This is a genomic window from Xenorhabdus sp. KK7.4 (genome assembly GCF_963876465.1).
In the GTDB taxonomy this organism is placed as follows: domain Bacteria; phylum Pseudomonadota; class Gammaproteobacteria; order Enterobacterales; family Enterobacteriaceae; genus Xenorhabdus; species Xenorhabdus stockiae.
In genome coordinates this window covers 1-57,671 of record NZ_CAWNQF010000057.1, presented here as the reverse complement: position 1 = coordinate 57,671, position 57,671 = coordinate 1, and the positions used below count along the sequence as shown (strand labels likewise).

Sequence of the window (57,671 nt, the reverse complement as noted above, 5' to 3'; positions counted from 1 at the left end):
TTTTGCTGCAATAGCCATTTATCCAGTTCATTGGCGAATCGCTGACGATCTCGTTGGTTTAGCGTAGCTGGTCCCCCTGTCTGAATTCCACTTGCTCTCATCGTATCCATAAAATCCCGCATAGTCAGGCGCTCACGTATTGTCGCATCACTATAACGCTCCCCGCGCGGATTAAGTGCGATAGCCCCCTTTTCCATCACTTCAGCAGCAAGAGGAATATCCGCTGTAATCACCAGGTCACCACTTTCTGAACGACGAACAATTTCATTGTCAGCGACGTCAAACCCAGCAGGAACTTGTAAAGTACGTAGAAAAGCAGATGCAGGAACGCTTAATCGTTGATTGGCGACGAATGTAACCTGTATTTTTTCACGTTCTGCCGCACGATATAATACTTCCTTTATCACCTTAGGACATGCGTCGGCATCTACCCATATAGGCATAACAGATTCCTCTCAATTTCATCTTTTTTCAATTCAAAATATTCCGACTATTTTCAAATAATCAAACCTTTTAGTGGGATTATATTAACCTTAAACAGGGCTTTCGTCTCCCATTGCTTTTTTGATTTAATTTTGTACAGGTGATAAACTTGCCCTTTTCCTCCATCCCACACTGAATAGCCTGTATATCCACATTTTTATCTACTACCTTATCCACAGATAATGTGGACAAAAAGCACTTAGTGATAGCTTTTACACAATCTCGCGGGTAAGAGAGGGCTTAAAATCTGTAATGGAAGCATTACTATATGACGATAAAACTCAGCATAAAATGTGCTATACAGTTCATCTTTCAAGTTGCCTCTTTGTTGGCTGCGATTGCTTACCCAGTCACATCGTTATCTATGTTTCCAGAGATGAACTTCTTTCGCAGCGACGCACCTTGAAATTTATTGTGTGTATATACCCATCGTCATTGAAGATGCTTGATTTTTCATTCCTATCAGATCAAAATCGCGCCCATGAAAATTACCCTGACAGATGCCCAAAAAGAAGCGCTTGAATTAATCCAGGCTGGATTTACTGACTCATTTAGTATGGTGGAGCTTTGGCAATTTAATACATCCGATAAGAATATACTGAAAAACAAAAGGCTGGCTCTGTGCTTTCGTTTTGGAATGTTTCCTACTGGTGAAAACATTCTTGTGAACGTTCTAACAAAAGAAGTGTATCGTAGATTTTAAACGCGTTAAGTGGTTTTATTTCCATTTTTTGACGAAGATATTATTTAACCACATATCTTCTTAAGCAGGGATGTGGTTAATTACTTTTTGGTTCGATAGGTACACCATTCCTGATATTTTACCCATAATACCATTACCACCAAAATAATAGAAAAAACAGGAACAGATAAAGTGAGCTCTTTAAAAATAAATTTACCTATATTGATTCCTGATATATCCCAGGACAAAAATAGTGCTATCGGGCATACAAAGAGACCTGAGATAAAACTAATAACGATCAGACGAGAAAGCTTTTTTATGTTTTCTTTCTGCTCAGTGATGTTCAATCTTTTTTGATAGCGCCAGTATATTATGGCAATGTACAGCAACCCTAAGCATGAACTGAGATGTTGCAGTATCTTATAGACGCCGACTCCCGGCCCGTTAGTAATAGATTGGAAAAGATGAAATTGCAATAACGGAATTTCTTTGACAAAAAAACCTGTTTCATGAGTGAATGAATCCCATATAATGTGGGTGACGGCTCCTAAAAATAACGAAAAAACAAAAATAAACAAACCCTTATAACCCGAATGTTTATTCGGAGATAGGGATGTTGGGAAAAGGCTGGATAAAGAAGGCGATAATAGATGTACAATTAAAAATATCAATAAACATAAAGGTAAAGCAGTATAGAACCATCCGAATAAATCATGCGCAGTTGTTGCAATATCATATAATCCAACAGAATAAAAAAGGTCGGGAGACAAACTACCAGTAATTAGCGCTGGTAAATGTAATAACTTACCTCCCGGAAGATTTTTCAAAGGGAAAACAGCTGCGGGGTGTGAAAATGTCCATGGCATGATAGGTGTTCCTGAGAAAAATAAAAGTTTATGGGAGTTAAATATTGTTTAATGAATATTATCATTACTTTTAATCATTAACAATTAAAGAGCTGACTCATATCTTTCAATATTTTGAGTCAGCTCAGTTTGTTTTATGAGCATTTCAATTAATTGCTATATTCATAAAAATGAGAGGAACTTTCAATTAGCAGCATTTTCTATTGTAATTTTTACGTGAACATTATTTCCATGATCTCCTCCTTCGCGGGATATCTTGTATGAAGCAGAAGATGAATTGATTTCATAGGAATTGGATAAAATCCATAAATACGGAATATCCCAATGAATAGTAAAAGTAGAACTATTATCTCTGAATTTGTACTCTACTATTCCCTCTGTACCAGTGAGAAACCCATTAGATTCTGAGCGAAAATAACCAGAACTATTGGAGAAAATATTGTATGGTGGCTCATGTGCCCACTGACCATGAAACAACTCCATTGATGATATTCTGAGAGTTTTATTTGTTTTGTTATAAATGGTAATGTCTGCTGATCTTGCAGAAGGATCTGCATGTGTAGAAAAAACAGAAAAACTAAATATCGATAATAAAAAAATTAATATCCTAAATGACATTCTTTTCATAATAATTAACTCCTTTAATGTTTTTTAAAACATTGGCGTTAGCTAGCTAGAGAAAATCATCTCTATTATTATAAGTGGAAGATTGTTGTATTTTATTGATTTAAATATTAATGAAGCTGGATGTTACGATTACACCATCAATTTAAAGATTAAAAAATGATTTTTAAAATGATGATATGGGTGAATTCAACATTTATAGTGTAACTTTACCCCCTCCACACACTGTTAATTATAGCATGGATGGGTAAAAGTATAATTTTTTCTATTAAAAATTAGGAAATCTATCTTTTTTAAAGAAATTAATTTGTTGTTCTCCTCTAAAAAACACAAAAAATAAAAGAGATGTTATTTATGTTCTCTCCTTTATCTTTTTCTATAGGCAGTACTTCTTTACATCATGAATTTTAAATTACGTAGCTAATCAGAATTACCATTCCGTGCGTCTTTGAATCTCAAATCCCCAGATTGACACTAAAGTGGGAAAGTCGCAATACTGCTACATTGATTGAGCAATATCCTCTTATCCCTACAAAAAAATTGATGGAGTTTTCTTTTATGGCTATCTCGCTGGAAAATAAAGTCGCTGCTATCACAGGCGCAGCATCAGGTATCGGTCTTGAATGTGCACGTACACTTATTAAGGCCGGTGCCAAAGTGGTTCTTATTGATCGTGCCGAAGAGCGTCTGATGCGACTCGTTTCTGAACTCGGTGAAAATGCCATCCCGCTGGTTATTGATCTTATGAAGCCAGAACAGGTTGACGGCATACTTAATGAGATACTGAAAAAAGCTGGGCGTCTTGATATTTTCCATGCTAATGCAGGTGCATATATTGGTGGGCCTGTTGCTGAAGGTGACCCCGATGTTTGGGATAAGGTTCTCAACCTGAACATTAATGCCGCATTTCGTAGTGTACGTGCTGTGTTACCCCATTTTATTGAGCAAAAATCTGGCGATGTATTATTTACGAGTTCTATTTCTGGTGTGGTTCCGGTGGTCTGGGAGCCTATTTACACCGCTTCTAAATTTGCAGTTCAGGCATTTGTTCACTCTACCCGTCGTCAGGTGGCTGAGCATGGCGTGCGTGTTGGTGCCGTACTTCCGGGGCCTGTAGTCACCGCCCTATTGGATGACTGGCCTAAAGCGAAAATGAAAGAAGCACTGGCAAATGGTAGCCTGATGCAACCTATTGAAGTGGCGGAAGCTGTGCTATTTATGCTAACTCGCCCGAGAAATGTCACTATCCGTGATTTGGTTATTTTGCCAAACAGTGTAGATCTCTAGCCACGTAGCAAGGATAAGCATGAACATTAATCTAGAAAATAGACCGGACTGCGGCAAAGTGGTCATTGGTGTTGATGTCGGTACGGGCAGTGCCCGTGCCGGTATTTTTGATATGAGTGGTAACATGCTGTCATCAGCTAAACGAAATATCACGCTTTATCGTGACAACACCCATTTTGTCGAGCAGTCCAGCCGTGAAATCTGGGATGCCGTCTGTTATTGCATTAGGGAAGTCATGTCACACTCTGGCTGTGTCCCACGACAAGTTGCTGGTATTGGTTTTGATGCTACCTGCTCACTGGTTGTTCTGGGAAAAGATCAGGAGCCAATTTCCGTCAGCCAGAGTAAGGATCCGAATCGTAATATTATTGTCTGGATGGATCACAGGGCAACAGTACAGGCAGAGCATATCAATGCGTTAGATCACTCTGTTCTCAACTATGTCGGCGGTAAAATCTCTCCGGAGATGGAAACACCCAAAATTCTCTGGCTGAAAGAAAATCACCGAGAATCATTTGATAGCGCATGGCAATTTTTTGATCTGGCAGATTTCCTGACCTGGAAATCCACCAGCTCCCTTTCCCGCTCTACTTGTACTGTCACCTGCAAATGGACTTACCTTGCACATGAAAAGCGCTGGAATGCGGATTATTTCCGGAAAATTGGTCTGTCTGAACTGGCAGATGAAAATTTTTATCGTATTGGACAGAGCATTGTTGAACCGGGTACGCCTTGTGGTCAGGGTCTGACAGAAAGTGCCGCAAAACAGATGGGATTATTGGCAGGGACACCTGTTGCCGCAGGAATGATTGATGCGCATGCAGGAGGCATCGGGACAGTTGGTATCAATGGTGATGCAACACGTAGCATGGCTTATGTATTCGGCACCTCTTCCTGTACGATGACGACAACTCTGGAGCCGGTATTTATACCCGGTGTCTGGGGGCCATACTTTTCTGCAATGGTACCCGGAATGTGGCTCAGCGAAGGTGGACAAAGTGCAGCCGGGGCCGCCATTGATCAACTATTGTCTTTGCACCCTGCCGCAATAGCAGCCAAAGCGATGGCAAAAGAAAAACACAAATCTTTGCCGGTTTTTTTAGCCGATAGGATTCTGGAAACAACACAATCAGCTTCTCAAGCTGTAGAACTGGCAACAGGCATACATGTTGTTCCGGAGTTTCTGGGAAACAGAGCACCTTTTGCTGATCCTCATGCACGTGCTGTCATAGCTGGATTAGGGATGGAGGATAGCCTCGATAATCTCCTTTCGCTTTATATTGCCGGTATATGTGGTATTGGTTACGGGCTAAGACAAATAATCGAAGCACAAGCAAAATCAGGCGCTACAATTAACAATATTGTTATCAGCGGAGGTGCTGGTCAGCATTCTTTAGTCCGCCAGCTCATTGCAGATACCTGTGGTGTAACAGTCATTGCAACGCAGGCAAGTGAACCGGTTTTACTTGGCTCCGCCATTTTTGGGGCAGTTGCCGGAGGTATATGTGAAAGTGTTAGTGAGGCGATGTCGCGTTTCTCTAACATTGATCGTACATACGAACCGAACGAATCCCATCGGGAACATCATAATATTCGCTTTAAATCATTTCAGAGCCTCCAGCAATGCGCCAGAGAGCTTAAAGGTTAGTTACGTAACTACGAATAATCCGTACTGACTGACTTACAACCGCCCCGCTTTTCCTTCTGGGGCGGTCGAAAAATATTGACTCTTATTGTGCGCTCATCAGTTCGACAACCGTAATATTCAGGAGATGAGTCCCCGGATTAATGTCTTTATGAGGCTCTAAACCTTGTTTTTTATCCAGATAAACAGGAATGCCTTTTTTCAAAATAATTTTGTCAATTCTACCGCTTTCATAAACCACATCAAGTTCACCATCCCGGTCAGAAACGATGACTCGTGGATGTTGATGGGAATGAAATGGGAGTTCTCCCTTCGGGCAAATGTGTGATGCTTTCACTTTGGCATTTTTGTTTTCAAAATAAAAAGTTGAATGTGTTGAACAGGCTAATGCTAAGGTTGAAGACATGCAAAAAATGGAAATGGCGTAAATCAATGTTCTCATTGTATTCTCCCGGATTATATGTCGAAAAAGTATCATTCACGAGCTTGGAGTCTAACGATGTAAAAAATGTGATATTGATATTACCGATTGATTTTACTGCAAAGAAGACTAATTAGAGACATACCTATAACGAAGAAAAATCATTTGTTCGGAAAGTCTTTTACACAATGGATTAATTGAAAGAGTGAGTTTGTCAGATTTGGACATTTTAGATGTGAAATAAAACACTGTGGTTATAACATGTTCAAGCCCGAAAACAAAACTAATCTACGTTGGAATAATGGTTTTATGTTTAATCAAAAACCACTGTAAAAACCACCAGCATAATTATCTATTCTGAATTATCGGCACACGTTATTTCGTATCTTCCACTTACTAATGAACACATATATGATGCAAAATGCCGTTTTTACCCTTTTCACTCTTTTGCCCTGTCTGAAGTATTTCCTAGAGTTAAAAAACACTGTAGCCTAGCTATTTATTAACAATGGTGTAACAAAAATCATTTCAGGGCGTGTCATGTTTTCCAAATCAAACATATCAACCAGTGTGTTACTGATATCTTCTTTGCTTTTGACTATAGGGCGTGGAGCAACAATTCCGTTTATGGCCATCTATCTGTCCCGTCAGTATCAGATGCCTGTTAATCAGGTCGGGTTTGCGATAAGCATTGCTTTGACTATAGGTATACTCTTTAGTCTTGGGTTTGGAATTCTGGCCGACAAATTTGATAAAAAAAACTACATGCTGTTAGCTATTATCGCATTTATCTGTGGTTTTATTGCGATCCCTTTGGTTAATCATGCAGGTTTAGTTGTCGCTTTTCTCTCTCTAATAAATTGTGCCTATACAATATTTGCGACAGTACTGAAAGGTTATTTTGCCGATACCTTGTCGGCGTCAACGAAAGCGAAAATTTTTTCGCTGAACTATACCTTTGTTAATATAGGCTGGACTATCGGTCCACCAATCGGTACATGGCTTTTGATGTACAGTGCCAATTTTCCGTTTTGGTTAGCCGCATTTTCTGCTGCTTTCCCTATCGTCTTTATCCAGCGCTATGTTCAACGAGTCAGAACTGCAGGAAATAATCAAAATCCAGCCACAAAGTGGGATCCCGCAGTGATGCTACGAGATCGCGCACTGATATGGTTTATTCTTTCAACTTTTCTTGGCTCACTGGTATTCGGCTCTTTTAACGTCTGGATCTCACAATATGTCCTGACCATTGCTGATAGCACCTCAGCTGAAGCCGTTATCGGTGTTGTATTACCAATTAATGCTGCGGTGGTAGTGACTTTACAGTATGCGGTGGGTAGGCGTATTCGTCCGGAAAATCTGAAAAAACTGATGACATTAGGTAGTGTCTTTTTCTTTATAGGCATAGCGGTATTTATGTTCGCGGACAAAAACCTTTACCTTTGGGGGATTGCAGCCGTTATTTTCACACTAGGCGAACTAATTTATGCGCCGGGTGAGTATATGCTGATTGATAATATTGCACCGGAAGGCATGAAATCGAGTTATTTTTCAGCTCAGACGCTGGGGTTTCTTGGCGGCGCATTTAGCCCGATGTTAAGCGGTATTGTACTCACCGAATTCCCACCTCATTTGTTATTTATCATCCATATGGGACTTGTCGTTCTTGCATGGTTAAGTATGCTTAAGGGAATGAGTATCAAGCCATTGAGTGCTGTTCAGCCACGTCAATCATAATTATATCGGTGAGCCGTAACAATGAAAGAGAATAGAATTGTTATTGTTGGTGCAGGTTTTGTCGGTGCAACACTGGCATGGTATTTGTCTAAGCACTATTTATCTAGTGGCGACAAAGGAAAAATTATCCTTATTGATAAAGGCCTGTTAGGTAACGGTGTAACTAAACAGTCCTTCGCATGGCTAAATGTTTCTTATGGCAGGCCCGGCGCTGACCGTAAACTCAGGCAACAAGCACTGAATGAGTGGCATAAGCTGGATCAACAGACAAACGGAAAATTAAATGTGAATTGGTCTGGTGCTATCAGTTGGCAAGAAACTGAATATGCAACCCGTCAATTTATTGATGATCATAATAAATCGGGCTTTAAGATTACAGCTCTGACAAAAGATGAACTTCTGATGCTAGAACCGCAACTTTCTTCCTATCCCGATATTGCAGCTTTTGCAAAGGAAGAAGGTGCGGTCGATCCTATTCACGCAACGCAATTTCTTTTGCAGGAAGCCATAAACAACGGGGTGACTTACCTGCCAGAAACAGAAGTCACCTCCATTAACCATAATGGAAAACAGATCACTGGTGTGACAACGTCACAGGAAACCATCCATGCTGAACAGGTAGTGCTAACAGCGGGTGTCGGTACTATTTCTCTGATGGAAACACTGGGAGAAACCGCTTACCTGTATTCCTCCCCTTCTATCATTGTGCAATATCAGCATCAGGCTAACATTCCTTTTGTACGTCATATTATTTCAACCCCCGATTTAGAAGTGCGCCCGGTATTAGGAACAAGGCTGCTTGCAGCAGAAGATTATATAAGTGATCAACCGGAGCATAGTGCTATGTGTATTGCTCAGAAAGCCCTAACTCTCATAAAGGAGTCTTTTATAGGAAGTGATAGCTTATGTTTAGAACAGGCTTCCGTTGGTATACGTCCAATGCCAGATGATGGAATGCCGATCGTTGGAAAAGTGGCTGATTATCAAGGGTTATATATGATCAGTATGCATACAGCAATTACACTTGCACCATTGATATGTCGGCTTGCACAAGAAGAGATTATAAATGGAACTGAACAGGCGGAATTAAAACCCTTCCGGATTGCCCGTTTTGTTCCTGAAAACAAGGGTGCAACCAAAAAGTAACGTTGATTATAATTTGTTGTTCTTAAGCCATGAACAATAATATTTAGTGTTCTTACCCAAATATAGCTTAAACATAAAAGTGAGCTACGGTCTATCCCAAGGGGGTGGTTGCCATTGTTCAACTAAAAACTCGACAAAAGCACTTACTCTAAGAGGCACTGGAGAGCGTAATGTGCGTACCACATGTATAGGTTTTTCTGGTTCAAACCATTCAGGCAGGACATGTATTAATACTCCGCTACGTAATTCATCAGCAACGTCCCATATTTCGCGTAATGAGATACCCAGCCCTGCTCTACTCCAAGCGCGCAGGGCACTGCCATTATCGCTGCGCAGGTTTCCATTGACTTTCACATTCTCAATTTTTACGTCTTGTCCACAATGTCTTAGTATCCAGTGGTTTTGGCGTAATCCAGGGTAAGTAAACAGCAAACACTGATGCTGGCACAATTCTTCTGGATGTACAGGTGAACCATGTTGATTTAGGTAGCTTGGTGAAGCAACCAAAATACGGCGACTATCGGTCAATCGACGAATAATGAGTTGGGAGTCGTTCAAATGACCAATGCGTATAGCTAAGTCTATATCATTTGAATAAATATCGACGATTTGATCGCTTAAGCGTAAATCGAATTTTAATCCAGGATGGCATTCCTGAAAGATGGCAATCAGTGGAGCAATATAGCGAGAACCAAGTGACACAGGAGCGGTGATACGAAGCATTCCAGATAACGTTTCTGTTCCTTGTTGAGCAATTTCCACTACATTATCAAGCTGTTCTAGTGCTGAACGCACTCGTTTCACTATAGCGCACCCTTCATCAGTGATACGTAATTGGCGTGTGGTACGATCAAATAAACGAGTACTGAGTGCTCGTTCTAGTCGTGCGATTTGCTTACTTACAGTCGCTGGTGCTAAATCTAGTGCACGAGCCGCAGCCGAGAATCCATTGCAATCCACCACTTTCAGCAAAACAACCAAGTCATCAAGATTTCGTATCTTCATATATTCCATATCGCCACAAGTATTTTAACGAATTGATTCTTTATTGGAATAAACAGTGTACCTATGATGGCGGTTAATTTTCAATATCCCGCCTTAGCAGGTGCTATTAAGGAATGATTCTTATGCCAGTAATTATTTACATGTTTACACTTTGTTCCTTTTCCATAGGATTTACTGAATTTGTTACTATCGGATTGGTTTCAGCCATCTCGGATGATCTTCATATTAAAATAACATCAGTAGGGCTGGCAGTAACTGCCTATGCTCTTGGTGTTGTTATTGGTGCTCCAATTCTTACCGCGTTGGCTAATAAGTGGAGTAGGAAAAAGTTGTTAATAACAGCAATGTGTACTTTTGTCATTGCTAATCTTATTGCAGGAATATCATATAATTTACCCTTATTATTAACCGGGCGTTTATTATCAGGATTTGCTCATGGCGTTTTTATTGCTGTCGCGGCTGGTGTAGCCATTAGATTAGTTCCGGAAAATAAGTCTGGAGCAGCTATTTCACTTGTATTTGGAGGAGCTACCATAGCAATGGCGTTTGGAGTCCCTTTTGGGACTTGGTTGGGAAATATTTTTCATTGGAAAATTATTTTTTTAATGCTGAGTTTTTTGGGGCTAATTGGCACAATGGGCTTAATAAAATTAATGCCGCCTGAGAAACAAAAATCTGTTAATGTAACTAAAAGTCTATCTAAAGATTTAGTTGTGATCATCAACCCTCGGTTACTAGGTACAGCATTAATCCCAATGGTTTCATATACCGGCATTTTTACATTATATACTTTTATATCTCCTGTTCTTCGTGACATTACAAATATAAATGCGACAATGGCCAGCCTGCTTCTTTTTACATTTGGCATTGGTGCGGCTATCGGTAACTACATTGGTGGGGTATTAACAGATAAGCTAGGAAATAATAAGGCTTCTTTAACTATGTTATTGGGATGCGTAATGGCACTTTTACTCATCGGGTTATTTTCAACAAATGTCATTATAATTTCAATATTAATCACTTTACTTGGAGTAACAACTTTCGGTGCCATTTCACCATTGCAATCAAGAATAATTGATATAGCTAAAATATATACTCCAGATTCAATTGATACAGCATCTGGAATGAATATTGCCGCATTTAACACAGGAGTAGTGTGTGGTTCTTTATTTGGGGGGTTAACAGTTAATTATTTAGGTTTAACAAGCCTATCATGGGTAGGAACAATAATAACATTTATATCTGTTGTTATTTTAATTGCCCAAATGAAATTAAGTGGGGTTAATCGGGAATTTAATTTCTCTGATTAATATTTATGGTAATTGAAAATAACTAAAGGTAAGTAGACTTTCTGGTCTGTTTTACCTTTATTTCAGGTTTAACTTGGGTTTTCTAAGGAGTAGGCTACCCTACTTCTTAGAAAGCATCAGGCCTTTTGGAAAAAGCACTATTAATTGAGTGAAAACTTGGATAATAAAGTTTATGGATAATTTTAACGACTACGAAAAACTTTATGGGCATTTGCAAACACTTTCTCTTGCCTTTTTTACTCGAACTCGAACCGGCGAAATTCAATCAAGTATCGCCAGTGACATTGGCGGACTTCAATCTGTCGTCAGCAATACAGTGACCGAAATCATCCGTAATGCCACCATTACCGTAACCACCGCCATCGCAATGCTATTGCTGGACTGGCGACTCGCCCTGTTCTCCTTTGCTGTTTTGCCGCCATCACTCTGGCTAAGCCACAAAGTCGGCCTTATACGTGAACGCCTGACGCATCAACAACAAGATGGTCATGCAGATATGTCAGCTATCGTACAAGAAACCCTATCAGCGCCGGGCATTATCCTGTCGCGTACTTTGGCACGCAGTTTTTTTCTGATCCAGCGTTTTGAAAAAGCATCGTCCAAAACCTTACATTTAGAAGTGCGTGCACATACTGCCGGTGAGTGGTCATGGTCGGTGATTGAACTCCTACTCGGTGCGATGCCAGCGATGACATTACTATTGGGCGGTTTGCTGATTGGACAAGGTGTGCCAGTTACCATCGGTACGCTTGTAGCCTTGATCGCACTACAGGAACAATTGTTATGGCCCTTAGAGAATTTGTTGGAAAATTCGGTCAAACTGCGCACGACACGGGCACTATTTACACGTATTTTTAAATACTTAGACACCCCTCCCGATATTGTAGAGCCTGCTCAGGTTCGAGATCTCAGTAATGAAGGTCCACGTGGTCACGTCCGATTTGAAAACGTCAGTTTTAGCTACGATAGTACTGACATGTCAAGCTTATGCAATGTGTCAATAGATATCCCGGCAGGGAGTCATGTAGCTATAGTCGGACCGACAGGTGCAGGTAAAAGTACCTTCGGTTATCTATTGGCCCGACTCGTTGATCCGAGTCAAGGTCGGATTACCATTGATGGCATTGACCTTCGAGAGATGAGCTTTGAACAACTTGCCAACGTACTCGGCGTAGTCACACAAGAGCCATTTCTCATGAATACGAGTATCGCAGAAAACTTACGCTTTGCTTGCCCAGAGGCCAGTGATGAGGATCTTGTTGCGTCCGCGCGTACTGCACAAATCCATGATTTAATCGTCTCGCTGCCTGAAGGTTATCAGACCAAGGTTGGTGAACGTGGCTATCGCTTTTCAGGCGGAGAAAAACAGCGCCTCGCGCTGGCTAGGACGATCCTGCGTAACCCGCCAATTCTGCTGCTTGATGAAGCAACCAGTGCGCTTGACAACACAACCGAGAAGGCAATTTCTCTCGCTTTGGCACAAATGGCATCCGAACGTACAGTCATCTCTATTGCGCACCGTCTCTCTACTATTCGTCATGCGGATCAAATATTGGTGCTCAAGGATGGTCAGTTAAAAGAATGGGGAACCCATCAACAGTTGGTCGAAAAAGATGGCATCTATGCAGAGCTGTTACGTACCGCTGAGCCAACCTAAAATTCAATTTTCAGATGATGAGCTGCCTAAGGGTTGTAGGTCATTTAACAATTGTTGGCCATAATTAAATTGTTTGAAAAATATTCATTACCCATCATTGAAATAAGGAATTATTTATGAAAACTCGCATATTAGGTAATAAAGGCCCTAAAGTTTCATCCATTGGACTTGGATGTATGGGTATGAGTGAATTTTATGGTGCTACAAATGATAAAGAATCAATTTCAACGATTCACCATGCTATTGATCTGGGTATTAACTTCTTCGATACAGCTGATATGTATGGACCTTATCTCAATGAAGAGCTCATCGGTAAAGCCATCAATAAAGTCCGTAACAAGATTGTTCTGGCAACTAAGTTCGGAATCATTCGGGATCCAAACAATGTAACAGGACGAGGAGTTAACGGCTCAAAAGAGTATATAAAACAATCTGTTGAAGGGAGCCTTCGCAGGCTGAATACTGATTATATCGATCTGTATTATTTGCACCGTGTAGATCCACAGACTTCTATTGAAGAGACAGTCAGCGCTATGGCTGAGCTTGTCAAAGAGGGTAAAATTGGACATATCGGTTTGTCTGAGGTGTCTGCATCAACTCTGCACCGTGCGTACGAAATTTATCCCGTTACCGCAGTTCAAAGCGAATATTCTCTCTGGACACGTGATCCGGAAGAGGAAATTATTGCAGCATGTAATGAACTCAATGTGAGCCTAGTCCCCTACAGCCCACTTGGCCGTGGCTTTCTTACCGGTTCATTAACAAATATCAATCAGCTTTCTGAAGATGATTATCGCCGTACCAGCCCTCGTTTCCAGGGAGATAACTTCAACAAAAACCTCGAACTGGTCAACATTGTTAAAACACTCTCTCATCAAGTTGGATGCACACCGGCACAGCTTGCACTTGCTTGGGTTCTTGCTCAAGGCGAAAACATTGTCCCTATTCCGGGCACCAAGCGTAGAAAATATCTTGAGGAAAATGTGAAAGCAGTAGACATAAATATTCCACAAGGCGTGTTGGATGAACTCTCCAGTACATTTTCACAAAATATGGCTATTGGAGATCGCTATCCAGATGTGAGTCAAGGTCTTCTGAATGGCTAAGGATAATTTTCCTTTTCAAGTTAAAACGCTGAACGGGGCTGTGTTATATAGCCCCGTTTATGCTTCATCAGAAAAATGTTAGTTGGGAAGATAATAAGTAAGATATTTTGAGAGTAGCTCTTTTCCCATCGGGGTGAAATGCACCGAATGTCCTGCATTAGCCAATGCCAGGCTGGTATTTCTGGAGTCGTAAATTGGCATATTTTCGCTGACTTCCCAGCGTGTTAACTGCTGATAGACACGCTCAGAAAGCATCGGCAATAAGGGTAACAGCGCGTTGTCGTGCAAGTGAGGGTCAGAAGTTAGTTTGGAGACCCACTCATTATAAGGAAGTGATTGCAGCGGAGAACCGTGACATTCTTCCAGAAGATGAAAGAACTTATCAACACTAACGGATTGTTCTCTTTCCGGAGGAACAAGGTGGTAAACCTGTCCCAGATTCTTTGTATCCGCAGCGATAGTTAAGAGCGCAGCACTGACATAGTCAACAGGAACAAATTCTTTCCACTGTAGTGGTAATTTCGGGCAGGCTCCGATAGCAATACATCCCATTATCAGGCGCGCAACAAAATCATTCGGGTTACCGACACCGCGAACACTATCCCCCATAATAAAACCAGGCCGATAGACAGATAATGGGATACCTAGTTCCCGTGCCTGCAACATCAGTTGTTCAACAACCCACTTGCTTTGTGCGTAGCCGATATCGTATTTAAGACCTTCAATATAAGGTATAAGGCTATCATTCTCGTAAACCCGAGGTCTCGCGTTCAATAATCCCACCGGACCAAATACGGCTATCGTTGAAGCGTAATGCACCGCTTTGGCTTGACCTTGTGTGGCAAAACGAAGAATGTTCAGTGTGCTTTCAATGTTAGAGGCTCGCTGGATGCGATAAGGATGAATATAGTTAACATTCGCTGCCAGATGAAAAACCACATCACATGTATTAGCCAATTCATGGTGGAGTTTGTCACTTAACCCTAATTTTGATTGGGATAAGTCACCCGCGATAGCTTTAATACGTCCTGCAAACGAAGGTTCCCATAATCCGTACTTGGAGAGCGTACTTTCAATACGTTGAAATGCCGTATCGTTGTCTTTTGCCCGAACGAGACAAATTATATTTTTTATATTCCCTTTTATCTTCTTGAAGGTGAGCAGTTCACGTAAGAAAAATGCCCCAAGAAAACCGGTCACACCCGTCAGAAAAATGGTGGGACTGGCAAGCTCTGCCCAGTTTTGAGGTGCTTCAGGTAATGGTTTGATATCTGCTGGAAGTTGCCCATCGTATAGCCATTCCTTAACTTCATCATCCAATATAGGAAGCGTGTTTCCTTGTGAAATAATTTTGGCAAGCTGTCGAAGGTTTGGTACTTCGTAAAGGGTCTGTACCATAAAATGCTGGTTGAATTGGCGGGCAAGTTCAATCACAAGGCGCGCGGCTTGCAAGGAACTTCCTCCTATCTGAAAGAAATTATCATCAAGGGAAATCTCGCTATGATTCAGGATCTTGCTCCAGATACGAAATACTGCATACTCGGTATCATTAAAACCTGCCGGACGTTCCTCTGATGGTGCCGGTTTTTCCAGCAAAGCCATTAATTTACGATGGTCTGCTTTTCCGTGCGGTGTCGTCGGAATATCTTCGATGACGAAAATACGGGGCAGCATATATGCAGGAAGATATTCCTCCAGTTCATGTATAATCCGTTCTTTATCGAACGTTTCGGGTGAAAGCGGTACAACAAAAGCGGCAAGAAAATCGTCTTCACCTTCGTGATCTTCGTGTTTCACAGCACAAACTTTGGTCAGTCGGACTTCTTTACTTTCCAGAAGACGAACTTCTATTTCTTCCAGCTCGATACGATGACCACGTAATTTCACCTGACTGTCCATACGGCCAGAGTACATAAAGACACCATCGTCACGCTGCCAGCTGAGATCGCCCGTTTTATAAAGCCGTATTGGCTGGGGATATCCGGGAATAGAAACATGCACGAAGCGATCAGCATTCAGCTCATCCCGGTTCCAGTAACCTCGTGAAAGCCCCTCTCCACCGAGATAGAGCTGCCCCAAATTGCCGGGTGCCAGAGGTTTCATATTATCGTCTAAAACAAATGCACAGGTATGGTTTATGGGGCTTCCGATAGGAACGCTACCATCCACCAGATCTTCCAGCCTGATATCGTGTGAAAGCGCAAATATGGTACTTTCAGTTGGGCCATATCCATTAAGAATATGCTGGGGCGGCGCGCCTGCTTCCAGAACAAGTTTCACCGTGTGAGCATTGAGCGCTTCTGCCCCTATCACAAGATAGCGAATTTCACGGAATGCCTGAGGGTATGTTTTTGCTATCAGATTGAAAAGTGTTGCCGCAACAAAAACAATAGAAATTTCTTGGTTCGTCAGTTCAGACTGAAAATATTCGATGTCCAGCACATCTTTTTTGGGAGGAATGAAAGCTGTTGCACCATTGAGCAGCGTTCCCCAGACCTCAAACAATGATATGTCGAATGTGGAGTTGCAGGTACAGGCTATGCGGTCTTCCGGAGTGATATTTATATATCCCGCATCGACAATCACTCGCATGATGCCTTTACTCTCAACCTGTACCCCTTTGGGTTTACCGGTTGTACCAGAGGTAAAAAGTACATGAGTTCGATGAGTTGGGGCCAGACACGCAATATCGGTATCAGCTAACTCCTCTCCCGCTGCAAGCAAATTAGAAAATGAAACGAATGTTGTTTTTAACTGGGAAAATTTCTCTGGAGAATCGGTAATCGTCCACTTCACAGCCAGATCTTCCAGCATATCGTTTAAGCGTGCCGGAGGGACATTTGGATCAAGAGGTACACAGCTTCCACCAGCCATCAGAATAGCAATCTGACTCGTAATTTGTTCTATGCCAGGAGGCAACAAGATGGCAACAGGCACTTCATGGGTTATTCCGAGAGATCGCAGAGAGCCTGCGATTGTCGCTGAATGCAACTTAAGAGTTCGATAACTAAGTTCTTTTTCAGGTGTGAAAATAGCGATTTTTTCCGGATAATTCTGGACCTGTTTTAGGAAATGAGACAACATGCAACCCCCTACAAGGCGATGGGATAATTTTATTAATTAATTCGATAACATGTTAAAACTATCACTTTATGTGATTATTTTAATCATGAACGTTGTCTCTTTCGAATACAAGCACCTCTACGATGCTTTATGCTTTTCATCCTTTTTTTGCGACGCATTTCAAAAAATTATATTTTTTCTAATTAAAAAATTAATTGAGAAAAATTTATGAATAATTCTCTTTTTAAGGGATAATTTAACCCGTAATCACAAATATCAAATACTATACGAGGTTGATTATGTCTGTTCCCGCATTTGGATTAGGTACTTTTCGTCTGAAAGATGATGTTGTTATTGCATCAGTAAAAAATGCTATTGAATTAGGGTATCGAGCGATTGATACCGCACAAATTTATGAGAATGAAGCAGCAGTGGGTCAGGCCATTAAAGAAAGTGGCGTAGCCCGTGAGGATATCTATATCACGACTAAAATCTGGACTGATAATATGGGTGCAGAGAAAGTGATACCGAGCCTCAAAAAAAGTCTCGCTAAATTAGGCACGGATTATGTTGACCTGACATTAATTCATTGGCCGTCGCCAAATAATGCGGTTAGTCTTGAAGAAACAATGAGTGCGTTACTGGAAGCGAAAAAAATGGGCCTGACACGCGAAATTGGCGTTTCAAACTTTACCGTTGCTCTGATGCAACAGGCTATTGATGCGGTAGGTGCCAAAAATATCGCAACTAACCAGATTGAAGTTTCCCCCTATTTGCAAAACCGTTATGTAACCGACTGGGCGAAAGAGCACGGAATCCACATCACTTCTTATATGACCCTTGCGTATGGCAAAGTGCTTCAGGATGAGGTTATCGGACGTATCGCAGCAAAACATCAGGCGAGCCCCGTTCAGGTTAGTCTGGCATGGGCAATGGAATTAGGTTATAGCGTAATCCCATCTTCAACTAAACGTGAAAATTTACAAAATAACCTGAAAGCGACGGCGCTAAAACTTGATGCAGAAGATATGGCTGCTATAGCCACCCTTGAACGTAATGAGCGAATCGCTGATCCGGAAGGTTTAGCCCCTCAATGGGATAACTAATTATCCCCGTATCTGTCTATATATTACAGCCCAATAACGGGCTGTTTATACTAATGAGCTTCATTTTTCAGGGAGACAATGCAATAAATCCTTTTTCCAGCCCATGAATTTCTAATCCTTCCGGCATAGCCTCACCGACCGTTATCTGGCGGGAAGTTGCCTGACTTTTTAAATCCGGGCGCCAGTTTACGCTCAAATTCCCATCATTGTCGCGTGACAGTGCTTTTTCGGGTATCACCACTCCCTGTTCATTGTGATAAATAACGATACTGACTTTAGCGCTCATACCGGGCCTGATGAGATAATTCGTGTTTATAGGTGATGTCACTTTGATCACAACATCATAATAAACTGCTGTTCCGGGCTGATCGTTGCCTGAGCTTTGCATAGCGATAGTTTCAATTTTTCCATCCATAGAATAGCCAGAAAACCCTTCGCCGCTGATTTTGACAGGTAGCCCTTCCTTTAGTTTGACGAGATCCGCTTCTTCAACTTGCGCTAATACCTGAAACTGAGTTGTATCCATAATTTCCAGCAAAGGCATGCCTTCTGTGACCCGCACACCTGTCTGAATTGCGAATGATTTGCCCTTTTCTCCCTGCTGTGCCTTGAGGATGACACCAGAAAATGGTGCTTTTATTTCCTTATTTACGTATTGTTCCTGTAACGCCTGATAACGGCTTGTGGCATTTTTAAGCTCCATTTCTGCCACTTGTACATGACTGACACTGCCTTTTTGTCGGGTAGATATAAGATCATCCTTCGCTGAAGCAAGTTCCGTCAGTTGCCGACGAAGTTGTTGTTCAAGGTTTTCAACTTCCATTCTCGGGACAATTCCCCGTGAAAAAAGCGCCTGTGTTTTTGCCAGATTATTTTTAAGCTCCATTACCATGTGGTTCGCGTTTTCGACGTTCCTTCTGGCCCGAATGACTTCCTGACTGTTTTCCCAGTCCCGTAATTCTTCAACCGCAGAGGAGGCTTTAATCATTTCCACCTGAGCCTGTCGAATTTCTATTTCAATTTTTCGGGTATCAAGCGTGACTAAGGTCTGGTTTGGGGAAACCTGCTGCCCTTCTTTAACCAGAACCTGTTGGATAATCCCCTCAAATGGCGCAGGGATAGTTTCAAGGCGTCCGGACTGAAGTTTACCTACCAAGTCCAGTCGTTTTTCTATCGGAGAGGGATTTATAGCAATCCACTGTACAGCGTCTTGAGCGGGAGATTTTTCTGAGGATAACCCCCCTGAAGAAAATAAAGCCCAAAAACAGACGATAGCCGCCAGCACACCCGTGATGACCCACCGATAACGCCTAATCATGGAGTAGTTAAAAACTGAGTGTTTATTCATTAATCGTTATCTCCCAGCTTTCCAGTGTTGTACCCAGAATTTGATCCAGTTCAGCCTGAGCATTAAGGTACTGGATAAGCGTATTCAGGCGGGCATTTTCCGCATTTCTCAGGTCAGTTTCAAAACTCAGTACCTGAAAGTTACTGGATCGCCCCGCCTGTAATTTTTCCTTTTCGATTTCAAGTTTTTGTTGCGAAAGTGAACTGGCCTTTATGGCCAGCTGATATTCCTGCCAGCGTGATTCAGTATCACGGATGGCATTCGTTACTCTCTGCTCCAGATTGATTCTGGCTTCTTCCAGATATAATGCCTGCTTCTGAACATCGACTCTGGCCTGAACTTCCGCTTGTTGTTTTGTCATATCCCCGATTGGGATATCCAGTTGGATACCGATATAATTTTCCCAGTTTCGGGTGTCAGCAGAAGAGGAACGATACTGGGAGGTTCCGCCAACCAGTGATAAATCCCAGAGTTGGTTATCTCTGGCCTGCAATAACTGAATATCGGCGGTTTTTGCAGAAAGTAGCTGAGTAAGATAAGCCGGCTGTTGAGCTTGTGCCTTTTTAATTGATTGTTCGACATCCAGCCTGACATAAGTCCCTTTCAGAGTATCTGTTGCATGGATAGGCGTTTTGAGGCTCAGAGCCAGTAGCTTCAGGAGTGTCAGTTTTGCTGCATGAACATTATTTTCAGCCTCTTTTGCTGAGAGTTCCTGCATCGCCAGATCTGCCTGTGTCTGTATGATATCTGTCTGAGCCATTCGGCCCGCATCAATCAATTCCTTATTCGTCTCAACCAGTTTCTGCATACGTTTAAGAGAAGCGGCAGACAAAGCCTGTTGCTCCTGCGCACGGAGTAACGCGTGATAGGCCAGAATAATTTGTGTAATGGACTCGGAAATTGTTGATTTTAAATTCAGACGGTTAGTTTGTTCCCGGAGTTTTGCCAGTAAAACCGGTGCATTATTCACATCTGTTCCGGCTCCTCGTAAAAGAGGCTGTATCATAGTAATACTTGCGCCATCATTGTGAAGGCTGCTTATTCCTGACTTATTGTGCTCACGCGCCCATGACAGAGTGAAACGTGTCCCCAGAGGGGTGAGTAATGTGGCGTTAGGAGACAGACTGGTTTTGCTGAAATTCTCTGCCTGATTTTTACCCGTAATATAACGCCCGCTCAGTTGCAATTTTGGGGTGAACCGGTCTTCAGCTACCCGTAAATCAAACTTCTGAGCGATACGATCCAGATAAACACTACGAATGGCATAGTTATTCCGTAAACCCAGCGATATAGCATCACTCAACGACAGGCCGATGACTTCTCCGGTATTTTTACGATCCAGACTGGAATCAGATTCAGAAATTCCTGCCTGGGAAAAACAGAGAAACATCGTCAGAACACCATAAATGAAATACTTTTTAATCATCGCGTAATGCCTGTACAGGTTCCATTTGTGAGGCTTTATGAGCAGGATAAAAGCCGGAGATAAGCCCCGCTATAACGGCACTTCCTATTCCTAAAGGGATGGATAGCGGAGCCAGAGAAAATGACCAACCGGAGTAAAGGACAAAAAGGAAGGCAACGATAATCCCCACTAAAGTACCAAGTATTGCGCCGGTAAAAGTCAATACAGCCGCTTCATACAAAAACAGGCGTCGGATATCCTGTGCTCTTGCCCCCAAAGCCATACGCAACCCTATTTCTTTTCGCCGGGCAGAAACATTCATCAACATCACATTAGAAATCGCAATTCCGCCAGTCAGCAGTGAGATACCAGCCAGCCCGATCAACATAAAAGTAAAGGTTTTACCCTGCTCCGTCTGCCCTTGTAACAACTGCTGAGCAACGCGAACGTCAATTTCAACCTCGGGAAACTTATTCTTAAAAAACGCAGACAAACTTTGTGCATCTGCTTCTATTGTGGCGATTGTGGCTGAACGGGAAATCAGGCCATTCAGCTGAGCATGTTGTGATATTTTACGCATGGCTTCGAGAGGAACCACGACAACGGAATCCAGAGAAAAAGGAAAAATAGGGTTTTGCCCTTTTGTTTCAAAAATACCAATCACGGTATACAGATAATTACCAAGCTGAATCTGCTTGCCAAGTATTTGGGATGTATCTTCTCCCGCGAGAGAAACGGCGACATCATTGCCCATAACCAGATAAGGAGAGTGACGATCATAATCGGAGATAAATCGCCCATGCCGCAATTGTAATAACATAACTTCCTCAAGTGCGGCCGTGGAGCCTATCAGGGTAAAATGTTCTGTTTTGCCGTTATAACGCACAGGAGAAGAATAATAAATCCAGGGTGCTGCGGAAGATAGACCGGGAATAGCCGTTTTCAGTGCGTCTATTTTAATGGCTTCGCTATCAATGCCATGATTGTAAGAATAGAAATTGGTTGTGATCACATTAATATCCAGCCCGCTGAACATCTTCAGCGCTGCAATGGTCGCATTATGCCCCGTATTCAGAAAGGCCACGACAGATGCACAACCAATCGCAATCCCGGATAAAGCAAGCAAAGAACTTTTCCCCGTAGCCATTAAATTACGCCAGGCTTCCCGCCACATCATAAATACTGACATGCCATAATTATTAGGCTGGCTTTTATCATGCATGCGTTGTCATTCCTCTGATCTCATGCAACTGACCATCACTCATACGTAATTCGCGCTGCATATGATTTGCTACCATCGCATCATGGGTTATTACAACCAGAGTCATCGCATTGTCTGTGTGAAGAGTGGAAAGTAACGATAAAGTTTCTTCTGCTGTTTGCGGATCCAAATTGCCGGTAGGTTCATCAGCCAGCAGCAATGAAGGCTCTCCGACTAATGCTCTGGCAAGTGCGACACGTTGTCGTTGACCGCCAGATAAATCTGCCGGGTAATGGCTTTCTCGATGTGAAAGCCCGACCAAACCCAATTTTTCTCTGGCAATTTTATGAGCCTGCGAAGCTGAAATGCCCCGATAAAGCAGCGGTAACGCGACATTTTCTGTCGCTGTCATTCCGGCTAATAAATGAAAACTCTGAAATACAAATCCGATTTCTTTATTGCGCATTCTGGCCCGCACATCAGCTTCTGCTGATGACATATCAACGCCACAAAGAAAATATTCTCCAGAAGTGGGTTTATCCAGCAAACCCAGAATATTGAGCAAAGTGCTTTTACCAGAACCCGATGAACCTACAATAGCGCAACTCTGACCTGCATAAATCTGTGCGGTAATATTTTTCAGAATAGAAACCTGCCCCTCTTCTTCATGTTGATAAACACGAGTTAGTTTTTGCATATTAATAACAGGTGATATCGGTTCTGGAGAATGAATAAAATTTATTACAGCACCCATTGTTTTTATAATATTCCTCACATCTTAATAACTAAATTAATATTTTTTAGCCTAGCCATGAATATGTTAAGGAAGTAATGGTCAAATAACAACATAAAATAAATAGAATAAATATCAGCCAATTTGTCTTATTGAGGTGATAGATAATTTAATTACCTACCGTTAGTAATAGTGTTATTATGATGCATCATAAATCATGACAATGAGAATTAGTTTTATAATTAAGCACGAAAGGTATAGGCAATGTATAAATTTTAAAATTGCTACTCTACCTAATGATGATTTAGATTTATCTTGCATTATCAATTGTAATTTAATCGACGCCTTAAATTTAATATTACTATAGGAGTAATTTTATGATTAAGAAGTTGTTAGCAACAGCGACACTGATAACAGGTTTTTTATTAAGTGGTAATGCTATGGCATTAAATAAATGTCAGGTTGATAATGTACCAAAGCATATTGAAGGAAATCTTTATCAGATGTTTGTCGTTAATCCTACAGATAACTTTGCAAATACTTTTGAAAGATTTGGAATTAAATGGTATTTTAAAGGTAAAATTGGGCAGTGTGAATATCATACAGGAAGACCGGCTTATCAAGCTTATTATCAAGGAAGAAAATAGCTGAATTACACAAAATAATAATGATTCTAAAAAACCCGTTTTTAAAAACGGGTTTTTTAGAATCATTATTAATCATAACCAATTGGTATTATTGTTTAAATATTAATTAACTTAACAATTAGACGATTAAAAATATAAAAACACACACTGTATCTAAATTTTGCAATAGTAAAATCCGATGATCATAGCTTACATTTATCGCTCATTATAAAATGTGATTTTATGAATTATAAACTTAGACCATAAACTGGAAAACCATTAAAGGAATGTTTTGATGTTAAAAAAATTATTAATAGTTGGAGCATTAACAGCAGCATCTTTCGGTGGAATTGCAACTGCAGCAGCTGAAAACCTGTGTCCAAGTGAATCTGTATATATTTCTACAAAGCCGAACTACGCCCGAGTAGTTGTTAAACCGAACCGAAATTTCCCTCAAGGATTTATACAGAAAAATACGCTGTATGGAGATATACAATGGTTTTATCAGGGGCCTCAGTTTAGCTGTGTAGATAAAGCAGGAAATACAGCTTGGGCTGCTGTGTATATTGGTAATAGTGTAAGAAATTAAAACCCTATCCAAAACCCCCTTTCTCGAAGGGGGTTGTAAAAAATATTTTTTATTTCCATTTCTGATTCATTTAAATGAACCTTCATAAAAATTCCAAACTTCTAATATAAAATAAAAACATACACCGTTTATAAATTTTGAAATGGTAAAATCCTCTGTTAGTCATTTACATTTACCGCGTATTATAAAATGTGATTTGATAAGTAATAAACTGAAAAAAATTAAAGGAAGGTTTTTATGTTGAAGAAATTCTTCGTGGGTGGAGCATTGGCTGCAGTTATTTTATTAACTGGCGGAATTGCAACTGCATCAGCAAACAGCACAGATATCCCTTGGAATAATTGCCACTCATCTCCTATAGAGTATAAAAATGGCGTATATACTAAATACCTAGTAAAAGATGGAATTGTTTTCCTTGATGTGCGCAATGAAGATGGATTCAAATGGCATTTGAAAGGATTTAAAAAATTATACGTTTGTGGAATGAATGTTTATGTTGGAAAATATGAAGGTGTAAAATCATAGGTAAGCCCTATCGTTACAGCACTTCAGAATGCTAATAAACCTCGTTAATATAACGGGGTTTTTTGATTTTGTTATGAATAATTATATTTGGTTATTTTATTTCCCAATCTTATTTGCTATTTTTTAACCACTCCAATCTCAAATTTAATATAAAAACATATACTGTTTCCAATTTTTGAAATAGTAAACTCCTCTTATGATGATTTATATTTATCGCATCTTATCAAAGAATATTTGGTAAGTGATAAATTTAAATAAAAAGTTATTATAATGTTAAATTAGAGGTTTTATTATGTTTAAAAAATTATTAGTAGGCGGAGCATTGGTAGCTGGTCTTGCATTAACTGGCGGAATTGCAACTGCATCAGCAGCAAATAAAGATTTTACCTATAACGACTGTTATAGCTCAGGTAGAACTTATACTGGTACAAATGGAACAGTATATGTTGTGTATGAAGTGCGTAAGAATCACATTTTTGAAAGCGTATTCACAGATGGAAAAATTCAGTATCATTTGCAAGGCATAAAGCCGGTAGCATCACATTGTGGTAAAGGCTATGTAGGTTACTATGAAGGCAAAGAAATATAATATTTCCCCAAAAGCCTCTAATAAGAGGCTTTTGGGTTTTCTTAATTTACCTATTTTATGTGACGCATATAATCGCATCTTATTCCAACTGATTTAAACGCACCTGAATTTCATCAATATACATTATTTTTAATGTTTTTGGTTTTATATCAATCAGATGTCGAGAAAAACCATTTATATAGTCAAGCAGATAACCCAATTCTTCCTGATGATAATAACCAGAAATTAGTGCTCCATCATCGGTTAATTTGAGGGAGATATGTGAAAATGATTTGCTATGATAATGGTCAATACCGGATCTTTTTATCGTTATTTCAAAATAATATTGTTGTTGCTTCTGCCTTAATTGTTCAAAATTAGACAGATTGAAATCTGTTAAGAGAATATTTTCAGGAGCAACGAAAGTTCCTTCCGTTGGGCGAAATGACTGGATTGAATGGCAGCGTAACACACGTAAATCTTGTGCTTTATAATCAAATACAGCTAAAAACCACTTTCCTGACTCAAACCACATCGCAATGGGGTAAAGAAAAACCTTTTTATCGCAGTATATTACTTCCAGATTTTCCTGTTGAAAAATATGATTGAGTAACATATCAAGATGTTTAATTGGATTGAGCTGTCTGACAGTTCTCACTCCCAGACATTTGCGTAATTTTTCATCTTTTACTTTTTCATCCTGAGGCAATACTTGCTTTAATTTTTCAGAAATACTACGAAATTGCAGATTAAACGGGGTGGATTGCAGAACATGCATACCTGAAATCGCAAATAACATTGCATGAATTTCATCCGCGCTAAATCTGACTGGTGCTAACCGGTATGTTGGAGCAACAACGTATCCACCATTTCTCCCCCGCTCAGAATATAAAGGAACGCCCAATTCTTCTAAAGCTGAAATGTAACGTAAAGCACTACTACGGGATAACTGAAACTCTTGCATCAGTTCTTTTAAGGTCACTTTCTGCCTTCCCTGCAAGAAGAGCTGCATTTGTTGCAATAACAATGTTTTCTTCATTGAAAATCCTTAAAAGGTATCAGGAAGGGCAACTTATATAACGCAGAAGCAGAATTAGTCCAGATAAAAAATAAAAATTAGGGGGATAATTTAGGTACCGAGGATCTCTTCTCCCTCGGATGAAGATTGTTATATGTCGCTATATCAATTATTTTTTTCAAAAAACTCAAGGATCTTAATGAATTTATCGCATACATACTCAAACCCAAAAAATGCCATAACTATTAACACTACATTATAATAGTGATTACTATCACCATTATATATCAATGATAATGATGATTTATTGACGAAAAACATTGTAAGGCATAAGCTAACTATATTTGCAATAGCTCTTCTTGTGTTTTTTTTCATTTGTTGGTATTTAACCTCATTAATTTATTAAAAATTACCATAACCCGATCGTGTGATCATAGGTTAGATATTTTGGGTTCCGAGGCGCTATAAATAGGGAGACTAGGTCTCCCATCTGAATAATTAAGTATCTATTTGAAATTTAATTGTTATTTTTTCTGTGGTGAATTACTGAATGTTTCTGCTTCTTCTAACGTTAGAATGTGACTGACTCCAAAAAGAATGGCGCCTATTCCTCCTATAACATATCCTACCAACCGACTATTCAGTATATAGCGAATGATTTTCATTTCTTTCTCCGAATGGGATAAATAAAATTTTCGATCAGTTATATGCCATTATGCTTTAGCGGGCTTTTTAACCTTTTTGGCATCTTCCTCACTGGGGTTACATTCTTGATGTGTTCCGGGAAGATAAAATTTTCCATCTGCCGATGGGTTTGTTCCACCATCACATCCCGGCATCCCTGCTGTACCGTCACTATCTCCCCCTTTCTGTCCATTACCGCCATTGGCACCGTGAGTTGTATTTGCATATACTGATGGCACAGAAATAGTTAGCATTAAATAAATAAAAGTGATAATTAATCTGCTCATACCGAACCCTTATGTGTAGATTGAACCAATCTTAGTTGAAATCTTAATATTTGCACTTAAATCCTGATAACTGCTAGCATCTCACCAACTTCTTCATCCATACCAACTTCGACGAAACCAACGCTGGCATAAAGATTCTTTGCAATGATATTCTTAGGATTATAAGAGATTGCTATTTCCTCTAACTGATCTGTACGCCCGATTTCATCAATTGCTAACGCTAGTGCTTTGCGTCCAATACTTTTCTTTTGATGGTTTTGATCTATCATAAACCGCCAAATTGTTATCCTTTTGTCGGCATCGGGTACCCACATAAAAAAACCAACGGGTTCCCCATTCAGACAAATAGCACGTGTTTGATATGAAGGATAAAATTTTGATTGAGCGATGGAATATACGTTTTCCGCGACATAAGAAAGTTGTTCGTCAGTTACTGATAAATTGCAAACTGCTTCATAATTATTCTTGGTTACGTCAGTTAAGGTAATCAGCATATGCTGCTCCAATATGGGTTCATAATTCAGAGAAGTTAAAAATAGGGTGATATTAATTTAATGCTGTTTTTTTAAGTATTCAGCTTAAACGCGAATTCTCAGTAACTGGGGTAATGGCAATAGCAAATTGATTTAATTTTGATAAAAAGTCAATAACCATTAAGATAAAATCAATTAGTATTAGCCTCATTTTTTAAGTAGGCCACTGAATAGTGGCCTGATATTTTTTCTTTACATCAAAGCATCATTACACAATGCCTGCAATTTTTTAATAAATAAAGCGATGTGATAGCCGTCACAGGCTGCATGATGTACTTGTACCGATAATGGTAACAATACTTTCCCACCCTCTTGCTGATATTTCCCCATTGTAAAAATAGGGGAAAAATAATCAGTGATATCAGATATATTCAGGTTGAAACCATCAAAACCTATCCACGGGATTGAGGATATATTAATATGATTTTTCGGTTTCTCTGTTTGTGGATAAAGACGTGTATTATCACCATATCGTTCAATATCAGCACAATAATTCATCATAAACTGCGGCAAATCAGGTGAAAATGTCGTACACAATATAGAAAATGTTTCAATTTTTTTATGAAAAAAAGTATAAATTGGATCAACACTGTCCCAAATAATTAACTCCTCATCTTTCATCGCCAACCTGAATTCAGGATATTGATTGACGACTTTGGTGAGCAGATAAATCATAGTGGGGTAAAATTTATAATGTGTTTTTGCTAAGGATAAACACAGAGCCGTAATGTCAATTTTCGTCGTCAGACTAAAGCTACACTTAACACTATGGCGATAATACGCAAAGTGCTCTCCACGATTCCACGTGTTAAGATCTATTTTTGTGTAATTCATCTTTTTCCCTTCTAATCAAGTATGTTAATAATAAAATTAATTAGAAGGGAATTATCTCTGTCTGGATTGATGACACCTAATGACTCCTTTGTATGTTTTTAATGGCAGTCACATTATCATTTAAGCGAAAAAATACCAATCTTTAATCGCCGGAGGTCATAGTAATACTATCTTTATTACTACTATCTTTATTACTACTCCTCCGGGATGAAAAAACTTAATCAGAGCTGTCTCCCTGGCTGGAGCGCAGTATTAAAAGTAAATTTATTTTTTAATTTCAAAAAGATAATAATTTCCATTCTCTGTGGAAAAATTCAAATTATAGATATTTTTAATAGATAACCCAGCTTGTTTTACCATAAATTCAAAGTCGGACTGATACCGTCTTCTCCCTAACAAAAGGGTATCTATGTATAAATCAAATGAGGTTGCTTCATGTGGTTCTTTAATTATATCGATAAGATATAAAACTGAATCATCTCGCATTGCTGTATGGCAATTCTTTAAAATATCGATAGCCTGATCATCTGGCCAATCATCCAATACATTTTTTATGCTATAAGCATCATAGCCGGATGGAATTTCAGAAAAGAAATTGCCATTAATAAAAGTAATTCCTTCTGATTCTTTTCTGGTGAAATTATATTGATCCATGACATGACACTGAATATGTGGATGGTGAGCTTTTATGTTTTTTACGAAATTACCGACACCCCCTCCGATATCAATCAATGTTTTAATACTATCTAGAGGAATGTAATCAATAATATGATTATTGGTTTTATTCGTCATTTCTCCCATTAAGTTATCAAAAGTTAATTTAATATCTTTATTCTTTTCATGATTAAGATAGTCAAAAAATGACTCGTGATGAGTAAGTTCGAAAGCGGATTTTTTATTCGGTTTTTTTAAAGATGAACTGTATTGTGACCAAGTATTCCAGAATACGGGATCTAATTCGAACTTGATATATAGTGTTTCAAAGCTATTCTGATCATTGAGTGATGCCCATTGTTCAGTAAGATAAAATTTATTCTCTTTTTTTGTTAAGATATTAAGTTTTTTTATATAATTCAATAAACTGTGAAACCTATCCTGATAGACATTGCATAGCCTAGCAAGTTGTTCCACTGTTTTACCCTTCTCAGTACTTAAATATAATGGTGCTTTACTGTCAACAAAGGTAAATAATGCATTTGATTTACGATAAGCAGTAATTATATCCAATGGCATTATCATTCTCCTTATTTATCTCCATTTATTAGTGTGTCATACTCTAAAACCTCAGGTTAACTTGAGATCAAGTCTTTTTTATCTTATTTTTGAATATCATAAAAATACGCAACTTAACGTGTGTTTTTATTGAAATTATACCGTGCTATAAAAATAGAGACTTATTTGTTGATGGTTTAAATTATAAAATAGAGTGAATAATGAAATTTTTATTTGAACAGGTTAATGTTTTTTCTGATAAAAAATTACAGGGTAATCCACTGGCTGTAGTTGTTGGTGCAGATAGCCTGACCGAGCAGCAAATGGCTCAGTTTGCTAAATGGACCAATCTGAGTGAAACCACTTTCTTACTTAAACCACTTCATCCTGATGCAGATTACAGGGTCAGAATTTTTACTCCTGCGGGCGAACTGCCTTTTGCTGGGCACCCAACACTAGGTTCTTGTTATGTATGGCAGAAAACTAATAGTCAGAAAGATAAAGCAACGGTTATTCAGGAATGTGAAGCAGGTTTAATTACTATCAAACAGCTCAACGGACGGTTGGCATTCATGGCCCCTCCGCTGGCAAGAACAGGCGATGTAGCTGATGACATAATTGCTACTATTCTGAAAGGGCTTGGTATTACTGCTGATGATGTTGAATTGTGTCAGTGGATAGATAATGGTCCCGGCTGGCTTGGTATTTTACTGAAATCTGTCGATAAACTTTTGGAAATACAACCTGATTATGCACCACTGAAAAACTATGAGATTGGTTTGTGTGCAATTTATCCTGAAGGAAATCAGGTAAGTCTGGAAGTTAGAGGCTTATGTGGTTCAATTTCTGAAGAGGATCCGGTGACTGGCAGTCTGAATGCAGCTTTTGCTCAGTGGTTGATACCACATGGGAAATTGCCAGCAAATTATACCGCCAGACAAGGACGATGTATTGAACGAGATGGCTGGATTTATATCACTTCAGATGATGATGGCATCTGGGTTTCGGGTGATGTAGTTGACTGTATCAGTGGTATGGTTGAATTCGATTAAGTCACCACACAACCGTGTTGATAAATAAGGTACTAACAATTTTTTCAGCAGAAATGTTTAAAAGTGTCAAAAAGTGAAACTTATATATCTTAGGATTATTTCCATCTAATTGCAGTTTAAAAGGAAAACATGATGACACGAGTTTCTTTAGTACAAAGTTTCCCAAATATTTATCAACAACTGAAAATAGTGAATGCTGAAATCGATAAATCAGCTGTGTCTGTCGGTATCAGAGAAGGGTTTTGCCATCTGCTAAAATTACGTATATCCCAGATTAATGGGTGTGCATATTGTGTCAGGTTGCATACCCGGGATGCCTTACAACAGAACGAATCTATCGATAAAGTTGCCGTGCTGCCAGCCTGGAAGGAAACAGAATATTTTACAGAAAAGGAACGGGCTGCCCTGTTATTAGTGGAGGCGATAACAGAAATACAAAATGATCATATTCCCGATGTTGTTTATCAAAAAGCAGCATCGATATGGAGCGATAAACAGGTTGCGGCAATTGAGTGGTTGGCTATTATGATGAATGCCTTGAATAGGTTAGGAATAGCCGGAAGATATCATGTTGCTCCGTAGTTTTTCCATGGTACTTTTTCTATGGCACTACCCGCCTGATTCAGGCGGGTATACAGACAGTAAACTACCCTTTTCTTTTGTTAATAGATAATGTCAGTGATTGTGTTTTTTGGTCCGTTATCAGCAGTAATAACAGACCAACGAGCGCAACAAAACCACCCGAATAACTGACCATTTCATACCCTAACCCCAGTGATAAAACAGTTGCGCCCAATGCAGCCCCGATGGCATTACCCAGATTAAATGCACCAATATTGACAGAAGAAGCTAATGACTGAGCTTCAGATGCAACCTGCATTACTTTTAGCTGTAATGGCGGGACAACACCAAAGCTAGCCGCTCCCCAAAGCACTAATATGATACCGCCAGTAATCGTGTCTTTCGCGATTTGTGGAAATAGCATCATAATCAGGAACAGTGATGCAAATAATCCATAAAGCGTTTTGGATACAGAACGATTAGCCAGAATACCACCGATATAATTCCCGACGGTAAAACCCACACCAACCAGCACCAGCATTATACTGACCTGTGTTTCTGCGACATGAGAGAGAGTCATTAACATTGGCACAATATAAGTATAGAAAGTGAACATGGCGCTGGCCCCAAGCACCGTACAAAATAGCGTCGTCAATACGGAAGGCTTCAATAAAACCTGTAGTTCACGGCGTAAATTGAGCGGCTGTCCCTGCATTCCTCGTGGGAGCGCCAATAACAGAGAAATCATGGTAATGAATCCCAATACACTGATCAGGAAAAAAGCCTCCCGCCAGCCCAATACCTGCGATAAACGCGTAATCGCCGGAACACCGCCGAGATTAGCGATAGTCAATCCCATAAACATGCTGGCAATTGCGCTGGCTTCCTTCCCTTTCTCAACTACTCGGGTCGCTACCAAGGCGCCTATGCCAAAAAATGCGCCATGATTTAGGCTGGTGACAAAACGGGCAATAAGTAATAGGGAGAAATCAGGTGATAACGCCGACAAGATATTTCCTACGGTAAAAATGCCCATTAAAAAAATCAGAGCGACTTTCGGGGAACGTTTAATCAGTAACAAGGTCATTACCGGTGCACCCAGCATCACACCAAGTGCATAGACCATCACCAGAATACCGGCGGTGGGGATAGAAATTGCCAGATCTGAAGCTATCTCCGGCAGCATACCCATTGGTGAAAACTCGGTGGCCCCGATAGCAAATGCCCCAACAGAAAGTGATAACAGAGCGGTGCTCGTTCGCATAATTTCCTCATATCTTTAATCTCAGCGTTATTGCTGACACGACATCACTGTAAGTAAGGGTGATTATGTCAGTTTGATATTTGCAGAAACACTGATTAATATGAGAAAAACTTTTGACTGAAAGGCGAAAATGAAAATTACTCTGGAAGAGATGCGGGTGTTTATTGCTGTAGTGGACAGCGGCTCAATAACCGCAGCGGCTGAATGGCTGGGGTCCACTATTTCTGCCACCAGCCGAGCGTTGTTGCGGCTTGAAGAAAAAGTGGACAGTACTTTGTTATACCGTACTACACGGCGTATAAAGTTAAGCGAGGAAGGCGCTGCATTTCTACAAAAAGCACGGGAAGTGGTGAAACTTGCGCAAGAAGCGGAAGAAGTCTTGCTGAATCACAAAGATATTCCCTCCGGAACGTTACGAGTAGATGCCGCAACTCCTTTTCTATTACATGTCATTACACCACTGGTTGCTCAATTTCACGAAATATACCCACAGATATCGCTGGAACTGACTAATTATGAAGGTGTGACGGATCTACTGGAAAAACAGACTGATATTGCCTTTCGCATTGGGACGCTGAGTGATTCTTCTCTGCACGCGACATTATTAGGTCACAGTAAACCGCGAGTTCTGGCAAGCCCTCTTTATTTGGAACGTTTTGGCGAACCGAAAACTGTTGACGAATTACAACAGCACTGTCTGCTCGGGTTTACTGCACCAGAAAATCTCAACGAATGGCCACTCTTTCATGGTGATAAAAAGGGGATCAAAATTACCCCGACTATTTCTGCAAGTAGTGGTGAAGTATTATGTAATCTGGCCCGAAAAGGAGTCGGTATCGTATGTATGTCTGATTTTATGACACATGAGATGAGAGAGTCCGGTGAATTTAAACAAGTTCTTTCTCATGTCACTTTTGAGCAAAGACAGCCGATTAATGCAGTTTATTATCGTAACCAGACGCTTTCACCCCGGTTACGCTGCTTTATTGATTTTATTAAAAATAATAGCTTGTGCCTTAATCGGCTATGATATTCGTTAACCCCTAGGGACATAGATAATCGTATGTTTATACCGAGGTGAACGAGCGCAGCCAGCAAAGAGACAACTTGAAAGTATAGAATACTTATTCTTGAGCTGTTTTCAGTACTTGGTTAATACTATATCCGTGAGTTGATTATTCAACGGGTATCTCCTGATTTTTTTCTGCAATAACCATAGGCTGGCGTTTTGTTTTATTTAAAAGAAGGCGGGTAACATCGGGTCGCGAATAATGACCTACGGGATCAGCTATTGCTTTTGTTAATATAATGTCATCCAAGTTTATATCTGCGTACAATATACCCTCTTCATTAGATGGCAGTGGTTTAGCAAGTTGTTTGCCATCTGGCCCGTAAATACAGGCGTACCCTCCACCAGTGGCAAGCAGTGCTCTATGTGCTTCAGTTTGGCACATCATATCAACCATTTCTTGTGAAACCAGTGCACAAGAACCAATAAAAAAACACTGACCTTCCAGGGAATAAACTTGACTAATAGCAGTATGCATTTCACCCGAAAATGCATGAGAACTTTCGTTATTCATGGAAAAACTTGGCCAGGAACCAACGTGAATTTGTTCATTCTGAGCAAACATCGCGTATTTTGATAATGGCTGGAGATGCTCCCAGCAACTTAAAGCCCCAACTTTCCCTAGAGCGGTTTCAACAACGTCAAGGCTGCTGCCATCACCTTCACCAAAAATAGTTCTTTCTACATGTGTGGGTTTCAATTTTCTTCGTGTAAGCAGTGTTTGTCCGGTTTGATCAATAATAGCTTGCGAGATATAAAGGCTACCATGATCTTTTTCACTAAAGCCAAGTATCACCATGATATTATTGTCAGCAGCAGCTTTCTCAATTCTCTTGTATTGCTGGTTATTAATCGTCAGCGAATTATGATGATACTTCTGGATGAACTTCATACTCCAAAGAGGAGAATCCAGCCATATAAACCACGGGTATCCCGGTATCCATGTTTCAGGAAAAGCAATCAATTTAGCTCCATGACTGGCGGCTAATTCAATGAGTGATATAGTTTTTGCAAGAGTCGCTTCTAGATCAAGAAAAATAGGTGCGGCCTGCACAGCGGCTACGCGAAAAGTTGTATTTATTGACACGATGACTTTTCTCCTGATTTTTATCTCTTTTTCTTCAGTTTATAAGTGAGTGACATCTCAATACATATGCTTAACTCATTTACTGGTAAATCGGCGTAAGGGTCTAAAATTATTGCCCGGTTTTTTGAATAAATTAACTCAGGAAAGAGTGTTCTGAATGTATCAATTAATGTTGTCTGGCAGTGAAAAAAGATAGCCACATGGGTATCTCCGAAACGGTCCAGCCGGATTGTAGTTCCAGCCTTTGTCTCAAGAGTAAGGTAACTGGGCTGACCCCATTTCAAAGTTTCAGTAATCACGCCAATCCCTTCTGTTTTTGACGCGACATCAAATATTAACTTTCTTATTTTCAGTAATGGCTGCTGATATTCTTGAGGATAATGTTCAAATACCGAACGAACTTCGTGACTCTGAAATGCAGTCATAAGATTGCTACCTTATCTGTTAATTCGTATATTGGGCCTGCCTCATACAACCCTATCTTAATTAGAATGGTCGGAACATTATGAAAAAAATATTTATTTGTATCGTACTTGTTTTAACCTCAATATCTATGCAGTCCGTGGCTGAAGAGAGAAGCTATAGTTTACAAGGAAATGACGGTAAAGAGATTACTTACTATTTGATACAGAAAAATAGTATAAACTCTGAAGATCTTCTTGTCCTGATTCAAGGTTCTGATTGTGGTAGTGTTATCAATAATAAGAAAATAATAGAAAATTTTGGTACGGCTTTTCCTGCCAACGATATTCTTCTGGTAGAAAAAACAGGGCTTGATAGCAGTTTTGGAAAAGACGGTACTGAAGTTAGTGATTCAGAATGTCCACCAGCCTATATTCAGAACGACTCCCCCTTAAAACGAGTTAAAGATTATCTTGCTGTATTAAACAAATTAAAAAGCAAGTATCGTCATATTATTCTGCTGGGTGGAAGTGAAGGTGCTATTGTTACCAATCTAATAGTTTCAGAGAAAAATGCAGATTTTATTACTGCGGCAATTGCCATGAATGGCGGTGGACGTTTTTTTATTGATGATGTTATTCGTAGCACCAGGCATCAAACTTCGGCAGAAATGTTTGATAAAGAAGTTGATAGTTTTAAAACATTTGCAAAAGAAGTAAAAAAACAGAACATGCCAGTAGGCATGAATGTCAGTGGTCATGGGGCAAATTGGTGGTATGAGTCATTGTCAATTGATAATCAGAATTCGATCCAGTCCAGTAAAGTACCGTTATTGGTTATCCAGACTATGGGTGATAATAATGTGGATGCAGCTGGGGCGAGAAAAATGATGGCTGATATTAATAATCCAAAGGTTTCTTTCAAGGCCTATGATGGTTTGGACCATTATTTCATTGATAAAGATGGAAACTATCATGCTGCCATGATTATTAACGATATTCAAAACTGGTATCAGTTACAAAATAACCGCTCTTCTTCGTAGTTATGAATGCCATAAGCAGCGCGAAAAGCGCTGCTTGTCTCAATTTTATACGTATGTTAAGACCAGTTTTTCAAGAATGTCTTTTGATTGCCGCCAGAGTAAAGAGCCTCCTTCATTATCGAAAACAGTGTGTTCTGCATGTGGGAACCGTTTTGATAAAATTTCACCAAAGTCTGGTGAGTGAACGGTGCTGGCATCCTGCTTCCCATACCATAAATGTACCGGACAGGTAATATCTTCAGGATCAAAAGGCCATTGCCCAAATGTAAGCAGTAGATCCTGAGCATACCCTTCTGCCCCTTGGGAGAAACCTTCATTTAAACACTGACGATAAGCCTGTAGAAAATCGGGCTGGGAGTACAAAGACAAATCCACTTCTGAACTGTGAGCCATAATAAAATTCATTAACCAGTCGGCAGTGATATTCTGAGAAACCCACTGTTTTAACATTTCCGGTTCGGCATTTCTTTGCTTCACCATATTAACAACATCCTGATTTAACAGTTGCTGCGTAGCGGGATAATTAAACTGATCCTGCCCGGCTACAATTGCCAGCCCTGTCGCTTTACAGATTTTTGCCAGTGTCAGTGCGAATACCGCTCCCTGAGAAAAACCCAAAACCATGCATTTTTGTAACCCGCAGAGCTTCAGTATCTCAGCAACATCCTGGGCAAAACTCACTAAAGTCTTATGGGGATGTAGAGATGAATTCCCAAGCCCGGGGCGATCCGGCACGATTAATCTGATATTCAATCTTTCCAGCTCTTGTTCCCCGAAACCCAGTGAGCCACTCATTCCAGCACCGGTACAGAAAATAAGCGGCTTACCTGTGATTGGCCCCCACTCGTACCAGTGAAGCGTACGAGCATCAGGAAGAGATAAGTTACCGGTTCTTGTCGCGGGATTTACATTATATGTTGTCATTTTTCCCTCAAAATAAATTACCAATTGCTATTTCGGAGTAACTTAACTCTTCCCTTCCATCATCCTTTAATGAATTGAGTTACAGATATCCGATATAGTGACGTAGTCGCTGTAATATATAACTGGTCACCTTTAATGCCACCCAAAGTGCAGTTTGATACACGTTCTGGCACTTCAATCTTATCTATTTTCGTACCAAATTTATCGAAAATGATAACGCCATTTTCACAACTACAATAAATATTACCTGATTTATCAATACAAAAACCATCCGGAAAACCTGGAGAGATAGTAGCGAAATGTTTACCTATCCCCAATACTTTATCCCGTACCGGATAGATACGTAGTTCATGTCTGCCATGTCTGGGAAAATCGACGATAGACATATCGGCAATGTACAGATATTTTTCATCAGGAGAAAATGCTAAACCGTTTGGTCGTTGAGTATCACTGGTTGCGATAGAAATACTGTTATCAGCAGGATCATAACAATATACGTAGCACCCGATAATCTGGCTTTCTGATTTATATCCTTCATTATCGTTAATAATTCCGTAGGGCGGATCAGTAAACCAAATTGTCCCGTCAGAACGTACAATAACATCATTGGGTGAATTGAATCTTTTACCGTCAATTTTTTCAACCAATAGGTTAACACTTCCGTCTTTTTCTGTGCGGGAAATACCTCTTCTGCCATGTTCGCAGCTGATGATCCTCCCTTCTCTATCCAGTGTATTACCGTTGGCAAAATGTGAATATTTTCGCCATAAATGAACACCATCATTTTCTGACCAGCGAAACATTTTATTTCCTTTTACGTCACTGAAAATAACTGCATCTTCTGTTGGTAGCCAAACTGGGCCTTCCGCCCAAATAGCCGGAGAACAGAGTAATTCTAAGTATGGTTTCATTATTATTACTCCTTTATACTCGCAGTTTTTAAATAAAAACACAGAAATTAAATATTAATAATTCAGTTTCGACTAAGTAAGTTATGGCGTTTTAATATTTTTATAACTCTGTCTTTAGGGATGGAATAAGATGTATTTCCATTTCTTCCAACCATGGTTTCAGCTGCAAACATGGCATTAATAATGGCTTCTTCTGTGGCACTAACTGTTGCCTCATATAAAGGATCAAGTTTGTCATTGGGTAATATTTTAATTGTTTTTATATCTTCTCTGGAAAATGCATCGTTATTCGCGGTGGAGAATGCAATAAATATTTCCCCGCTGGTGTTTCTGGCCACGCCACCTACTCTGGCAAGCCCGAGAGAGACTCTTTTGGCGATTTTTTCTAACTGATGAGGTGCTAATGGGGCATCTGTAGCAACGACAGCGATGATAGAACCTGCATCCTTTATTTTTTTCTTATCTCCATGATATATCGGCATGAGATCCTGTATCTCTTGACCAACCGGAATCCCAGCAATAATGAGATCATCTCTGAATCCGAAATTCCCCTGAACCAGTACTCCGACAGTATATCCGCCGTCTTTTTTATCTAAAACTCTCGATGAAGTCCCTGTGCCCCCCTTGAAATCAAACAGGTTCATGCCTGTTCCACCACCGACATTACCTTCTTTTATCATTCCTGATTTAGCGCTATCCAATGCGTGATAGACATGTTCTTTTTTTACATGCATACCATTTATATCATTTAATATCCCATCCCATGTTTCTGTAACTACGGGGAGTAACCAGAATAAATCATCCTTAAGTGGTGATACCAGATGGTTATCAGCCAGCCAGCTGATGGCTGAGTCTCTGACAACACCGACACTGTGCGTATTAGTGATTAATATTGGTGTTTCCAGAAAGCCGCTTTCCTGAACCCATTGGCTGCCTGTCATTTCCCCATTCCCGTTCAAAGAGAATATGCCGGAAAATACTGGGCTGAATTTTTTCCCTCTGGGTAATATTGCGGTTACGCCGGTTCTTATCGGCCCTTTCCCCACTTCCAGTTTTCCATTATCTTTTATTATGGTTGAATACCCAACGGTTACACCATTAACATCAGTAATTGCATTATATTTTCCGGTTGCTCCAGAAAAAGGAATGCCAAAATTTCTGGCTCTGGTTTCACTATTGGCGAAGGAATTTGAAGTGATTATTATTGAGATAAATAACGTTACCATTTTTATGGTTTTTATCATAAATACTCCTTGTTGTGATTAATTAGTTATCACTATTTCATTATTAACTTATGGAAGCATTTAATTAAATCATGATTTATATCAACGCACAGTGCTATAAATAATCATGCGGCTGATACTATTTGATAATGTCGTTATTTCGTTCTTTAATTTTAAAGGTGTAATAAATTGATTTCAAATTACACGATAATTTGAAATCAATAAGAAAATCGAGGTGAATTTTTGTTATTTTGGTGAACCTATCAGTAATTGATCATCAGATATAACAAGAGCCTTATTTGAAAGGTAATCATCACCCAGTAACCCGTCAAAATTTATTTTTTCATCAGGTACCTGAAAAAGAAATGCAGATAATTCAATGCCATCAGGTGTCATAATCGTTCGTTTTGGGCATAATAATGAAAAATCAACACAGCCCTCCTTTGAACGGGTAAAAAGTACAGTATGGCTGGCACCCGTATCAATAACCATATGATTTAACTTTTTATTACCGGACGATACACTCACCTCTATTCCGTAATTTTTACGAGTGAATGGAATGTTTTTCCAGTGATAACCGTCAGGAATGTTTTTAGCATTATCGGTAATTGTGAGCATCTTTGAAGGATAGTCGATAATCAGAGTATTGTTTTTGACAACACCCAGCCCCAATAAGCCATTAATACGAAGTTGCCCATTATCATCTAACATACCGTTTCCCCACGGCTTTAATACTTCAACATCAATGCCTGAAAGTTTTTTACCATTCACAGTAATATCAACTGCTTTTGCTACTACATTATCCAATGTTTCATTACCAAAAATATCAACAGAACGAGATGTTTCAATGTTGTGGTCACGTGATGTAAAAATAGAATCAAAGACAGATTGGGGCAGATAAAGAGCACTGGATGCACCTGTATCAATTTCAATCTTATCAATTTCCTTTCCATTGATATTTAGTGATACGGAGAGTGTTTTACGATCAAGGTAAACAATTGGGGCTGTGATATCTGCCTTTGCAGTTTTAGCAGAGATTGTCGTGAAAAATAAGGCTGCTATACACATACCCAGAGTTTTATTTATATTCTTAAAATACGATCTTTTCTGCAATATCATTTTTTCTTTTCTCCTATCCCATTAGTCAGATAAAAACATAAATTTTACTTATCATTATTTTACGGGATTAATATAGGCCATTAGAAAAAATTACACAATCATATTGAATTAACAGAAAAAAATATCGATTAGCTGGTATTCTTGTTCGGTATTGCTAGGCTTCATATTAGAGCACTATCTACATTAATATTTAACCTGCCTTATCCATTAACCAACAAAAAAACATCAGAGAATACAAATGCATGACTACGGAATCTGGACGATTGTTACACCTGTCGTGACCATCATATTAGCCATTCTAACCCGACAAGTGATGTTGTCATTGATGCTGGGGATTCTGGTTGGGTTCACGGTAATACACGATCACAACATTATATTGGGAATAAAAAGTACGCTCGAGGGGGTAATTAATACTTTTACGTCATCGGGAAATACCAAAACGGTTATTTTTATGATAATGATTGGCGGTATTATGCGGCTGGTTACTGTCACGGGTGGTGTACAGGCTTTGGTTCAGCTATTAACTGACCGAACTAAAATTATTAAAAGTAAGAAAAACGTACAATTTTTGGCGATTATTATTTCTGCTCTTATTTTTATCGAAAGTTCCATCAACCAATTAGTGGCCGGTGCATCGACCAAAAACCTTGCCAGAAAGTATGCTGTTCCCCCTGAAAAAATGTCCTATCTGATTCAGACTGCCGGTGTTTCTGTTTGCTCGCTGGTAATGATTAATGGCTGGGGCGCAGTCATGATGGGAATAGTCGGAGTGCAAATTTCCAATGGACTAATTTCAGGTGAGCCTTTTGATATTGTTATACATTCTCTGGGATATAATCTGATGGCCTGGCTCTCACTTGTCAGCATATTATTTTATATTTTTACCAATATTTCCTGGGGCCCCATGAAAAAAGCAGAGCAGAATGCTTTGCATCAACACAAGACGCCAGTACTGAACCGCAAGGAAACAGAATCTGATGAAGTTATTGAGCACCCTAACAGCAACAGTGTTCTGAATTTTTTTATCCCCATTCTGTCAACTGTGCTGATGGTTCCTGTCGCTCTCTATATTACTGGCGAAGGTGATTTCAGCAAAGGCAGTGGCTCAACATCCGTTTATTGGGGTGTGATGTTTGGTACGGTTATTTCTTTCTTTTGGTTCTTAGGCCGCCGGATTTTATCCATTAATACCTTTTTCGAAGAACTTTATATTGGTTATGCCAGTATGCTGAAAATCAGTTCTATTATGATTCTGGCATTTTTAATGGGAACAGTTTCGGCTGATCTGAATACGGGGGCTTATATTGCGCAGATCACACATGGTGTACTCCCTGTCGGATTCTCTGTAGGTTTTATCTTTGTCATCAGCGCTATTATGTCACTGGCAACCGGCACATCATGGGGGACGTTTGCGATTATGATCCCGATTGGTGTGCAACTTGGCCTTTCGGTTGGGATGCCGGTGGAATATATGATTGGAGCGGCCATTTCCGGCTCCATTTCTGGTGATGCGATAGTGGCGTCAATGGCAACAGATTGTGATCATATCGAACATATCCGTACACAAATGCCCTACGCTCTTGTGACAGCCAGTATTGTACTGAGTATCTATCTCTACCTAGGGTTTACTTACTGAGTACTTTTTCGGGCAAAAATCTGGCGGCTTTACTTTATAAGCCAGCCGCCAGATAACTAATTAATAATTTGCGGTCGGCCAGTCAATATAGCCTTCTGCTCCAGAACCGTAGTGGGTATTACTATCCAGACCAGTCAGTTCAATATCATAACGTAGGCGGTTTACCAGATCAGGGTTAGAAATAAACGGACGTCCAAATGCAACTGCATCAACTTTTCCTTCCGAACGGCGGGAAATGGCCATTTCGAAGTCATAGTTATTATTACCGATATAAGCTCCTTCAAACAGAGAGCGTAAAGCATCCAAATCAACACCTTCAGGAATCAGACGATCTTTTCCTGTTGTTCCTTCCACAAAATGTAGGTAAGCCAGTTTGAATGAGTTTAGCTGTCGGATCAGGTAGCTATAAGTCGCCATAACATTGCTGTCACGTGGAGTTTCGCCGACTTCGGTTGTCACTGGTGATAACCGGATACCAACCCGACCATCTCCCCATACTCCGGTGACAGCTTTAACCACTTCCAGAACCAGACGAACCCGGTTTTCAATAGAGCCACCGTATTGATCGGTTCGATGGTTGGTTGAATCACGTATGAACTGCTCCAAGAGATAATTGTTGGCTGAATGAATTTCTACACCGTCGAATCCTGCTCGTTTGGCGCATTCTGCTGCGTGCCTGTATTGCTCGATAATGCCGGGGATTTCGTCCGTATTCAGGGCACGTGGCATTGAGGCTTCCTGCAAACCTTTTACGGTATAAACATTTCCTGCGGCTTTTATAGCAGAGGGAGCTACAGGCGATTCACCATTAGGTTGCAGATCAACATGAGAACAGCGGCCGACATGCCATAATTGCATCACTATTTTTCCACCCGTTGCGTGAACGGCATCAGTGACTTTTTTCCACTCAGTCATCTGTTCTTCAGTCCAGATGCCGGGGGTCATGGCATATCCCCGCCCCTGTGCTGAAATATTGGTTGCTTCCGAAATGATCAACCCGGCGCTGGCGCGCTGAGTATAATAGGTCACCATCATTTCGTTCGGTACACCCGCGTCATTAACACGACCGCGTGTTAATGGTGCCATAACAATACGGTTAGCAAGCTCGATCTCTCCTAACTTAACCGGTGAAAAAAGGTCGGTACGAATACTATTGTCAGCCATAACATTTCCTTTTAATAATTGACCAGTCGTCTACAAAAAAGATAAAAAAATGCGACTACGATAGTAGTCGCTGGGTCATCTCTATGGCAGAGTCAAATGGAGCGGTATCTTTAGCTACTTTAGCGACAAGAGATGCCCCCAGCCATAATTGATATAGTGATTCAGCTAGTACGCGAGGCGATACATCCGCTGAGATAGAGTTATCACTCTGCCCTGACTCAATACATTGAGTCAGTTGATCGATAATGTCGACAGTACCTCGACAAAGAATGGATCTCATTCCTTCGGAAAGGTCGCAAACCTCCGCCCCTAATTTAACAGTCAGGCATTTGTCTTCAGGCTGGCCTGTTGTCTGTATTTCAGAACAGACACGAAAATAGTTGAGCAAACGCTCACGAGCGGTGCCTTCGGTTGAGGATAAAAGCGTTCTGGCCCTGGACAAATATTCATTGAAATATTCCTTCAACAAGATCTGTCCAAACTCTTCTTTTGATTTGAAATAGTAATAAAATGAACCTTTGGGGACACCGGCAGCGGTGACCAGTTCGGCCAACCCAACGGCAGTGTAACCTTTGTGAGCGATAATTGATTTGGCAACATCCAGAATATGTTGTCTTGTGTCTGATGCAGATTTTTTCATAATGCTTTTATCATAATCACAATACTGACTGGTCGTCTAGTTATTTGTCTTATAAATTTCACAACTGATTATGAGATAGCATTGGTCTGTTTCTTATGCATGACAGGTAAATTTTGTTTATCACATATCTTCCTTTTCTATTTGAGGTGTCAGGTATGGAATCGTTACCACTTATCAGAGTATTAGGAAAAAGTGACGTTAAAGATTACCGGGAACTTCGGCTTGAATCTTTGTGCGTCAATCCCGAATCTTTTGGTTCGACGTATCAAGAGGAATCAACTAAAAGTGAGCAGGAGTTTATCACCAGAATAACGGGTTCTTTGATTTTGGGCGCTTATTTAAATAATGAGTTAATTGGTACGATTGGATTTCAGCAAAATAGCAACTATAAAACCTTACATAAAGGAATTATCTGGGGTTTTTATGTCAAGCCGGATTATCGGGGTTTGAAAGTTGGCGAAAAACTAATGGATAACTTAATAACATTGCTGAAAAAAAGTAACGTTAAAAAGGTATCATTAGCTGTTGTTGAAGAGAATGTCTCAGCGATTCATTTATATGAAAAAATGGGATTCAAGGTATATGGGACGGAACCTATCTCATTAAAAATTGATGAAGAAAAATACGTCAATAATATCTTGATGTGTCTGTTCATCTAAATGTTAATTCAAAGCCAATTATCACGTTTCAAACCGTTTTTTACAGCGAAACGTGATTTTTGCTTCATAAGATTTAATCTTCACGAATGAGTGTATTCGCGGATAAAAGATCTGCTGCCCGATGACATAGCTCTGTAAATATAGCAATTTCGCCCTGAGACATATGCGATGTGACAATATCAGCCATATTGTGTCTACTTGCTTCGGTTCGCTGCAAGAATACCAATCCCTTCGGGCTTAATTTAGTGACCAGTTCGCGCTTATCATGCTCACTCGATTCTTGTTTAACCAGCTCTTTATCTTTAAGTGAGCGCAAAATCTTCGATGTTTTTGAGCGGGTAAAACCGAGCTTTTCACCAATAACACCGGGGTTCATGGATTGATGCTGCCGGAGTAAATGTAATACATCATATTGAGCCCAGGAAACGCCTTCAGGGTTTACCATCGTTCTTCTTGCAACAAGAACGCACTGGAGCCTGCTCAATGCATCTCCAAAAGGTGTTATCGCAATATCATGAGTGTTCTGATTATCCGTTTTCATATAACGCTTTTCTTTCTGTGATTCAGCTAACGGTAAATGGCAGGAGAAAATCATCCCGCCACTGTCTAAAGTTTTGACTCAAGTCGCCCCATTATTGTGATAAATATCCGCCATCAACAGGATAAATCCCCCCTGTGCAAAAGCTGGATTTTTCTGATAAAAGAAATGAAATAAATTCAGCAACTTCTTCCATTTTAGCCATTCTTTTCATTGGGTGGCAGTCTGAAAAGCGGTGTAATACTTCTTCTGGAAGTTCGTTTATCTTTGGAGTACTAACATAACCGGGGGCAACTGCATTTACCCGGATATTCTTACATGCAAATTCTAGCGCAGCGGTTTTCGTTAAACCAATCACGCCATGCTTTGCTACGGTATAAGGCGATAAGCCAGTAATACCAGCTAATCCATTAACGGCTGACAAATTAACTATCGCCCCTCCTCCTGATTTCTGCATCGCGGGTATTTCATATTTCATGCAATAGAAAACACTGCTTAATGTGGTGGAAATAACCCTATCCCAATTCTCCAGTGTTTGCTCTGGTATAGTTTTATTATGTTCACCTGTTATTCCGGCACTATTGACTGCAAAATCCAGCCTGCCAAAATAACTCACTGTGTTATCAATTAAACGGCGAACTTGGGCTGGATCAGATACATCACACTGAATACCCAGAGCGCGTCTACCATCAGGTGATAAGGATTTAGCCTTATTTTCAACTGAAAGCTTAGATCTGGATGCAATGACAACACTGGCTCCTTTTGCATATAAAACGTCCGCGACTTTTTCTCCAATCCCATCAGTGCTACCAGTAATAATAGCTACCCGACTGTTAAAACTCATAAATCCCTCCGTATCATTTTTACTGGATTTATCTGACTTTAACAGCCGATAGTGACAATTTTTGTCAGCAAGATAATTTCCATTTGGAAAGTATATTTGGTGTTTATTAAAAAATTCTCGGGGATGATATCCACGTTTTCAGGATATTGGTTTCTATTTGGAAACTAAAAATCAGGATTTCATAAGCACGAATACAGGCTGATAATGTTTTTTACTTTTTCCAGTACCGTTTGCAGGGATTTTTGTTCTATCGAACCAATAGCCAGACGGATTGCATGTGGCACATATGAAGATGTAGCAAATGGTTCGGCTGTGGATACTGATATATGCTCCTTCATTAAAGCCATTGTAACCTGATCTGCCCTTACTCCCTCATCCAGCGGAAGCCAGACAAAATAGGATGATGGATGGCTGATATATCTCATTCCTTTAAAGACGCGTTTAACAATGAGTTGACGTGCCTGTGCATCATGACGTTTATCTTCTTCTAACTGGGTGATCATTCCGTTAGTGATCCACTCACAGGTAATGGCGGTAATTAAAGCAGGGGTATTCCATGTTGTTACCCTGATTATCCGTTCAAGTGCGGGGATCTTTTCTACCGAAGCAGCAATAAAACCAACGCGTAAGCCGGTCGCAATACTTTTCGAAAAACCAGAAACATAAATTGTGGATTCAGGAGCCAGTTCCGCTAGGGGCGGCGGTGCATTCTCAGCAAGAAAAGCGTAAGAACCATCTTCAATCAGCAGCAGGTTATATTGTCGGGCCAGCGCCACCAGACGTTGCCGATGTTGCCGGCTCATCACCCATCCTAATGGATTGTGTAATGTAGGCATGGTATAGAACGCCCGGACATGCCGACGCTGACATAGCTTTTCCAGTGCATCCAGATCAGTCCCCTCGTTACCCGCAGGAACTGAAACAAGTTCCAGATGATAAGTCTTTGCCAGCGCTTTAAAACCCGGGTAAGTCAGAGTATCTACTGCAACTACATCACCGGGTTTCAACATAGCCATAACAGTTGTGGCTAAACCATGCTGAGCACCGCTAACAATAAGGGTATTATCTGTCGTGATACTCTTTAATCCCCTTGTTTTCAGATATTGCGCTATCACCGTTCGTTCATGCAAACGCCCGCCATGTGGCTGGTAACGAAGTAACGCGTCAAGATCGCCGGAAGTCGCCAGTTGGCGGAGGGAATTTCGTAACAATTCTGTCTGGGAGGGAAAAGAGGGATAGTTAAAACTTAAATCAACCATATCTGAAGCTACATGGTGTTCTATACCAAAATCCGCAGGTAATGATATTTCCCGGACAAATGTCCCTCTCCCTGTCTCCCCACTCACGAGTCCCATCGCTTCAAGTTCGGTATAAACCCGGGTTGCTGTGACTAAAGACATCTTTTCATCGATAGCCAGCTGTCGGTGAGTAGGCAGGCGTGTTCCGGGAGGCAAACGGCCCGTCCGTATATCAGCAGCAAATTTATCAACTATAAATTTATATCGAGAGTGTGCCATTAAAAAAAGCCTCCGGTTTCAGTGCATTTCTCATGATAACGCCTGATTTATATGCGATTTGTATGAAAATGTATTCATGACAATAATTTGATTGTCATGAATGTGAGCAATATCATGATTTATCGTTATCACAGATTGGTCAGTATTTTATTTATAGGCTTCAGTTAGATACTCGATAAACTCCAGGTTACAACGGGTAATAATATGAGGTGAATCCTTATATTTCCCCGCAGTGCGGGGAGATAGACACCTATCTTGAAGTTGAGTTGGTATAGAATCTAATTACATGAGGTTTCAGAACAAACATGAAAAGTTTAACCATGAAACAGGATAGAACGAACGGATGGTTTAATGGCTTTCTTGGTGTATTGATTTTCAGTGGCTCTTTACCTGCAACAAAAGTAGCAGTAATGGATTTTGACCCTGTGTTTCTGACCGTTGCCCGGGCATCCATTGCCGGTTTATTGGCTCTGGTCATCTTGTTAGCTCTAAAAGAAAAGCGCCCTAAGTTAGAACAAATCGCTTCTCTGGTTATCGTTTCTATCGGTGTGGTCGTTGGCTTCCCTCTTCTCACCGCACTGGCACTACAATATATAACTTCAGCTCACTCCATTGTATTTTTGGGTTTACTGCCTCTGGCAACAGCCATCTTTGGTGTATGGCGTGGAGGAGAGCGTCCCCGTCCTGCTTTCTGGGTGTTTTCTGTCATCGGCAGTGCACTGGTTGTGGGGTTCGCATTTACTCAGGATTCAAGTGCTTCACTGACCGGAGATCTATTAATGCTGGCATCTGTCATTGTATGCGGGCTCGGTTATGCAGAAGGTGCAAAGGTTTCCAGAGAACTGGGTGGCTGGCAGGTGATATGCTGGGCTTTACTCATATCATTACCCATAATGCTGATTCTGACATTGATATATATGCCGGATACATTTCAAAACGTCAGTATGCCTGCCTGGATAAGCCTTGGGTATGTTTCACTCTTCAGTATGCTGATCGGGTTTATTTTCTGGTATCGCGGTTTAGTGCAAGGAGGAATTGCTGCTGTCGGCCAGCTTCAATTACTTCAACCCTTTTTAGGGCTGGCTTTAGCTGCGAGTTTGCTGGGTGAATCTGTAAGCTTCCTTATGGTTATTGTCACGATTGGTGTAGTTTTCTGTGTCTTTGGCTCCCGACGATTTGCAAGATAGCCTCCGATAAGGTGAAACCATCTTCTTACCTCTTGGGAAGGTGGTATTCATCGTGTTGGAATTCCTTCCGTCAGATCACACTCGGCTCAATAGAACATTCAGCCGTTTAGTTCCCCTCTGCTTTGATAAGACGTTAACGTTACCTATAAACATTAAGTAATTTTATTATAACTACTCGTTACTCCTGCCACATTAAACTGCCGATCAAGCTTCATTCTTTTACCTTTTTGGACTTACGGAATACATGGGTAAAACAAAATAAACATAATAATTTTTTTATTATTTTGTTTCTGTTTAAGTTCATTGGTTTAGTTTTGATAACGTCTTATTAATGCCACCTACGTTGGCATCCTGATATGCAAGTTAAGCACTATCCTCGCGCTTGAAGAAATAACCTAGATACCTTTTTGTTCTGAATGAAGCACTTGTATACAAAATACAACGCTCTATCTGTGCCTGTTAATGCAGGAGTTATTTCGTAATTGCAAGAATTATACCAGGTTTTTTAGCTGGCAGATTAATCTATGAGATTCTGGAGCTATAAAATGCATACACAACGTAACCACAAACCATCATGTGGTGAATTCTCACTAAGCTCTACTCAACAAGTTATTTGGTTAGACCAAATGACTCGCCCTAACTCCTCCGATTACAACCTCAGTACATTAATTTTTCTTGAGGGGGAGCTGGACGAATCATTATTTATTCAGGCGCTGGAAGCCGTCATTTCTCATCATGATGCTTTACGTTTAAAACTCATTGAGACTTACGGGATGCCTCGGCAAACATTTGTTGAGACTCTCCCGCTTCCCTTAACGGTATACGATTTTTCACAGGAAACTGATGCTGAATTCCGCGCCGAACAGCAGATACACGCTAATTTTATACGCCCGTTTTGTTTATATAATGAATTGTGGCATACCGGATTATTTAGGGTCAGTGAGAACCGCTGGTACTGGCAATTCTGCTGTCATCATTTGATCTCAGATGGCATGGGATTAAAACTGATTATCAAGGCGCTTTTAGAACACTACAGGCATTTAACGATCGGGGAAAATTTGCCTGATATAGCTCCTTCTTATCTTGATTTTATTACTGAAGATCACGCCTATCTGAATTCTAAATTGTACATGCGAGACTTGCAGTTCTGGCAGAAGCGCTATGAAACGTTGCCATCAGCCCTGCTTCCACTGTCGCATTCAAGGAAGCCTGCCACGAGTGAATTTGTTAAACCCGTCTTTTGGCAACTGGATAAAACACTTTCTCAGCAGATAGAAAATATCGCAACCACTCATGGATTATCTGTCCTTCATTTTATGTATGCCATTTTAGCTTGCTATTTTGCTCGTATTAACGGTACCGAAGAGATTGTTATAGGCATTCCCGTCCACAACCGAAAAAATAAAAAACAAAAATCGACACCCGGTATGTTTTCGTCAGTCATCCCTATCAGAGTGACTATTCATGCGGATGATTCTGTTCTTGATATTATGAATAAAGCGGCGGCTGAGCTGCATCATTGCTATAAACATCAACGATTTCCTATTACTGAAATCAATCAGCATACACAAATCAAACAAAAAACCGGGCGTAGCCAACTTTTTGATATCGTCCTGTCATTTGAGCCATTCGATGTCTGTGTCAGTATGGAGAATATAGCCACAACGTTAAAAGGCACCTATCGTGGCGTAATGTTTCCTCTTTCAATTGCGATTCACCAATATTCAGTCTCTACAAATCCCAAAACTGAAAAGGAAAATAAACCCTTCACCATTTCATTCAGCTACGACAGTAATTACCTGAGTTATGAAGAAGTTATCACCCTTCAATCCCGGCTGGCACTGTTAACTGAAGCCGCAGTGATATCACTGGATACAAAGGTTAAACATGCTCCTCTCTTACCTGAGATGGAACGGCATAACCTGTTGTTCACATTCAATAATACCGAAGCTGAATTTCCGCAGGATGCACTCATTCACGAGTTGTTTGAACAACAAGCAGCACTTACCCCAGAAGCTACCGCTGTGGTATTTGAAGAACAGTCCCTCAGTTATAACGAACTTAACCGCCGGGCCAATCAACTGGCCCATCATCTGATTGGATTGGGGGTGCAACCGGATGATCGCGTCGCTATCTGTGCCGAGCGCAATTTAGAGATGGTGGTGGGATTATTGGCGATCCTCAAAGCTGGCTGCGCGTATGTGCCTCTTGATCCGGCTTATCCACCTGAGCGGCTGGCTTATATGCTGGCTGATTCCGATCCCGTGGCGTTACTGATTCAAACAACACTGAACGGAATCGTTGGGGAGCTTCCATTACCTACTGTCAAACTTAATGAACTGTCCTCGCCCATATTCGCGACCCTGCCGGAAACCAATCCGGTTGCCGCCATGCAGGGGCTGAATTCACAGCATCTGGCCTATGTTATTTATACTTCCGGTTCGACCGGACAGCCCAAAGGGGTAATGAACAGCCACCGTGCCCTGTGCAATCGGCTGGTGTGGATGCAGAACACCTATCAACTGACTCCTGAAGATCGGGTGTTGCAGAAAACCCCGTTCAGTTTCGATGTCTCTGTCTGGGAGTTTTTCTGGCCCCTGCTATATGGAGCCTGTCTGGTGATGGCCCGGCCGGAAGGCCATAAAGACGTCGATTATCTCGCCCAGTTGATTGAACAAGCCGGGATCACCACTCTGCACTTTGTGCCGTCCATGTTGCAGCAGTTTGTGCAGAGGGTTAAACCACAACATTCCTTGCCCTCCCTCCGGCGGGTCATGTGCAGCGGTGAAGCTCTGCCCGCAGAATTGCAACAACGCTTTTTTTCTCGTTTTAATACGGAATTACACAACTTATATGGCCCGACTGAAGCCGCCATCGACGTTACTTATTGGGCTTGTCAGCGTGATGATAAACGCCATTTTGTGCCGATTGGTTATCCGATCTCCAATACGCAAATGTATGTTCTAGATAAACAGGGTAATCCTGTACCCATTGGTGTCAGTGGTGAGATCCATATCGGCGGCGTCGGTGTTGCCCGGGGTTACCTGAATCGGCCTGAACTGACTACCGAACGTTTTCTACCCGATCCATTTTCCACTGAGCCTGATGCCCGTCTGTACAAAACCGGCGATCTGGGCCGCTGGCTGCCAGATGGCAGTCTAGAATACCTCGGACGTAATGATTTTCAGGTGAAATTGCGGGGTTTCCGCATTGAATTGGGAGAAATTGAAGCAGGCCTGATGCAATGTCCCGGTGTACAGGACGCAGTCGTGATGGTCCGTGAAGATACTGAGGGCGATACCCGTCTGGTAGCCTATCTCTGTGCTGAAACGGGTACGAAACTGGTGCCTATTGATCTGCGCCGACAGCTGGCACAACATCTGGCAGAATACATGCTCCCCTGTGCGTTTGTCATTTTAGATACTTTCCCACTAACTCCTAACGGTAAGCTCGATCGTAAGGCGCTACCCGTTCCGGACTTATCCTCCGTGATCACCCGTGACTATGCGGCACCGGTGGGTGAAGTAGAAACCATGCTGGCTGAAATCTGGCAGGATTTACTGAAACTGGAACGGGTTGGTCGTCACGACCATTTTTTTGAACTGGGCGGGCATTCGCTGATTGCGGTCAGCATGATTGAACAATTGCGTAATAAAGGATATTCACTGGAAATACCTACTTTTTTTGCTACGCCGCTGCTGGCAGAGATGGCACAGGCGATACAGGCCCGGCAAGATACGCCGGATATGCTTATCCCACCGAACCTTATTCCCGATGGCTGCACAGCCATCACCCCGGATATGCTGCCATTAGTGACGCTGTCACCAACCGAAATTAACACGATTATTGCAACTGTGGCTGGTGGTGTAACTAATGTGCAAGATATCTATCCGCTCTCCCCGTTACAGACAGGCATTCTGTTCCATCACCAGTTACAGGAAAACGAGGATGCCTACCTGTTAAATGGTCTGCTGGCTTTTGATGATCGCGCCCATCTGGATACTTTTCTGAACGCTCTGCAACAAGTAATAGACCGCCATGATATTCTGCGAACTGCCGTCTGCTGGCAGGGTCTGAGCCATCCCGTTCAGGTAGTCTGGCGACAGGCACCGTTACTCGCGACACCATTTATCCCCACGTCCGTACAGAATATTCCGTCTCAATTACAAGCGCATATCGCTCAACGAATGAATATCAGTCAGGCACCCTTATTTACCGCCAGTACCACCCACGATCCGGCCAGTAATGAGTGGCTGCTGGCGCTGAGTTTTCATCATCTGGTTAGTGACCATGTGACACTGGAATTAATCATGAATGAGATCCAGCAATTATTACAAGGAGAAGTCGAGTCCCTGCCTGCGCCCCTGCCATACCGCAACTTTATTGCCCAAATGCTGAACATACCGCTTTCAGTGCATGAAGGTTACTTCCGCGAGCGGCTCGCTGAGATTGATGAACCCACAGCCCCCTTCGGCCTGCTCAATGTACAGGGAGATGGTACAGATGTGACGGAAGCCCAATTGTGTCTGGATATCACGTTGGCACAAACCCTCCGCGCACTGGCTCGTCAACTGGGGATCAGTCCGAGTGTGCTGTTCCATGTCGCGTGGGCACAGGTATTGGCCCACACCAGTGGACGTGATGACGTGGTGTTCGGCACGGTACTGTCCGGACGATTGCAAGGCACTACAAGGGCCGATCAGGTGATGGGGATGTTTATCAACACCCTGCCGGTCAGAATATCCCTGAATAATCACACTGTACTTGAAGTGGTTCGGGCAACGGCAAAAGATCTGGCAGACCTGCTGGAACATGAGCAATTTCCACTTGCTCTCGCCCAGCGTTTCAGTAGTGTGACACCTCCCCAGCCTTTGTTCAGTGCTCTGTTTAACTATCGCCATTCTCCATCAAATGCTACGGATAAACCCCGCTGGAAAGGTGTTCGTCTGCAGTCTTTTGAAGAGTGGTCAAATTATCCACTGGATCTGTCAGTGGACGATCACGGGGACGGTTTTACTCTGGTTGCCCAAACTGTGAACAGCGTTGACCCCAATCGGGTGGTGAATTATATGTATACCGCTCTTTGTGGGCTGACCGAGGCGTTGCAAAACAATCCCGGTCAGCCTGTGTTGGCGCTGCCCATTCTGCCGGTAGCCGAACGCCAACAGTTACTGGTGGATTTCAATGCCACACAAGCTGATTTTCCGCAGCATGCCCTTATTCACGAACTGTTTGAACAGCAGGTTGCGCTAACACCAGAGTCCCTTGCCGTGGTGGGTGAAGAACACACACTGAGTTATGATGAACTGAACCAGCGTGCCAACCAGTTGGCCCATGCCCTGATTGCGGCAGGTATCCAGCCGGATGATCGGGTCGCTTTGTGTATCGAACGCAGCCCGGATATGATGATTGGCATTCTGGGTATCTTAAAAGCCGGGGCGGCGTATGTACCGCTTGATCCGAATCACCCGGATAAGCGACGGGCTTATATACTGTCTGACAGTACGCCTAAATTACTGCTCACCCAACAGCATTTACAGGCACAGGTTCTGAACCATGATATCCCTGTCTGGTTCTTGGATAAGGCGGATTATCTGAATCGAGCCGCCAAATACGCTGTCGCTAACCCTGAACCGGAACAACTGGGATTACAGAGTCACCATCTGGCCTATGTGGTCTATACTTCGGGTTCGACAGGGCGACCCAAAGGCGTGATGGTTGAGCATCGTAATGTGGTGAACTTTATTCATGCCCAGTGTCAGATAACCGCGCTTAATGCGGCAGATCGCGTCCTGCAATTTGCCACAATCGCCTTTGATGCGTCCGTGGCCGAAATTTTCCCGACACTGGCAACGGGCGCCACCTTAATTCTACGACCCTCTCACCTTCAGATACCGGATGCCGCTTTCGGCCACTTCCTGCAAGAACAAGCCATCAGCGTTGTCGATATACCGACCGCTTTCTGGCATCAGTGGGGACAGGAAATAAAAGCCGGTCGCAGTGGGTTCAGTTCAACCCTGCGTTCAATTACGGTTGGCGGGGAAAAAACTAACCTTCACTCTCTTACCGACTGGCAATCCCTGCCTGAAACACAACACTGTCGCTGGACAGACACCTACGGCCCAACGGAAGCCACTGTCATTGTGACCTCTCTGTCACTCCATGGTGGCGCCTTACACGATGCGGCTCAAACGTTGTCCATTGGTCGCCCAATCGCCAATTGTCGAATTTATCTACTTGATAAAAAACAACAACCTGTTCCTCTGGGTGTGACGGGGGAAATCTATATCGGTGGTGCTAGCGTCGCCCGGGGTTACCTGAATCATTCTGATTTGACTGCTGAGCGCTTTGTTGCTGACCCGTTCAGTTCCCAGCCGGATGCTAGAATGTATAAAACCGGCGATCTGGGGCGCTGGCTATCGGACGGTAATATCGAATATCTGGGTCGTAATGATTTTCAGGTCAAGATCCGGGGTTTCCGCATCGAACCAGGGGAAATTGAAGCACAATTAGCCGCCTGTCAAGGTGTCAGAGAAGCGGTGGTTATCGCCCATAAAGCTGATAATGGTGAACAACGGCTGGTCGCTTACGCAGTGCCACAGCCGGATGCCGCGCTGGACACCGCCAGTCTGCGTGACCAGTTACATACCCGTCTGGCGGAATATATGATCCCCAGCGCCTTTGTGGTATTAGAGACCTTCCCGCTGACCCCCAATGGCAAGCTCGACCGCAAGGCGCTGCCCGCACCGGACTTGTCAGCGGTGATCACCCGGGATTATGAAGCACCGATTGGTGACGTGGAAATTGCACTGGTACAAATCTGGCAGGAATTACTGGGCGTGGAACGGGTCGGTCGTCACGACCATTTCTTTGAACTCGGGGGACATTCCCTGATTGCCGTCAGTCTGATTGAACAGTTACGCAGTCGGGGATATTTACTGGAGGTACGTAGCATTTTTGCCACACCATTGCTTTCAGAGATGGCGCAAGCAATATATGCACAACAGGATACTTCCGATATTTTTGTTCCCGCCAATCGTATTCCCGATGGTTGCACACATATTACCCCCGATATGCTGCCGTTGGTGACGCTGTCACAAACTGAAATTAATACGATTGTTGCAACTGTGGCGGGGGGGGTGGCTAATGTACAGGATATCTACCCGCTCTCCCCGTTACAGACAGGCATTCTGTTCCACCACCAGTTACAGGAAAATGGTGATGCCTATCTATCAAATAGCCTACTGGCTTTTGATACCCGTTCCCGTCTGGATACCTTTCTGAATGCTCTGCAACAAGTGATAGACCGCCATGATATTCTGCGAACAGCTTTCTGCTGGCAGGGACTGAGCCAGCCGGTACAGGTGGTCTGGCGACAAGCAAAACTGCCGGTGACATCGTTTGTTCCCACATCGGCAGAAAATATTCCGTCGCAATTACAGTCCCACATCACTAACCGGTTGGATATGAGTCAGGCTCCGTTATTTACTGCCTGTACTACCTATGCTCCCGCTTCTGAGGAATGGTTGTTGGCTCTGAGTTTCCATCATCTGGTCTGCGATAATGTAACACTGTCGTTGATCATGAATGAAATTCAACAGCTATTACAGAAACAGAGGGTACAGGGACAGCCGATTGCACTGACTTCGCCATTGCCATACCGCAACTTTATTGCTCAGGCCCTGAGCGTACCGGCTTCGGTACATGAAGACTATTTTCGTCAACAGCTTGCGGATATTGATGAACCCACCGCGCCTTTCGGTTTGCTTAATGTGCAAGGCAATGGCACTGATGTGACGGAATTCAGTTTACCACTGGATAAAACTCTGGCTCATACTCTGCGCGCGCAGGCTCGGTGTTTAGGGATCAGCGCGAGTGTGCTGTTCCATGTCGCCTGGGCACAAGTGCTGGCTAAAATCTGCGGACAAGAAAATGTCGTATTCGGCACAGTGCTATTGGGACGATTACAAGGTTCTGTCGGTGCAGATCAGGTGATGGGGATGATGATTAATACCCTGCCGATCCGGGTCTCCCTGAGTAATTTCAGTGCATTGGAAGTCGTGCAGGCAACAGCCAAAAATCTGGCAAACCTACTGGAGCATGAACAAGCTCCGCTGGCACTGGCACAGAATTGCAGTGGTGTTATCCCGCCGATGCCGCTGTTCAGTGTATTGTTCAACTATCGTCACGGCTCATCAACTCCCGCAGAGGCAGAGAAAACTGTCTGGGAAGGAATACGCCTGCTGGCATCCGCAGAGAGGACAAACTATCCCATCACCCTTTCAGTGAATGATACAGAGGACGGTTTCACGTTGATTGCTCAGAGTGTGGCGGATGCCGACCCCTGCCGATTGGTGAATTATCTGCATACTGCCCTGAGTGAATTAGTTAACACGCTGACGACTGAACCCCAGCGGCCTGCGCTTGATTTATCTATTCTGCCTGCGGCTGAACGTCAGCTACTGTTGGAGTATTTCAATGCTATACAGGCTGATTTCCCACCAGATACCTTGATCCACGAACTATTTGAACAACAGGTTGTTCGAACGCCGGAAGCGATTGCCGTGGTGTGGGAAGCGGAAACGCTCAGTTATGGCGAACTGAATCGTCAGGCTAACCAGTTGGCCCATTATCTGATGGAATTGGGCGTAAAACCGGATGATCGTGTGGCTATCTGTGTCGAACGCAGTTTAGACATGATCGTGGGAATATTGGCTATTCTCAAGGCTGGCGGTGCTTATGTGCCCCTTGATCCGGCCTATCCCGCTGACCGATTAACTTATATGCTGGCCGATGCCGAACCCGTGGTGTTGCTGACGCAAACCGCACTGGGCGAAATCACTGGCAATTTTGCATTACCTACTGTCAGACTTGATGACCTGCCCTCATCCACGCTAGCAAACCTACCGGAAACCAATCCGCTGGCCACAGTGCAGGGACTCACTCCGCACCATCTGGCATATGTGATTTATACCTCCGGCTCCACCGGCCAGCCTAAAGGCGTGATGGTAGAACATACCAACGTCACCCGCCTGCTGGCAGCGACACAGGCGAGGTTCCGGTTTGATAACAACGATATCTGGACGCTGTTCCACTCTTTTGCCTTCGATTTCTCCGTATGGGAATTATGG

Annotated in this window: 48 protein-coding genes (1 of these 48 running past the window's edge); 21 read left to right on the top strand and 27 right to left on the bottom strand. The window is 41.6% G+C overall.

Translation table 11 applies throughout. From position 1 onward, the window contains the following. On the bottom strand, positions 1-443 hold the 5' portion of the coding sequence (locus AACS90_RS05870) for a YaiI/YqxD family protein (RefSeq protein WP_099122088.1). It extends 10 nt beyond the left edge of the window; 443 of the gene's 453 nt are visible here — the first part of the coding sequence; its start codon is at positions 441-443; the stop codon falls past the left edge of the window. Positions 444-964: 521 nt separating this feature from the next. Here AACS90_RS05870 and AACS90_RS05865 point away from each other — a divergent pair. Next, positions 965-1,186, top strand: coding sequence for a hypothetical protein (locus AACS90_RS05865; RefSeq protein ID WP_153043664.1), 222 nt, complete (start codon positions 965-967; stop codon positions 1,184-1,186). 80 nt (positions 1,187-1,266) lie between these two features. On the opposite strand, the gene AACS90_RS05860 is transcribed toward AACS90_RS05865, so the two are convergent. After that, positions 1,267-2,031: a DUF4184 family protein gene (locus AACS90_RS05860; RefSeq protein ID WP_099122086.1), complete on the bottom strand. Its 765-nt coding sequence runs from the start codon at positions 2,029-2,031 to the stop codon at positions 1,267-1,269. Positions 2,032-2,214: 183 nt separating this feature from the next. Continuing rightward, a complete protein-coding gene (locus tag AACS90_RS05855; RefSeq protein WP_099122085.1) occupies positions 2,215-2,658 on the bottom strand; it encodes an aegerolysin family protein in 444 nt (147 codons plus the stop codon). A 540-nt stretch (positions 2,659-3,198) separates the two neighbouring features. Here AACS90_RS05855 and AACS90_RS05850 point away from each other — a divergent pair. Together AACS90_RS05850 and AACS90_RS05845 are read left to right on the top strand one after the other, a co-directional pair. Continuing rightward, a complete protein-coding gene (locus AACS90_RS05850) occupies positions 3,199-3,942 on the top strand; it encodes an SDR family oxidoreductase (RefSeq protein WP_371635427.1) in 744 nt (247 codons plus the stop codon). A gap of 19 nt (positions 3,943-3,961) precedes the next feature. Beyond that, the gene (locus AACS90_RS05845) at positions 3,962-5,590 is read left to right on the top strand and encodes an FGGY-family carbohydrate kinase (RefSeq protein ID WP_099122083.1); all 1,629 of its coding nucleotides are present in this window, start codon (positions 3,962-3,964) and stop codon (positions 5,588-5,590) included. Positions 5,591-5,672: 82 nt separating this feature from the next. On the opposite strand, the gene AACS90_RS05840 is transcribed toward AACS90_RS05845, so the two are convergent. Further along, on the bottom strand, positions 5,673-6,029 hold the full coding sequence (locus AACS90_RS05840) for a hypothetical protein (RefSeq protein WP_099122082.1): 357 nt from the start codon (positions 6,027-6,029) through the stop codon (positions 5,673-5,675). Between the two features lie 519 nt (positions 6,030-6,548). Here AACS90_RS05840 and ydeE point away from each other — a divergent pair. Together ydeE and AACS90_RS05830 are read left to right on the top strand one after the other, a co-directional pair. Next, positions 6,549-7,745, top strand: a complete 1,197-nt coding sequence (ydeE, locus tag AACS90_RS05835) for an efflux MFS transporter YdeE (RefSeq protein WP_099122081.1) — start codon at positions 6,549-6,551, stop codon at positions 7,743-7,745. 21 nt (positions 7,746-7,766) lie between these two features. After that, on the top strand, positions 7,767-8,891 hold the full coding sequence (locus AACS90_RS05830; protein ID WP_099122080.1) for an NAD(P)/FAD-dependent oxidoreductase: 1,125 nt from the start codon (positions 7,767-7,769) through the stop codon (positions 8,889-8,891). A gap of 84 nt (positions 8,892-8,975) precedes the next feature. On the opposite strand, the gene AACS90_RS05825 is transcribed toward AACS90_RS05830, so the two are convergent. Further along, positions 8,976-9,896, bottom strand: coding sequence for a LysR family transcriptional regulator (locus tag AACS90_RS05825; protein ID WP_193757200.1), 921 nt, complete (start codon positions 9,894-9,896; stop codon positions 8,976-8,978). A gap of 122 nt (positions 9,897-10,018) precedes the next feature. Between AACS90_RS05825 and AACS90_RS05820 the strand changes: the two genes are divergently transcribed. The 3 genes from AACS90_RS05820 (at position 10,019) to AACS90_RS05810 (ending at position 13,969) form a co-directional block, all read left to right on the top strand. Beyond that, a complete protein-coding gene (locus tag AACS90_RS05820) occupies positions 10,019-11,206 on the top strand; it encodes an MFS transporter (protein ID WP_099122078.1) in 1,188 nt (395 codons plus the stop codon). A gap of 172 nt (positions 11,207-11,378) precedes the next feature. Beyond that, positions 11,379-12,863 carry an ABC transporter ATP-binding protein gene (locus tag AACS90_RS05815; protein ID WP_206601843.1) on the top strand — a complete coding sequence of 495 codons (1,485 nt, stop codon included), beginning with the start codon at positions 11,379-11,381 and terminating at the stop codon, positions 12,861-12,863. A 116-nt stretch (positions 12,864-12,979) separates the two neighbouring features. Then, positions 12,980-13,969 carry an aldo/keto reductase gene (locus AACS90_RS05810; RefSeq protein ID WP_099122077.1) on the top strand — a complete coding sequence of 330 codons (990 nt, stop codon included), beginning with the start codon at positions 12,980-12,982 and terminating at the stop codon, positions 13,967-13,969. A gap of 78 nt (positions 13,970-14,047) precedes the next feature. Here the strand turns inward: AACS90_RS05810 and AACS90_RS05805 are convergent, their stop codons facing one another. Further along, positions 14,048-17,053 carry a non-ribosomal peptide synthetase gene (locus AACS90_RS05805; RefSeq protein WP_099122076.1) on the bottom strand — a complete coding sequence of 1,002 codons (3,006 nt, stop codon included), beginning with the start codon at positions 17,051-17,053 and terminating at the stop codon, positions 14,048-14,050. 278 nt (positions 17,054-17,331) lie between these two features. Between AACS90_RS05805 and dkgB the strand changes: the two genes are divergently transcribed. Next, positions 17,332-18,138, top strand: a complete 807-nt coding sequence (dkgB, locus tag AACS90_RS05800) for a 2,5-didehydrogluconate reductase DkgB (protein WP_099122075.1) — start codon at positions 17,332-17,334, stop codon at positions 18,136-18,138. Positions 18,139-18,205: 67 nt separating this feature from the next. Here the strand turns inward: dkgB and AACS90_RS05795 are convergent, their stop codons facing one another. From AACS90_RS05795 to AACS90_RS05780, 4 genes are read right to left on the bottom strand one after another with little or no spacing between them, the layout of a single operon-like run. Then, a complete protein-coding gene (locus tag AACS90_RS05795) occupies positions 18,206-19,486 on the bottom strand; it encodes an HlyD family secretion protein (protein ID WP_099122074.1) in 1,281 nt (426 codons plus the stop codon). Then, on the bottom strand, positions 19,479-20,912 hold the full coding sequence (locus AACS90_RS05790) for a TolC family protein (RefSeq protein WP_099122073.1): 1,434 nt from the start codon (positions 20,910-20,912) through the stop codon (positions 19,479-19,481). The genes AACS90_RS05795 and AACS90_RS05790 overlap by 8 nt, the downstream gene beginning before the upstream one ends. After that, positions 20,905-22,113 (bottom strand): ABC transporter permease, encoded by a 1,209-nt coding sequence (locus AACS90_RS05785; RefSeq protein ID WP_099122072.1) that lies wholly within the window; start codon positions 22,111-22,113, stop codon positions 20,905-20,907. The genes AACS90_RS05790 and AACS90_RS05785 overlap by 8 nt, the downstream gene beginning before the upstream one ends. Further along, complete coding sequence (locus AACS90_RS05780) at positions 22,106-22,789, bottom strand: ABC transporter ATP-binding protein (RefSeq protein WP_241538244.1); 684 nt, start codon at positions 22,787-22,789, stop codon at positions 22,106-22,108. The genes AACS90_RS05785 and AACS90_RS05780 overlap by 8 nt, the downstream gene beginning before the upstream one ends. 413 nt (positions 22,790-23,202) lie before the next feature. Between AACS90_RS05780 and AACS90_RS05775 the strand changes: the two genes are divergently transcribed. From AACS90_RS05775 to AACS90_RS05760, 4 genes are all read left to right on the top strand, one after another. Beyond that, positions 23,203-23,472: an LCI fold-containing protein gene (locus AACS90_RS05775; protein ID WP_099122070.1), complete on the top strand. Its 270-nt coding sequence runs from the start codon at positions 23,203-23,205 to the stop codon at positions 23,470-23,472. Between the two features lie 274 nt (positions 23,473-23,746). Further along, complete coding sequence (locus tag AACS90_RS05770; protein ID WP_099122069.1) at positions 23,747-24,040, top strand: hypothetical protein; 294 nt, start codon at positions 23,747-23,749, stop codon at positions 24,038-24,040. Between the two features lie 237 nt (positions 24,041-24,277). Further along, positions 24,278-24,565 (top strand): hypothetical protein, encoded by a 288-nt coding sequence (locus AACS90_RS05765; protein WP_099122068.1) that lies wholly within the window; start codon positions 24,278-24,280, stop codon positions 24,563-24,565. A gap of 292 nt (positions 24,566-24,857) precedes the next feature. Continuing rightward, complete coding sequence (locus tag AACS90_RS05760) at positions 24,858-25,154, top strand: hypothetical protein (RefSeq protein ID WP_099122067.1); 297 nt, start codon at positions 24,858-24,860, stop codon at positions 25,152-25,154. Between the two features lie 79 nt (positions 25,155-25,233). Here AACS90_RS05760 and AACS90_RS05755 read toward each other — a convergent pair whose 3' ends face one another. The 5 genes from AACS90_RS05755 to AACS90_RS05735 form a co-directional block, all read right to left on the bottom strand. Beyond that, complete coding sequence (locus AACS90_RS05755) at positions 25,234-26,172, bottom strand: helix-turn-helix transcriptional regulator (protein WP_099122066.1); 939 nt, start codon at positions 26,170-26,172, stop codon at positions 25,234-25,236. 692 nt (positions 26,173-26,864) lie between these two features. Further along, positions 26,865-27,122 (bottom strand): hypothetical protein, encoded by a 258-nt coding sequence (locus tag AACS90_RS05750; protein WP_099122065.1) that lies wholly within the window; start codon positions 27,120-27,122, stop codon positions 26,865-26,867. Between the two features lie 56 nt (positions 27,123-27,178). After that, positions 27,179-27,616 carry a GNAT family N-acetyltransferase gene (locus AACS90_RS05745; protein WP_099122064.1) on the bottom strand — a complete coding sequence of 146 codons (438 nt, stop codon included), beginning with the start codon at positions 27,614-27,616 and terminating at the stop codon, positions 27,179-27,181. Positions 27,617-27,847: 231 nt separating this feature from the next. Beyond that, positions 27,848-28,489 carry a type A chloramphenicol O-acetyltransferase gene (gene catA / locus AACS90_RS05740; RefSeq protein ID WP_099122063.1) on the bottom strand — a complete coding sequence of 214 codons (642 nt, stop codon included), beginning with the start codon at positions 28,487-28,489 and terminating at the stop codon, positions 27,848-27,850. A gap of 264 nt (positions 28,490-28,753) precedes the next feature. After that, positions 28,754-29,722 (bottom strand): methyltransferase, encoded by a 969-nt coding sequence (locus AACS90_RS05735; RefSeq protein ID WP_193757199.1) that lies wholly within the window; start codon positions 29,720-29,722, stop codon positions 28,754-28,756. Between the two features lie 200 nt (positions 29,723-29,922). Here AACS90_RS05735 and AACS90_RS05730 point away from each other — a divergent pair, with 200 nt between their 5' ends. Both AACS90_RS05730 and AACS90_RS05725 read left to right on the top strand, forming a co-directional pair. Beyond that, positions 29,923-30,753: a PhzF family phenazine biosynthesis protein gene (locus AACS90_RS05730; protein ID WP_099122061.1), complete on the top strand. Its 831-nt coding sequence runs from the start codon at positions 29,923-29,925 to the stop codon at positions 30,751-30,753. Positions 30,754-30,882: 129 nt separating this feature from the next. Continuing rightward, positions 30,883-31,335, top strand: a complete 453-nt coding sequence (locus AACS90_RS05725) for a carboxymuconolactone decarboxylase family protein (protein ID WP_339373608.1) — start codon at positions 30,883-30,885, stop codon at positions 31,333-31,335. 64 nt (positions 31,336-31,399) lie between these two features. Here the strand turns inward: AACS90_RS05725 and AACS90_RS05720 are convergent, their stop codons facing one another. Next, positions 31,400-32,578, bottom strand: coding sequence for an MFS transporter (locus AACS90_RS05720; protein WP_099122059.1), 1,179 nt, complete (start codon positions 32,576-32,578; stop codon positions 31,400-31,402). Positions 32,579-32,708: 130 nt separating this feature from the next. Here AACS90_RS05720 and AACS90_RS05715 point away from each other — a divergent pair, with 130 nt between their 5' ends. Next, a complete protein-coding gene (locus tag AACS90_RS05715) occupies positions 32,709-33,608 on the top strand; it encodes a LysR substrate-binding domain-containing protein (RefSeq protein WP_099122058.1) in 900 nt (299 codons plus the stop codon). Positions 33,609-33,753: 145 nt separating this feature from the next. Here AACS90_RS05715 and AACS90_RS05710 read toward each other — a convergent pair whose 3' ends face one another. After that, positions 33,754-34,734 (bottom strand): carbon-nitrogen hydrolase family protein, encoded by a 981-nt coding sequence (locus AACS90_RS05710; protein WP_099122057.1) that lies wholly within the window; start codon positions 34,732-34,734, stop codon positions 33,754-33,756. A gap of 20 nt (positions 34,735-34,754) precedes the next feature. After that, positions 34,755-35,159: a DUF1801 domain-containing protein gene (locus tag AACS90_RS05705; RefSeq protein ID WP_099122056.1), complete on the bottom strand. Its 405-nt coding sequence runs from the start codon at positions 35,157-35,159 to the stop codon at positions 34,755-34,757. A gap of 80 nt (positions 35,160-35,239) precedes the next feature. Between AACS90_RS05705 and AACS90_RS05700 the strand changes: the two genes are divergently transcribed. Beyond that, entirely contained in the window at positions 35,240-36,178 is a 939-nt protein-coding gene (locus AACS90_RS05700; protein WP_099122055.1) for an alpha/beta hydrolase family protein, read from the top strand. Between the two features lie 45 nt (positions 36,179-36,223). On the opposite strand, the gene AACS90_RS05695 is transcribed toward AACS90_RS05700, so the two are convergent. The 4 genes from AACS90_RS05695 to AACS90_RS05680 form a co-directional block, all read right to left on the bottom strand. Further along, positions 36,224-37,102 (bottom strand): alpha/beta fold hydrolase, encoded by an 879-nt coding sequence (locus AACS90_RS05695; RefSeq protein WP_099122054.1) that lies wholly within the window; start codon positions 37,100-37,102, stop codon positions 36,224-36,226. Positions 37,103-37,161: 59 nt separating this feature from the next. Next, positions 37,162-38,013, bottom strand: coding sequence for an SMP-30/gluconolactonase/LRE family protein (locus AACS90_RS05690; RefSeq protein ID WP_099122053.1), 852 nt, complete (start codon positions 38,011-38,013; stop codon positions 37,162-37,164). A 62-nt stretch (positions 38,014-38,075) separates the two neighbouring features. Beyond that, a complete protein-coding gene (locus AACS90_RS05685) occupies positions 38,076-39,257 on the bottom strand; it encodes a DmpA family aminopeptidase (RefSeq protein WP_099122052.1) in 1,182 nt (393 codons plus the stop codon). Positions 39,258-39,482: 225 nt separating this feature from the next. Further along, the gene (locus AACS90_RS05680) at positions 39,483-40,355 is read right to left on the bottom strand and encodes a hypothetical protein (RefSeq protein WP_241538243.1); all 873 of its coding nucleotides are present in this window, start codon (positions 40,353-40,355) and stop codon (positions 39,483-39,485) included. A gap of 238 nt (positions 40,356-40,593) precedes the next feature. Here AACS90_RS05680 and AACS90_RS05675 point away from each other — a divergent pair, with 238 nt between their 5' ends. Then, a complete protein-coding gene (locus tag AACS90_RS05675) occupies positions 40,594-41,991 on the top strand; it encodes a Na+/H+ antiporter NhaC family protein (RefSeq protein WP_099122051.1) in 1,398 nt (465 codons plus the stop codon). A 60-nt stretch (positions 41,992-42,051) separates the two neighbouring features. Here the strand turns inward: AACS90_RS05675 and AACS90_RS05670 are convergent, their stop codons facing one another. Together AACS90_RS05670 and AACS90_RS05665 are read right to left on the bottom strand one after the other, a co-directional pair. Continuing rightward, the gene (locus tag AACS90_RS05670; protein WP_099122050.1) at positions 42,052-43,155 is read right to left on the bottom strand and encodes an alkene reductase; all 1,104 of its coding nucleotides are present in this window, start codon (positions 43,153-43,155) and stop codon (positions 42,052-42,054) included. A 55-nt stretch (positions 43,156-43,210) separates the two neighbouring features. Further along, positions 43,211-43,795 carry a TetR/AcrR family transcriptional regulator gene (locus AACS90_RS05665; protein WP_099122049.1) on the bottom strand — a complete coding sequence of 195 codons (585 nt, stop codon included), beginning with the start codon at positions 43,793-43,795 and terminating at the stop codon, positions 43,211-43,213. Between the two features lie 155 nt (positions 43,796-43,950). On the opposite strand from AACS90_RS05665, the gene AACS90_RS05660 reads away from it, so the two are divergent. Then, the gene (locus AACS90_RS05660) at positions 43,951-44,454 is read left to right on the top strand and encodes a GNAT family N-acetyltransferase (protein ID WP_099122048.1); all 504 of its coding nucleotides are present in this window, start codon (positions 43,951-43,953) and stop codon (positions 44,452-44,454) included. A 73-nt stretch (positions 44,455-44,527) separates the two neighbouring features. Here the strand turns inward: AACS90_RS05660 and AACS90_RS05655 are convergent, their stop codons facing one another. The 3 genes from AACS90_RS05655 to AACS90_RS05645 all read right to left on the bottom strand — a co-directional run bounded on the left by AACS90_RS05655 (position 44,528) and on the right by AACS90_RS05645 (position 47,353). Further along, entirely contained in the window at positions 44,528-44,995 is a 468-nt protein-coding gene (locus tag AACS90_RS05655; RefSeq protein ID WP_099122139.1) for a MarR family winged helix-turn-helix transcriptional regulator, read from the bottom strand. A gap of 91 nt (positions 44,996-45,086) precedes the next feature. After that, entirely contained in the window at positions 45,087-45,836 is a 750-nt protein-coding gene (locus tag AACS90_RS05650; protein WP_099122047.1) for an SDR family NAD(P)-dependent oxidoreductase, read from the bottom strand. Between the two features lie 179 nt (positions 45,837-46,015). Next, positions 46,016-47,353: an aminotransferase-like domain-containing protein gene (locus AACS90_RS05645; RefSeq protein WP_099122046.1), complete on the bottom strand. Its 1,338-nt coding sequence runs from the start codon at positions 47,351-47,353 to the stop codon at positions 46,016-46,018. Positions 47,354-47,658: 305 nt separating this feature from the next. Here AACS90_RS05645 and AACS90_RS05640 point away from each other — a divergent pair, with 305 nt between their 5' ends. Then, entirely contained in the window at positions 47,659-48,540 is an 882-nt protein-coding gene (locus AACS90_RS05640; protein WP_193757198.1) for a DMT family transporter, read from the top strand. 545 nt (positions 48,541-49,085) lie between these two features. Continuing rightward, positions 49,086-57,671, top strand: an 8,586-nt coding sequence (locus AACS90_RS05635) for a non-ribosomal peptide synthetase (protein ID WP_193757197.1), incomplete at its 3' end; no start/stop codon positions are given.

Bases quoted from the DNA above. Each gene is read 5' to 3' on its own strand.
- AACS90_RS05675 (WP_099122051.1), top strand. From the start codon at position 40,594: ATGCATGACTACGGAATCTGGACGATTGTTACACCTGTCGTGACCATC.
- AACS90_RS05780 (WP_241538244.1), bottom strand. From the start codon at position 22,789: ATGCAAAAACTAACTCGTGTTTATCAACATGAAGAAGAGGGGCAGGTT.
- AACS90_RS05865 (WP_153043664.1), top strand. From the start codon at position 965: ATGAAAATTACCCTGACAGATGCCCAAAAAGAAGCGCTTGAATTAATC.
- AACS90_RS05760 (WP_099122067.1), top strand. From the start codon at position 24,858: ATGTTTAAAAAATTATTAGTAGGCGGAGCATTGGTAGCTGGTCTTGCA.
- AACS90_RS05665 (WP_099122049.1), bottom strand. From the start codon at position 43,795: ATGAAAAAATCTGCATCAGACACAAGACAACATATTCTGGATGTTGCC.
- AACS90_RS05730 (WP_099122061.1), top strand. From the start codon at position 29,923: ATGAAATTTTTATTTGAACAGGTTAATGTTTTTTCTGATAAAAAATTA.
- AACS90_RS05705 (WP_099122056.1), bottom strand. From the start codon at position 35,159: ATGACTGCATTTCAGAGTCACGAAGTTCGTTCGGTATTTGAACATTAT.
- AACS90_RS05725 (WP_339373608.1), top strand. From the start codon at position 30,883: ATGATGACACGAGTTTCTTTAGTACAAAGTTTCCCAAATATTTATCAA.
- AACS90_RS05795 (WP_099122074.1), bottom strand. From the start codon at position 19,486: ATGAATAAACACTCAGTTTTTAACTACTCCATGATTAGGCGTTATCGG.
- AACS90_RS05840 (WP_099122082.1), bottom strand. From the start codon at position 6,029: ATGAGAACATTGATTTACGCCATTTCCATTTTTTGCATGTCTTCAACC.
- AACS90_RS05755 (WP_099122066.1), bottom strand. From the start codon at position 26,172: ATGAAGAAAACATTGTTATTGCAACAAATGCAGCTCTTCTTGCAGGGA.
- AACS90_RS05670 (WP_099122050.1), bottom strand. From the start codon at position 43,155: ATGGCTGACAATAGTATTCGTACCGACCTTTTTTCACCGGTTAAGTTA.
- AACS90_RS05790 (WP_099122073.1), bottom strand. From the start codon at position 20,912: ATGATTAAAAAGTATTTCATTTATGGTGTTCTGACGATGTTTCTCTGT.
- AACS90_RS05860 (WP_099122086.1), bottom strand. From the start codon at position 2,031: ATGCCATGGACATTTTCACACCCCGCAGCTGTTTTCCCTTTGAAAAAT.
- AACS90_RS05750 (WP_099122065.1), bottom strand. From the start codon at position 27,122: ATGAGCAGATTAATTATCACTTTTATTTATTTAATGCTAACTATTTCT.
- AACS90_RS05830 (WP_099122080.1), top strand. From the start codon at position 7,767: ATGAAAGAGAATAGAATTGTTATTGTTGGTGCAGGTTTTGTCGGTGCA.
- AACS90_RS05720 (WP_099122059.1), bottom strand. From the start codon at position 32,578: ATGCGAACGAGCACCGCTCTGTTATCACTTTCTGTTGGGGCATTTGCT.
- AACS90_RS05655 (WP_099122139.1), bottom strand. From the start codon at position 44,995: ATGAAAACGGATAATCAGAACACTCATGATATTGCGATAACACCTTTT.
- AACS90_RS05765 (WP_099122068.1), top strand. From the start codon at position 24,278: ATGTTGAAGAAATTCTTCGTGGGTGGAGCATTGGCTGCAGTTATTTTA.
- AACS90_RS05695 (WP_099122054.1), bottom strand. From the start codon at position 37,102: ATGACAACATATAATGTAAATCCCGCGACAAGAACCGGTAACTTATCT.
- AACS90_RS05680 (WP_241538243.1), bottom strand. From the start codon at position 40,355: ATGATATTGCAGAAAAGATCGTATTTTAAGAATATAAATAAAACTCTG.
- ydeE (WP_099122081.1), top strand. From the start codon at position 6,549: ATGTTTTCCAAATCAAACATATCAACCAGTGTGTTACTGATATCTTCT.
- AACS90_RS05785 (WP_099122072.1), bottom strand. From the start codon at position 22,113: ATGCATGATAAAAGCCAGCCTAATAATTATGGCATGTCAGTATTTATG.
- AACS90_RS05640 (WP_193757198.1), top strand. From the start codon at position 47,659: ATGAAAAGTTTAACCATGAAACAGGATAGAACGAACGGATGGTTTAAT.
- AACS90_RS05770 (WP_099122069.1), top strand. From the start codon at position 23,747: ATGTTAAAAAAATTATTAATAGTTGGAGCATTAACAGCAGCATCTTTC.
- AACS90_RS05805 (WP_099122076.1), bottom strand. From the start codon at position 17,053: ATGTTGTCTCATTTCCTAAAACAGGTCCAGAATTATCCGGAAAAAATC.
- AACS90_RS05645 (WP_099122046.1), bottom strand. From the start codon at position 47,353: ATGGCACACTCTCGATATAAATTTATAGTTGATAAATTTGCTGCTGAT.
- AACS90_RS05820 (WP_099122078.1), top strand. From the start codon at position 10,019: ATGCCAGTAATTATTTACATGTTTACACTTTGTTCCTTTTCCATAGGA.
- AACS90_RS05690 (WP_099122053.1), bottom strand. From the start codon at position 38,013: ATGAAACCATACTTAGAATTACTCTGTTCTCCGGCTATTTGGGCGGAA.
- AACS90_RS05850 (WP_371635427.1), top strand. From the start codon at position 3,199: ATGGAGTTTTCTTTTATGGCTATCTCGCTGGAAAATAAAGTCGCTGCT.
- AACS90_RS05715 (WP_099122058.1), top strand. From the start codon at position 32,709: ATGAAAATTACTCTGGAAGAGATGCGGGTGTTTATTGCTGTAGTGGAC.
- AACS90_RS05660 (WP_099122048.1), top strand. From the start codon at position 43,951: ATGGAATCGTTACCACTTATCAGAGTATTAGGAAAAAGTGACGTTAAA.
- AACS90_RS05650 (WP_099122047.1), bottom strand. From the start codon at position 45,836: ATGAGTTTTAACAGTCGGGTAGCTATTATTACTGGTAGCACTGATGGG.
- AACS90_RS05745 (WP_099122064.1), bottom strand. From the start codon at position 27,616: ATGCTGATTACCTTAACTGACGTAACCAAGAATAATTATGAAGCAGTT.
- AACS90_RS05815 (WP_206601843.1), top strand. From the start codon at position 11,379: ATGGATAATTTTAACGACTACGAAAAACTTTATGGGCATTTGCAAACA.
- AACS90_RS05845 (WP_099122083.1), top strand. From the start codon at position 3,962: ATGAACATTAATCTAGAAAATAGACCGGACTGCGGCAAAGTGGTCATT.
- AACS90_RS05735 (WP_193757199.1), bottom strand. From the start codon at position 29,722: ATGCCATTGGATATAATTACTGCTTATCGTAAATCAAATGCATTATTT.
- dkgB (WP_099122075.1), top strand. From the start codon at position 17,332: ATGTCTGTTCCCGCATTTGGATTAGGTACTTTTCGTCTGAAAGATGAT.
- catA (WP_099122063.1), bottom strand. From the start codon at position 28,489: ATGAATTACACAAAAATAGATCTTAACACGTGGAATCGTGGAGAGCAC.
- AACS90_RS05700 (WP_099122055.1), top strand. From the start codon at position 35,240: ATGAAAAAAATATTTATTTGTATCGTACTTGTTTTAACCTCAATATCT.
- AACS90_RS05855 (WP_099122085.1), bottom strand. From the start codon at position 2,658: ATGAAAAGAATGTCATTTAGGATATTAATTTTTTTATTATCGATATTT.
- AACS90_RS05775 (WP_099122070.1), top strand. From the start codon at position 23,203: ATGATTAAGAAGTTGTTAGCAACAGCGACACTGATAACAGGTTTTTTA.
- AACS90_RS05810 (WP_099122077.1), top strand. From the start codon at position 12,980: ATGAAAACTCGCATATTAGGTAATAAAGGCCCTAAAGTTTCATCCATT.
- AACS90_RS05685 (WP_099122052.1), bottom strand. From the start codon at position 39,257: ATGATAAAAACCATAAAAATGGTAACGTTATTTATCTCAATAATAATC.
- AACS90_RS05825 (WP_193757200.1), bottom strand. From the start codon at position 9,896: ATGAAGATACGAAATCTTGATGACTTGGTTGTTTTGCTGAAAGTGGTG.